Origin of the sequence: Streptomyces sp. NPDC014889, assembly GCF_043081205.1 — a bacterium.
GTDB lineage: Bacteria > Actinomycetota > Actinomycetes > Streptomycetales > Streptomycetaceae > Streptomyces.
The window spans coordinates 234,213-291,165 of record NZ_JBIBWH010000009.1 but is presented as its reverse complement, the minus strand read 5'-3'; the positions used below and the strand labels follow the sequence as shown (position 1 = coordinate 291,165).

Genomic DNA, 56,953 nt, shown 5'->3' with positions numbered 1-56,953 from the left:
CCGGACCCGTTCTCCGAGATCCTCAACCGTTTCTTCGGCATGACGCCGGGCGCGGCGCCCCCGCAGGTGCAGCGGGTGCCGATCGGACGGCTGCTGACCGACTCCGCGCGCGAGCTGATCAACCAGGCCACCGGAAGGGCGGCCGAGGACGGCAGCTCCGACCTGGACACCGAGCACCTGCTCTGGGCGTGCACCCAGGTGGAGCCCGCCCGCGGCCTGCTCGCCCAGGCCGGAGCCGACCCTGACCGCCTCGGCGCGGCCCTTGCCGAGGCGCTGCCCGGCGAGAGCGGCACCCCCTCCGCGCAGCCCGGCCTGACCCCGGCCGCCAAGCGGGTGCTGCTGCGCGCCTTCGAGCACTCCCGGGCGGCCGGAGTGTCGTACATCGGCCCCGAGCACATCCTCGGCGCGCTGCTGGACACCCCCGGCGCCGCCGCGGCCCGCGCCCTCAGCGCCCACGGCATCGAGACGGACCAGTTGCGCCGCAGCGCCGACACCGCCTCCCGCCCCGACACGGCGCCCGGCGGGGCCGAGCGGTCCCCGAGCGACACCCCGACCCTGGACCAGTACGGGCGCGACCTGACCGAGGAGGCCCGTGCCGCGAAACTGGACCCGGTGGTGGGGCGGGCCGCGGAGATCGAGCAGACCGTCGAGGTCCTCTCCCGCCGCACCAAGAACAACCCCGTCCTGATCGGCGAGCCGGGCGTCGGCAAGACCGCGATCGTCGAGGGGCTGGCCCAGCGGATCGTCAACGGGGACGTGCCGAAGACCCTGGAGAACAAGCGGGTGGTCGCCCTGGACCTCACCGGCCTGGTGGCGGGCGCCCAGTACCGGGGCCAGTTCGAGGAGCGGCTGAAGAACGTCATCGACGAGGTCAAGGCGGCCTCCGAGTCGACGATCCTGTTCCTGGACGAACTGCACACCGTCGTCGGCGCCGGCGCCACCGGCGAAGGCTCCATGGACGCGGGCAACATCCTCAAGCCGGCCCTCGCCCGCGGTGAACTGCACGTCGTCGGGGCCACCACCCTCGACGAGTACCGCCGGTACGTGGAGAAGGACGCCGCCCTCGAGCGCCGCTTCCAGCCCGTCATGGTGCCCGAGCCGACCGTCGAGGAGACCGTGCAGATCCTGGAGGGGCTGCGCGACTCCTACGAGGCCCACCACCAGGTCCGCTACAGCGACGACGCGCTCGTCGCCGCGGCCGAGCTGTCGGACCGCTACGTCACCGACCGGTTCCTGCCCGACAAGGCCATCGACCTGCTCGACCAGGCCGGCGCCCGGGTGCGCCTGCGGTCCCTGGGCCGGTCCACCGAGGTCGTCGAGCGCGAGGACCGGCTGGCCAAGCTGCGCCGCGAGAAGGACCAGGCCGTCGCCGCCGAGGCCTTCGAACGGGCCTCCGAGCTCAAGGACCGGATCGCCGAGGTGGAGACGGAGCTGGAGGGTCTCGCCGAACGCCGCGAGGGCGTGCTGGAGGTGACCGTCGACGACATCGCCGACGTGCTGTCCCGGCGCACCGGCATCCCGGTCGCCCAGCTCACCGAGAGCGAGAAGGAGCGGCTGCTCAAGCTGGAGGACGCGCTGCACTCCCGGGTCGTCGGCCAGGACGAGGCCGTCACCGCGATCGCGCAGGCGGTGCGCCGCAGCCGCGCCGGCATGAGCGACCCCAACCGGCCCGTCGGCTCGTTCCTGTTCCTCGGCCCCACCGGCGTCGGCAAGACCGAACTGGCCAAGGCGCTCGCCGAGTTGCTGTTCGGGGACGAGGACCGGATGGTCCGCTTCGACATGAGCGAGTTCCAGGAGAAGCACACCGTCTCCCGGCTCGTCGGGGCCCCGCCCGGCTACGTCGGCCACGAGGAGGCCGGCCAGCTCACCGAGAAGGTGCGCCGCCAGCCCTACAGCGTGCTGCTCTTCGACGAGGTGGAGAAGGCCCACCCGGACGTCTTCAACACGCTGCTCCAGGTCCTCGACGACGGTCGGCTCACCGACGCCCAGGGCCGTACCGTCGACTTCCGCAACACCGTGGTCATCATGACCTCGAACATCGGCGCCCAGCGGATCCTCGCCCACCACGGGGACGTCTCCGCCATCAAGGACCAGCTGATGGGGGACCTGCGCGGACGGTTCCTGCCCGAGTTCCTCAACCGCATCGACGACATCATCATCTTCCACGGCCTCAGCGAGGACGACCTCGGCCGGATCCTGGACCTGCTCCTGGACCACAGCCGCCGCCGGGTGCGCGCCCAGGGCCTGGACCTGGAGGTCACCGACGCCGCGAAGAAACTGCTGGTCGCCCACGGCCACCAGCCCGAGTTCGGCGCCCGTCCGCTGCGCCGGACCATCCAGGCCGAACTCGACAACCGCATCGCCTCCCTGCTGCTGAGCGACTCGGCCGACCCCGGCGACACGATCGTCGCGGACGTCGTGAACGACGCCCTGGTCTGCCGGGTCGAACGCCCGGAGGTCCCCGGCCGGATGACCTGACGGCCGGCTCATGAACTCCTCGTCCTCGGCGCTGAGCGGGAGCAGGACGAGCCGGCCGTCGCGGTGGGGTGCCCGGTGCGGCGCGCCAGCCCGCGCGACTCCAGCGTGCGCGAGGGGTTCTTCAGGTGCTGGCCGACCGCGGAGGCGGCCCGTCCCGTGCTCCCCCCGCCGTCAGCCGGTCTTCCAGCCCCAGGGTGTGTCCACGCGCGCCCACTCGTCGTCCCACTGGGCGAAGCGCCGGCGGTCGAGCCGGGTCCGGGCCAGCTTGGCCCCGCCGATGACGACGCCCGCGCTGGTCGTTCCCGCCCAGAGGCCGGCCAGGGTCGTCTGGAAGGCGATGTCGGCCGACGAGGCCGGCGGGGGCACCAGCGTGCCCTGCCCGTTCGTCCACACCGTGACGTGGTCGCCGGGAGTCGCGGAGACCGGGACCCTGGTCCGGCTCGTGTGCGCCGAGCCGTTCGCGTCCGTCCAGCGGACCGTGCCCCACCCCAGGGCGCCGCCCACCGGCCGGACCGCCCCGCGCGTCGCCTCCTGGGTCACCACGGCCGGCACCGAGCGGGTGCCGGCGCGGACCCGTTCCGCGGCCTGCTGCATCGCGCCCGCCGTCAGCACACCCGCGAGCACACCGCAGGCCACGGCCAGGACCCAGGCGACGAGCAGGATCCACGCCTCGACCACGTCACTGGTCCGCCTGAGCGGATTGCGCCGCCATCGCCACAGCCGGACTCCCGCACGACGTGTCACCTTCGACACCCCCTCGTGAGCATCGATGGCCCCTACTGCCAGTGTGCCCCTCAGAGGCGGTCCAAGGCCTGCGGGGAGCCAGGAAAGGGACAGCCGGTGGCACGGGCCGACCCCCGTGGGACCGCCGTGAGGCGCGCGGGCCGACGGGCGCGCCGGGCCTTTCGGACACGGATCGGTTAAGGCTTTCTCACAGGGCCGTTGCCGTACGGTGAGCACGCCATGATGGGACCATGACGCTCGCCGCGCGCGCTCTCTCCCAGCTGGCAACCTGGCCGGACCTCACGGAGGCGGTGCCGAGCTGTGGCAACGGGCAGGCGCTCAGCTCGGTGGGCGGGGAGATCGCCCACTTCCACTCCGACCGGGACGTCGACCTCCGCCTGACCGTCCGGGCGATCCGCCGCCTGGAGCGCGACCTGCGGCGCTTCGCCGCGATCCGCGTTGTGCCGGGTTCCTCGTGGGTGACGGTCCGCCTCGACGGCTCGGCCGACGTCGATCTGCTGATGAGTCTGATGAGCGTGGCGCTCAAGGCACAGCAGGGTCCGCCGGACGACGGCCGGACCACGCCCTGCGGCTGCAACGACGTCCGAGGTGTGGGCTTCGTGCGGCTGTGAGGCGGGAACGGGACGCGCGTCGCCCGTGACGCCGAAGCCGGGCAGGCGTCGCCCGCGACGCCGGTGCGGGACAGGGGCCGTCAGACGGTCAGCACCCGCAGGCCCGCCTCCTCGAACCCGCGCACCGTCTCCGGCCCCGCCGCCGCGTCCGTGACGAGCGTGTCGACCGACCCGGCCGCGCAGATGCGGGCGAAGGCCCGCCGGCCCAGCTTGCTGGAGTCGGCGGCCACGACGACACGCTCGGCGCGCTCGCACAGCAGCCGGTTGACGGCGGCCTCGGCCTCGTCGTGCGCCGCCGCGCCGTGCACGACGTCGAAGCCGACCACCCCGAGCACCGCCACGTCGAGCGTGACCTGGCTCAGCACCCCGTTCGCCAGCGGCCCGATGAGCTCGTACGACTGCGGCCGCGCAACCCCTCCGGTCAGCACGATCTTGAACTGGGGCCGGACGGCGAGCTCGTTGGCGATGTTGAGCGCGTTGGTCACCACGGTCAGCGCCGGGGAGCCGGAGGCGAGGTCGGCGCGCACCGCCAGGGCGCGGGCCACCTCCGTGGTCGTCGTGCCGCCGGTCAGGCCGACCGCCTCGCCGGGCGCGACGAGTTCCGCGACCGCCTTCGCGATCCGCTGCTTCTCGGAGGCGTGGCGGGCGGTCTTGTACCGCAGCGGCAGCTCGTAGGAGACGCCGTGCACCACGGCGCCGCCCCGGGTGCGGACCAGCATCTGCTGCTCGGCGAGCTGGTCGAAGTCCCGCCGGATGGTCGCGGCCGACACCCCCAGTACGGACGCCGCGTCCTCGACGTCCAGCCGGCCGCGCTCGACGAGCAGCTCCAGCAGCGCCTTCCAGCGGGCGTCGCGTGACATCCGCCTCCTCCGTTCCCTCGGTCCTTCGCGACCTTAACGCACCCTGCACGCCGCAAGATGCTTGATTGTGCTCGAAATTCGGCGCTATCGTGCATGAAAATGCATTCGGGGGCGAGTAGGAGGAGGGGCCATGAGCCATGTCGAGGACGAACTGACCAGCCAGCCCGAGTGCTGGGCCCGCGTCGCGGCCGACGTCGCCGTCCACGGCCGGGCCCTGCCCGCGCAGGGGGAGCGGGTCGCGATCGTCGGCTGCGGCACGTCGTACTTCATGGCCCAGGCCGCCGCCGCGCTGCGCGAGGGCTCGGGGCAGGGGGAGACCGACGCCTTCGCCGCCTCGGAGTTCCCCCACGAGCGCTCCTACGACCGGGTCGTCGCCCTTACCCGCTCCGGCACCACCACCGAAGTGCTCGACGTGCTGGGGGAGTTGAAGGGGCGCACCCGGACGACGGCGGTCACCGCCGACCCCCGTACCCCCGTGATGGACGCCGCCGACGAGGTCGTGGTCCTCGACTTCGCGGATGAACGCTCCGTGGTGCAGACCCGGTTCGCGACCACCGCCCTCACCCTGCTGCGCGCCCACCTCGGCCTGCACACCGACGAGGTCGTCGTCGACGCCCGCACCGCCCTGTCCGGGCCGCTGCCCGAACAGCTCGTCGCCTGTACGCAGTTCACCTTTCTGGGCCGGGGCTGGACCGTCGGACTGGCCAACGAGGCCGGACTGAAGATGCGCGAGGCCTCGCTGTCCTGGACCGAGGCCTACCCGGCCATGGAGTACCGGCACGGGCCCATCAGCGTCACCACCGACGGCACGGCCACCTGGATGCTCGGCCGGGCACCGGAAGGGCTCGCCGAACAGGTGCGCGCCACGGGTGGGTTGTGGATCGAGGGCGAACTCGACCCGCTCGCCGAACTGGTCCGCGCCCAGCGGCTCGCCGTCGCCGTCGCCGCGGCCCGCGGCCTCGACCCGGACCGGCCCCGCCACCTCACCCGCTCGGTGATCCTCGCCCCCTGACGTCCCGTCACCCCATCCGGCACCGGAAAGGACAGACCGTGCCGCTTGCAGCCACCGGCGAGCTGGTCGCCCGCGCCGCCGCCGCGCGCTCCGCAGTCGTCGCCTTCAACATCATCACGCTGGAACACGTCGAGGCCGTCGTCGCCGGGGCCGAGGCGGCCGGCGAACCCGTCGTCCTCCAAGTCAGCGAGAACGCCGTCTCCTTCCGCTACGGACGGCTACTGCCGCTCGCCCGCGCCGCCGCCGCGGCGGCCGAACGCGCCACCGTGCCCGTCGCGTTGCACCTCGACCACGTGCAGAGCGACGACCTGCTGCGCCAGGCGGCCGACGCCGGCTTCAGCTCGGTGATGTACGACGCCTCCCGGCTGCCGTACACGCGGAACCTCGCCGCGACCAGCGCGGCCGCGGCCTGGGCGCACGCCCAAGGGCTATGGATCGAGGCCGAGTTGGGCGAGGTCGGGGGCAAGAACGGCGCGCCGCCGCTGGACGCCCACGCCCCCGGCGCGCGCACCGACCCCGCCGAGGCGCACGCGTTCGTCACCGACTCCGGGGTGGACGCCCTGGCCGTGGCCGTCGGCAACACCCACGCCATGACCGAGCGCACCGCGGCCCTCGACCACGACCTCATCGAACGGCTCGCCGGAGCGCTGGACGTGCCGCTCGTCCTGCACGGCTCCTCCGGCGTCCCCGACGGCGAACTGACCGCCGCCGTCACCGGGGGCATCGCCAAGGTCAACGTCGGCACCGCCCTCAACATCGCGATGACCGCCGCGATCCGCGACTTCCTCGCCGCCCACCCGGAGGCCGTCGACTCCCGCAAGTACCTCGGCGTGGGCCGCGAGGCCATGGTGGGGGAGGTGCGGCGGCTCATCGGCGTGATCGGCGCACGCCGTACCGCGGCTACCTCTTGACGGCCCGCAGCACCACGAACTTCGGGTCGCTCGCGACGAGCCGGCTGTTGCCGAACAGCCGGCGCAGCTTGACGTGGTAGCCGAGGTGGCGGTTGCCGATCACCCACAGCTCCCCGCCGGGGCGCAGCGCGCGCCGCGCCCCGGAGAACATCCGCCAGGCCGTCTCGTCCGTGGTCGCCTGGTGCGAGTGGAAGGGCGGATTGTTCAGCACCAGGTCCACGCTGCCGGCCGGCACCCCGGCCAGCGCGTCGCCGACCCGGAACTCGGCCTGCCCCGGCACGCCGTTCGCCCTGTACGTGTCCTCCGCGGAGGCCACGGCCTGGAACGACTCGTCCGTGAACAGCACCTCGGCGCCGGGGTGCGCCAGGGCCAGCGCCGTACCGACGACACCGTTGCCGCAACCCAGGTCCACCACCCGCCGGGCGCCGCCGTCCGGCAGGTGCCGCAGGAAGAACCGGGTGCCGATGTCGAGCCGGTCGGCGCAGAAGACGCCCGCGTGGTTGACGACGGTCCGCCCGGACGCGGCGCCGATGCCGTCGGGCAGCGTGTAGGTGTGCGGCCACGGGTTCGCGGGCCGCTGCAGCGAGGGGTCCGGCGCGCAGAGGATCAGACGGGCCTTGCGCCGCGCGAGCGAGGTCCGGGTGGGGCCGAGGATCCGCTCGAACAGCGTCAGCGTGGAGGTGTGGACCTCCTTCACCATCCCGGTGCCGACGACGACCGTGCCCTCGTGGACCGCGGGCGCCAGGCGCAGCAACTGGTCCTCCAGCAGCGCCAGGCTCTTGGGCACCCGCACCAGCAGCACGTCGATCCGGCCGGGCGGAGGATCCTGCGTGGTCAGCAGGCGCACCGCACCGGGCTCCGCACCGCACCGGGCGAGGTTCGCGCGGGTCGCCTCCTGGGTCAGGAAGGAGTCGGTGATCTGCACCGGCCGGTGCGCGGCCAGCGCGGTGACCAGGGCGCCCCAGCGGTCGCCGACGACCACGACGGTCCCGGACAGGTCGGTGCCCTGCTCGTCGAGGTGCCCCAGCAGATACTCGTCGGCGGCGTCCCAGGCCCGGAGCCGGTCACGCGGGTCCTGCGGGAACCGGGCGAGCTCGAGCTCGCCCCACGGTGTGGTCATACGGTCGTTCATCGCCCGTCAAGGCTAGCGGAACCCCAGCTCACGCCGTGTCCGGCAGGATGGGAGGCATGGACGCCGAGCTGTTCCCGCGCGAGCGCAGGCAGATCGCGCCGGGCGCCGTGCACCTGCCGGACTGGCTGGATCCGGCCCGGCAGCGCGCGCTGCTCGCCGCCTGCCGCGAGTGGGCCCGCCCGCCGGCCGGCCTGCGCACGGTGCGCACGCCCGGCGGCGGCACGATGACCGCACGGCAGGTCTGCCTGGGCCGCCACTGGTACCCGTACGGCTACGCCGCCACCGCCGTCGACGGCGACGGCGCCCCGGTGAAGCCGTTCCCCGCCTGGCTGGACGAGCTGGCCCGCGGCGCGGTGACCGACGCCCTGGGCCCCGGCGCGGCGGGGCCCGCGCCGTACGACATCGCCCTGATCAACTTCTACGACGCCGAGGCGCACATGGGCATGCACCGCGACAGCGACGAGAAGTCCGGCGCGCCGGTGGTGTCGCTGAGCCTCGGCGACACGTGCGTGTTCCGCTTCGGCAACCCCGAGACCCGCACCAGGCCCTGGACCGACGTCGAACTGCGCAGCGGCGACCTGTTCGTGTTCGGCGGCCCCTCCCGCCTCGCCCACCACGGCGTGCCGCGAGTCCATCCGGGCACGGCACCGCCCGAGTTGGGGCTGACCGGGCGGCTGAACATCACTCTGAGGGTGAGCGGCTTCTGGCCCGGCCCGCCGGACGAGTCGCTGATCACCTGATGTGCGGATCATGGGAGACTCGCCCCCATGAGCGGCAAGGTGGACCCCCGGACGCCGGGGGAAGGGAGCACGTCCAGGACACGGCTGGACCGGGGGCGCGGCGCGCTCGGGCCCGCGTTGGAGCTCGTGCACACCGGGCGCGCGCCGACCCGCGCCGTCCTCACCGCCGAGCTGGGGGTGACCCGGGCGACGGCCGGCGCGGTGGCCGCCGAACTGGAGGCGCTGGGCCTGATCCGCGTGGACGCCCGGCCCGCCGCCGCGGCCGGTTCCCAGGGGCGCCCCTCGCACCGGCTCTCGGTCGCCGAGGAGGGGCCCGTCGTCCTCGCCGCGCAGGTGCACGCCGACGGATTCCGCGCCGCCCTGGTGGGCCTCGGCGGCCGGATCGTGGCGACCGCGCCCGGCTGCGGGACCGTCGACGCCGACCCGGCCGAAGTGCTCGGCTCCGTCGTCGAGGCGGGCGCCGAGCTGCTGCGCACGACCGGCCGGCGCTGCGTCGGCGCCGGACTCGCCGTGCCGTCCGCGGTCGCCGAGCCGGACGGCCTCGCCCTCAACCCGCTCCACCTGGACTGGCCCGCCGGGGCGCCGGTCCGCCGCATCTTCGCGCAGTGCGTGCGCGCCGCCGGGATCACCGGACCGGCCTTCGCCGCCAACGACGTCAACCTCGCCGCGCTCGCCGAGCACCGGCACGGCGCCGGGCGCGGCGCGCGCGACCTGCTGTGCGTGGCGACCGGGCACCGGGGCGTCGGCGGCGCCCTGGTCCTGGACGGGCGGCTGCACACGGGCAGTTCGGGCCTGGCGCTCGAGGTCGGCCACCTCACCGTCAACCCCGAGGGCCGTCCCTGTCACTGCGGCAGCCGCGGCTGCCTGGACGTCGAGACGGACCCGCTGGCGTTCCTCACCGCCGCCGGCCGCGAGAGCGGCCCCGAGGTGTCCCTGCTGCGCCAGGCCGAGGACCTGGTCCGCGACCACTACGACGACCCGGCCGTCCGCGGGGCCGTCGAGACCCTCGTCGACCGCCTGGGCCTGGGCCTGGCCGGGCTGGTGAACATCCTCAACCCGGACCGGATCATCCTCGGCGGACTGCATCGCGCCCTGCTCGACGCGGCCCCCGACCGCCTGCGCGCCGTCGTCGCCGGCCGCAGTCTGTGGGGCCAGAGCGGCGTCGTGCCGATCCTCTCCTGCACCCTCGACCACAACAGCCTGGTCGGCGCCGCCGAACTCGCCTGGCAGCCGGTCCTCGACGACCCCCTGACCGCCCTGCCCTGACCTGACCCGGCGCCGGAGCCGCGGGGCGCACACCCGCGTACGGCGCCCGGTCACCGCGCGCCTCCACGCGCCCCCGAGCCCCGACCCGTTGACGCGGCCTGGCCGGGCCCGGGTACTTCCCGCGTGGTAGGCGGCATCCCCCCCCCGCCCGCCGGACCGCGGCCTCGCTCCGGATCCGCCCCACAGGACGAGGCATGCCGCACGGAGCAGCCGCGGCACGCCCCCGTACTCCCCGGGAGGTAGCCGTACTGCCGCTGGCCGTACGACGACCCGGACCCCCTCCCCGAGCCACTGTCGATGCGGCACCGGAGAACTCTCCGCGGCTTTCTCGGCAGACCCCTCGAGGGAGATGAACCAAGATGCAGACCCTGGCGAACTGGGACGGCGGCCCCGGGCCGTGGATCCTCTTCTTTCCGCTGATCTGGGCGGCCGTCGCCGTCGGCGCCGTCACCCTGCTGCGCCGTACCGCATGGCGCGGCCGCGGCGCACCCTGGCGCGGCATGGGCACCGGGCCCTGGCGCGGCCCGGACGGGCGCCCCGCCGCCGACTCGCCGCTCGCCGTCCTCGGCCGCCGCTTCGCCTCCGGCGAGATCGACGAGGACGAGTACTGGCGCCGGCTGTCGGTGCTGGAGGAGCAGTTCGGCCGCACGGGCGGTGCCCGGTGACCGCCACGCCCGCCTCCACGGCACCTTCTCCCACCACGTCCGCCGCCAGGACGGCCGCGCGGGTCGTCGACGCCGTGAAGGTCCACGGCGCCGGCGACACCGCCGTACGGGCCCTGGACGGTGTGAGCGTCGCCTTCCCGGCCGGGCGCTTCACCGCGATCATGGGACCCTCGGGCTCCGGCAAGTCCACGCTGATGCACTGCGCGGCCGGGCTCGACACCCTCACCTCCGGCACCGCGTACATCGGCGACACCGAACTCGGCGGCCTCGACGACCGCCGGCTGACCCTGCTGCGCCGCGACCGGGTCGGCTTCGTCTTCCAGGCGTTCAACCTGGTGCCGACCCTGACCGTCGCCGAGAACATCACGCTGCCCCTCGACCTGGCGGGCCGGCGGGGCGATGCCGAATGGATCGACGCGCTCGTCGAGGTCGTCGGGCTGCGCGACCGCCTGCACCACCGGCCCGCCGAACTCTCCGGCGGCCAGCAGCAACGCGTCGCGGTGGCCCGCGCGTTCGCCGCGCGCCCGGACGTCGTCTTCGCCGACGAGCCCACCGGCAACCTCGACTCGCGCTCCGGCCAGGAAGTGCTCGGCCTGCTCGGCCGCGCGGTGCGGCAGACGGACCGCACGGTCGTCATGGTCACCCACGACCCGGTCGCCGCCGCCCACGCCGATGAGGTGCTCTTCCTCGCCGACGGACGCCTGGTCGACCGTATGGAGTCCCCGACCGCCGACCGGGTCCTGGACCGCATGAAAGCCTTCGAGGTGCGCACATGAACGCCTCCGTGCGCCTGAGCCTCTCCTCCCTGCGCGCCCACAGGCGGCGCTTCGCCGGCACCTTCCTCGCCGTGTTCCTCGGCGTCGCCTTCCTGGCCGGGACCCTGGTCATGGGCGACACCCTGCGCGCCAGTTTCGACTCCATGTTCGGCAAGGCGACCGACGGCACGGACGCCGTCGTCCGCAGCGCCGACGTCATCACCGCGCCCGGCGAGGGCCAGGGCGTACGCCGGCCGGTGGACACCGCGCTGCTGCGGACCGTCGAGCGGGTCCCCGGAGTCGCGGCCGCCGCCCCGGACATCCAGGGCGCGGGCCAGCTCATCGGCCGCGACGGCAAGCCCATCGGCGGCCAGGGCCCGCCCACCCTCGCCGGCAACTGGATCACCGACCCCGAACTCAACCCGTACCGGCTCGCCGAGGGGCGCGCCCCCGCGAAGCCGGGCGAGGCCGTCGTCAACCGCGGCGCCGCGAAGAAGGGCGGCCTGCGGATCGGCGACACCACGACCCTGCGCACCCCCGACCCGGTCGAGGTGACGATCGTGGGCCTCGCGACCTTCGGCGGCGAGGACGGCATGGCGCAGGTGACCTTCACCGGACTGACCCAGGGCGACGCCGAGAAGTACCTGACCGCCCGGCCCGGGGAGGCGGCGAGCATCCAGGTGCGGGCCGGGCCCGGGGTGAGCCAGGCCGAGCTGGTGCGGCGGCTTACGCCCGTGCTGCCCAAGGGCATCGAGGCGCTCACCGGTCAGGAGGTCGCGCGGGAGAACACGGACATGGTCTCCAGCCAGTTCCTGACCGTCTTCACCACGTTCCTGCTGGTGTTCTCCGGCGTTGCGCTGCTGGTGGCCACCTTCTCCATCCACAACACGTTCGCGATCGTCGTGGCCCAGCGCACCCGCGAGAACGCGCTGCTGCGCGCGCTGGGCGCGTCCCGCCGTCAGGTCACCGCCGCCACCCTCGTCGAGGCGAGCGCCGTCGCGCTGACCGCGTCCGGCGCCGGTCTTGCGGGCGGCATCGGGATCGCCGCCGGGCTCCAGGCGCTGTTCCCGGCGATCGGATTCCCCTTCCCCGAGGGCAGCCTGGTCGTCCAGCAGCTGTCCATGGCACTGCCGCCGGCGGTCGGTGTCGTGGTTTGCCTCGGCTCCGCGCTGACGCCCGCCGTACGGGCCGGCCGCACCGCTCCCATGGCCGCGTTGCGCGAGACGGCCGTCGACACCTCCGGCGCCTCCCGGGCCCGGGCGGTGGCCGGAGTGGTCCTCGCGGTCACGGCCGTCGCGGTGACCCTCGCCGGCGTCCTGGTCTCACCGTCCGTGTGGGCGGCCGGAGTCGGCGCCGTCCTGGCCCTGGCCGCCTTCGTGGTGCTCGGCCCGGTCGCCTCCGCCACCGCCGTACGCCTGCTCGGCAGCCCGCTCGTCCGGCTGACCGGTATCACCGGCGGTCTGGCCCGGCGCAACGCGCTGCGCAACCCGAAGCGCACCGCGGCCACCGCGAGCGCGCTGATGATCGGGGTCGCCGTGGTGTCGCTGTTCACGGTCTTCGGCGCCTCGCTCAAGGCCACCATGGACCAGACCGTCGCCCGGTCCTTCGCGGGCGACCTCGCCGTGAGCACCCCCTCCTTCGGGGCCGGCGGCAGCGGCCTGAGCCCCCGGCTGGCCGGGGCGCTCCAGCGGCTGCCCGAGGTGGACACGGCCGTCGGGCTCGGCCGGGGCGTCGCCGAGGTCGACGGCGAGGGGCGGGCCCTGACGGTCACCGACCCGGTCGCGCTCGCCCGCACCTTCGACCTCGGAACCGTGCGCGGCTCCCTGAACGGCCTGGGCGCCGACGGCATCGCCATCACCCGCGACGAGGCCGACCGGCGAGGGCTGACGACCGGGGACCGGACACGGCTGACCTTCACCGACGGCACCACGCGGACCTTCACCGTCCGCGCGGTCTACGGCCGGTCCGAACTCGCCGGCGACTACGTCGTCAGCCGCTCCGCCTGGGCCCCGCACCGCGCCCAGGACTCCGACCGGCTCGTCGCCGTGTCCCTCCGGCCCAGTGTGAGCGCGGAGGCGGGCAAGGCGGCCGTCGAACGGGTCGCCGCCCGGTACGGCGATCCGCAGGTGCAGACCCGCGACGAGTACGCGCGGTCCTCGGCGGGCGCGATCGACATGATGCTCACGCTGGTCTACGCGCTGCTCGCCCTGGCCGTGTTCATCGCGCTCCTCGGCATCGCCAACACGCTCACCCTGGCGATCCACGAGCGGACCCGCGAACTCGGTCTGCTCAGGTCCGTCGGCCAGACCCGGTCCCAGGTGCGGGCCATGGTCCGCTGGGAGTCGGTCCTGGTCGCCGCGTTCGGCACGGCGGGCGGGCTGGCCCTGGGCGCCTTCCTCGGCTGGGTTCTGGTGAGGGCGTCCGACGGCGAGAGCGGCACCGCGTTCGCCTTCGCCGTACCGCCGACGCAGCTCCTCGTCGTGGCACTGGTGGGGATCGCGGCGGGTGGGCTCGCGGGACTGCGCCCGGCCCGGCGCGCGGCCCGGCTGGACGTGCTGCGAGCCGTCGCCACCGAGTGAACACCGGGGCCGGACTCACCGCGATTCCGGCCCCCACACTCACCGGTGACCGGCAAACGACCGGGTGTCCGCGGGCGGCCTGTCGTGGTGTTCGGCCCGGCCTGGCCTGCGGCCTCGGCGGTCCCGGAGCCCTGCGGCGCGCGGTGACCGGTACGCGACCGGGTGTCCGCGGGCGGCCTGTCGTGGCCTATGGCCTGGCCCGGGCCCTGCGGACCCCGCGCTCACGGAGCCCCGCGGTGACCGGCACGCGACCGGGTAACCGCCCGGCCCTGTCGTGGCCTACGGGTCCGTCGTGGCCTACGGTCCGTCGTGGCACACAGCCCGTCTGGGTCTACGGCCCGTGAGGGCGTTCGGCTCGTGACGGACTACGGCCCACGACGGCGTCCGGCCTGTCACCGTCCCGCCCGGCCGCCCGGCCTCCTGGTCGGCCGACCACGGCGGATCCGGTCAGCCGACCACGGCCGGCCCGGCCGGAGCGTGGACGGGTCGGACGGGCCGTACGCCGTCGAGCGCGGAGGCGGCTTCGGCCAGACGGCGCCCGGGAGGCTCCGCGGTCACGAGCGCCGGCACCCGGGCCGGCACCGCGATCGAGGGGGCGGCGGTCGGCAGGGTGAACCAGACGACCTTGCCCTGCTCGCCGTCCGGCCGCGCGCCCCAGCTCTCGCTCATCGCGGCCACCATCGCCAGCCCCCGCCCTTCGGTGGCCAGCGGGGCGATGTCGCCCATCTCCTCCACCACGGGCAGGCGCGGGTCGTGATCGCGCACGGAGACCGTGAGCCGTTCGAGCAGCAGCTCGAGTTCCACGGTGCACAGCTTGTCGGGCCGGGCGTGCTGGTGGACGTTGGTCAACAGCTCCGTCACACCGAGCGCGGCCCGGTCTATCAGAGCGTCCAGATGCCAGTAGCGCAGGTGCGCCGATACGATTCTGCGGACCTGGCCGATCCGCGACGGCAGGGCTTGGAGCTCCACCGTGCAGTGCCTGCTTGGGTGACTGATCACGGCTGCGACTCCCCGACGTTGAGGTCCGGAAGAACACGACGTTTCGGATGCAGCAGGACGCCCGCGTGACATTGCCGCCTGCTGTCTGGCCGGCGGGCTGGTTCGCAGCGTTATCGCCGGTAAACCCTGAGTGACGTGAGACCAGCGTGACCCACGGGGTGATGTCACGCAACTTGCCTCGCTCAGCCGCCGCGCCGAGCCGCCCGGCGCACGGCCTCGACGAACCGGCGGGCCGCGGGCGGTCCGGGCTCGTCCGGAGCGGGATCGTGGTCGCCCAGGGTCAGCACGTACCGGTTGCCGCCCAGGTCGGCCAGCGCCCGGTCGTCCGGGGCGTACCAGGGCTGGGACGCGCGCACCGACTGCACCGGCGCGCTGTCGATCTCACTGCCGTAGCTGGTCAGCAGCTCCAGCCTGCCGTCGCGGATCCGGACCCGTCCGGCCCGGGTGAGCGAGCGCAGCCGCTTGTCGATCCGTACGCCCGTGGCCGTGAACTCCGGTTCGGCCATCTCCCGCCCCTCCGTGCGTGTCGCTTCGTGCGTGTCGCCGGCTCCCGTTCCGCCCGGTCCGCGAGCCGGGCCGGCTCGTTCGAGATCCCTGTGCCCCCGTCGGGTCCTTTGTCCCGCCGCGGTGCAGTCTGCACGCCTTGGACGCGGAGCACCAGTGCGCGCGGAGCGCTCGCCGGTGGCACCCGGAGCACTCAGGCGAATGCGCCCCCCGGCCCGTGCGCCCCTCGCCACGGTCCGGCCCCGGCGAGGCCTGCTCCCAAGCCTCGCCTTGAGCCGCTCAAAGATGCGTTTATGCAGGTGAGAAGCGTGTTGTAGGTGTCTATCATCGAGGACGTCCGGCCGCGCGGGACGCCGCCGGCGCACAGCGTAAGGAGCCCCGCCGTGAGCACCACCGAGCAGCGCCGGACCGGCGACACCCTCGACGTCGACCGCAGCGACAGCGGATACCGGGACTGGCTGAAAGAAGCCGTCCGCAAGGTGCAGGCCGACGCCAACCGCTCGGCCGACACCCATCTGCTGCGCTTCCCCCTGCCCGAGGAGTGGGGCATCGACCTGTACCTGAAGGACGAGTCGACGCACCCGACCGGCAGCCTCAAGCACCGCCTGGCGCGGTCGCTGTTCCTGTACGGCCTGTGCAATGGCTGGATCCGCCCGGGCCGCCCGGTCATCGAGGCCTCCAGCGGCTCGACGGCCGTGTCGGAGGCGTACTTCGCGAAGCTGATCGGCGTGCCCTTCATCGCGGTCATGCCGCGCACGACCAGCGCGGAGAAGTGCCGCCTGATCGAGTTCCACGGCGGGCGGTGCCACTTCGTGGACGACCCGCGCACCATGTACGAGGCCTCCGCCGCCCTCGCGGCCGAGACCGGGGGCCACTACATGGACCAGTTCACCTACGCCGAACGGGCCACGGACTGGCGCGGCAACAACAACATCGCCGAATCCATCTTCCGGCAACTGGAGTTGGAGCGTTACCCGGAACCGGCGTGGATCGTCGCCACCGCGGGCACCGGCGGCACCTCCGCGACCATCGCGCGCTACGTCCACTACATGCAGTACGACACCCGCATCTGCGTCGCCGACCCCGACAACTCGTGCTTCTTCGAGGGCTGGACCACCGGCGATCCGGACGTCACCTGCGACAGCGGCTCGCGCATCGAGGGCATCGGTCGGCCGCGCATGGAACCGAGCTTCGTGCCCGGCGCGGTCGACCGCATGATGAAGGTGCCGGACGCCGCCGCCGTGGCCGCCGTACGTGCCCTGGAGGGGGCCATCGGCCGCAAGGCGGGCGGCTCCACCGGGACGGGCCTGTGGAGCGCCCTGAAGATCGTCGCCGAGATGCTCCAGGAGGGCCGCCGGGGCAGCGTCGTGACCCTCCTGTGCGACCCGGGCGACCGCTACCTCGACAAGTACTACTCCGACGCCTGGCTGAGCGAACAGGGCCTCGACAGCGCCCCGTACACGCGGACCCTGGAGTCGTTCCTGACGACCGGGGTGTGGCCGGGCTGAGAAGGCCCTCGCCGAGGGGCCCTCAGATGTCCGCCTCGTCCTCGGGCTCGCCCGCCACCACCAGCCGCAGGTGCTCCGGGATCTCGGCGCGTGCCTCCTCGGCCAGCCCCGCGTCCGTCACCAGCGTGTCGATCCGGTCCAGCGAGGCGAAGGAACTCAGGCCGACCACACCCCACTTGGTGTGGTCGGCGACCACCACCACCCGGCGCGCCGACTGCACAAGACGCCGGTTGGTCTCGGCCTCCGCCAGGTTCGGCGTGGACAGGCCCGCCTCGGCCGATATCCCGTGCACACCCAGGAACAGCACGTCGAAGTGGAGCGCGGCGATCGCCTGGTCGGCCACCGGACCCACCAGCGAGTCGGACGGCGTGCGCACCCCGCCGGTCAGCACCACCGTCGCCGCGCCCTGCCGCTGACCGGAGGTGCGCTGCGCCGAGTGGAAGACGTCGGCGACCCGCACCGAGTTGGTGACCACCGTCAGATCGGGCACGTCGAGCAGGTGCTGGGCCAGCGCGTACGTCGTCGTACCGCCCGACAGGGCGATCGCCGTGCCCGGTGCGACCAGCCGGGCCGCCGCACGCGCGATGTCCTCCTTGGCCGTCAGCTCAAGACCCGACTTGGCCTCGAAGCCCGGCTCGTGCGTACTGGCCTCCACCACCGGGACCGCTCCGCCGTGCACCTTCTCCAGCACGCCCTGCCGGGCCAGCGCGTCCAGGTCGCGGCGCACCGTCATGTCCGACACGCCGAGCTTCCGGGTCAGCTCGTTCACCCGGACACCGCCGCGGCGCCGGACCTCGTCCAGGATCAGGGCGCGCCGCTGCTCCGCGAGGAGGTTCTGATTCTCACTCACGTGTGCTCCGGTTCCTTTCGCCTCAAGCCGTCCGACCCGCCCCGCGCACCCGCCGGCGGCGAGAAGGTCACGTCATGTGCTGCGGGGCGCGGACGTCCCATCCTGTCATGGGGCGGTTCCCGCCGCGCCATCGGCCGACCGACGCGCACATGCCGTCTTCGCCCTCCCCGTGCGCGGCTCCCGTCACCCGGATCGGGGAGATTCGGTGACGAGGGGTGTGCCGCGTGCCGCGCGGGGCGATCCTGGTGTCCGCACGGACACGGACCGACGGACGCGTCATGGGAGAAGTGCGAACAGTGGAACGTGCGCAGCGGCACCCGGAGACCGCCGAGGGGAACGGACCCGCCGCACCCGACGAGCCGACCGGATGCGCCCTGGAACTCCTGGTCCACGGCGTCGGCGGCACCACGCCCGAGAAGATGCTCGACGCCCCGCGCACGGTGCGGATCACCGGCGACGACACCGCGGCCGTCTTCCGGCGCGCCGAGGACGTCGACGCCGAGAACCGTCCGCGGGAGCCCGGTGAGCGCCCTGGCACACCGGTGCCCGAGGCGTACGTCTGGTGCAACCTGACCTCCGGCAACGGCGCCCGCGCCCTGTGGCTGTTGCTGCTGCCGTTCATGGTCGTCAATCTCGCCCACTGGATGCGCCCCGGTGCCCCCGGCCGCCCACGCGTCGTGAGCCTGTACGGACTGCTGGTGCGGCTGGCGGGGCTGACCCTGACGGTGCTGCTCGTCGCCGCCGCCTGCGAGGTCGCCCTCGACCTCACGGCGTGGCAGTGCGCGGGCACACACGCGTGTGCCGCACGGCACTCCTGGCTGGGCTTCCTGTCGCCCGCCGCCGGCGGCTGGTGGAGCATGCCCGGCCGCCGCCTGGCCCTGGCCGCGGTGGTGCCCGCCGCGCTCACCGGACTGCTGTGGTACCTGGCGCACCGCACCTGGAGCGCCTACGAGTCCACGCAGCCGATCTCCCGCGACCCGGTGCCCGAGGACGACACCGGCAACGGATCCCTGAGCCGCCCCGGCTTCTGGTACGGGCGCCGCCTGGTGGCCCGGCTGCGCGCCGCGCACACCGCCGCGGGCCTGCTGACCGTGGCCGCGACGATCGCCGTGCCCACGGCCTCCCTCGACCGCGGCCCCGGCGGCGACCGGGCCCTCGACACGGCGGGCCGGCTCCTGCTCACGGCCCTGTTCGTCTGGTCCGCCGCCGTGGTCTGGGTCGTCTGCCGTCGCGGTCGCACCGAGCACCTGCTCGACCGGCAACTGGACCGCCACCTCGTGCGACGGCTACCGCTCGGCGCCCTCCTGCTGCTCCTGCTCACCGCCGGGTACGCCGGATGGTCGCGCCCGGGCTGGGAGTCGGCCGGCCGGCTGGCGGGCGACACCGCCTTCGGCGGCCTCACGCTCGGCCAGGGCCTGCTGGTCGTCGCCCTCGCCGCCGTCGCCCACGCGCTGCACCGCACCCGCCCCGACCCCAGGGCCGCGCTGCGGGGCCTCGGTGGACCCGCGGTGGCGATGCTGGCCTGCGCGCTCGGCGGCGTGATGTCCGGCGGGGTCTGCCAGCGCGTCGCTGACTGGCTGGACGGCACCGGCACCTCGATCCCGGGCCCACCGGTCCTGCTCACCTGGCAGGCATCCGTCATCCCGCCGCTGCTCGTCGTGCTGCTGGCGCTCTGCGGCCGGCTGGCCCTGCGCGCCCGGCGGCTGGCCCGCGCCGAGCGCCCCGGGGTGGAACGCGACCACCCCGGCGAGCCGTCCGACCCCGAGCGCACCCGCCGGATCGCCCGCACCCGCGCGGTGGCCACCCTCACCGACGACGGGCCCCTCCTGGTCGGCGCCACCTCCGCCGTCACCCTCCTGCTGGGCGCCGGCGCACTCGTCGGCGCCCTCGGCACCGACCGCACACCGGCCGGGGCCGCGGCGGGAACCCACCCCGTCCTGCACGGCACGGCCCAGACCGCGCAGGCACTGGGCTCCTGGCTCATCGGACTGGGCTTCATACTCTTCGTCACCTGGGGCCGGCGCGCCTACAAGGACGCCTCCGCCCCGGCGCACCATCGGCATCCTGTGGGACGTCGGCACCTTCTGGCCGCGCGCCGCGCACCCCTTCGCCCCGCCCTGCTACGCCGAACGCGCCGTGCCCGACCTCACCTGGCGGATGGCGACCTGGACCCGGGCCACCGGTGGACGCCTGGTGCTGTCCGGGCACTCCCAGGGCAGTGTGCTGGCCGCCGCCGCGGCCTGGCAGCTCACCCCGCCGGTCCGCAAGCGGGTCGCCCTGCTGACCTACGGATCGCCCCTGGAACGGCTCTACGGCCGCTGGTTCCCGGCCCACTTCGGCCCGGCCGCGCTCGGCGCCCTGCACCGGGACGTGGACTGCTGGCGCAACCTGTACCGGCGCACCGATCCCATCGGCGGCCCCGTCCGGCTGCCCGGCGGCTGCGGCCCCGAGGTGGACCGCGCCCCGCTCAAGGACCCGCTCGCCTACGGCCGCACCGCACGCCATCCGCTGCCCGCCCCGATCCTGGGCCACTCCGACTACCAGGCGGACCCGGCCTTCGACGAGGAACGCCGGTGGCTGCTCGCCCGGCTGCGCCCGGACCTGCCGGCGCCCCGCGAAGGGCAGCCCGACGCCACGGAAGGCGCACCACGGACGGACACCGAACCGCCCGACGGGCGCGCTGCTCAGGGCAGCTCGGGCAGGTCCTCGGCGTAGAGCAGCGTCAGATCGTCCGTGCTCGGCTCGGCGAGCTGGGCGACCCGGCCGGCGTGCCGCTCCACCATCGCCTCGAAGGTCTGCCGCGCCGTGCGGCCGTTGCCGAACGCGGGGCCCTTGGGGACGGCGGTGAAGTACGCGAGCAGGGCCTCGGCCGTGGCCGGAGCCAGCCGGTACTCGTGCTCCTCGGCCTGCTGCTCCACGATCCGCAGCAGCTCGTCGGGTCCGTAGTCGCTGAAGGTGATGGTGCGGGAGAAACGGGAGGCCACACCCGGGTTGACGGACAGGAAGCGCTCCATCTCCGCCGTGTAGCCGGCGACGATCACCACCACCGCGTCCCGCTGGTCCTCCATCAGCTTCACCAGCGTGTCGATGGCCTCCTTGCCGAAGTCGCGCCCGGCGTCCTCCGGGGAGAGCGCGTACGCCTCGTCGATGAACAGCACGCCGCCGCGGGCCCGTTCGAAGGCCTCCTGGGTGCGGATCGCGGTGGATCCGATGTGCTCGCCGACCAGGTCGACGCGGGACACCTCCACCAGGTGGCCCTTCTCCAGGACCCCGAGGGACGCCAGGATCTCGCCGTACAGGCGGGCGACCGTGGTCTTGCCGGTGCCGGGGGAGCCGGTGAAGACGAGATGACGCTTGACCGAGGCGGCCTTCAGCCCGGCCTGCTGACGGCGCCGGCCCACCTCGATCATGTCGGTCAGGGCGCGCACCTCCCGCTTGACGCTGTCCAGGCCGACCAGCGTGTCGAGTTCGCCGAGGACGTCCTTCGCGGTCCGCGCGGGCACCGCCGGCTCACCGGCGGCCACCAGCGGCTCCTGCTCGGTGGTGCGCTGGCCGGGGATCGCGCCCAGCAGACCGCTGGACGGGGGCGCCGTCTGCACGGCCGTCTCCCGGGACACCAGCGGGCGCACACCGCCGCTCTCGTCGCTGGTGCAGTCCTCGACGACGGGTCCCGAACCGGCCCCGGCGTCCGGCCCGCCGTCCGCGAACTCGTAGCCCCCGCGGGCACACCGCTCCGTGCGGCACTTCTTGAGCGTCGTACGGCAGCCGTCGATCACATGGAAGCCGTAGCCGCCGCTGCCCGTCACCCGGCAGTCCAGGAAGCTGCCGCGGCCCCCGGCGGAGACGTAGAAACCGGCCTCGGCGGGGGAGGCGACCGTGCACCGCTCGATGGTGGGGTCGGCGCCCTTGGTGACGATCACGCCGGTCTGGGTGTCGTCCACGGTGCAGTTGTTGAGGGTGCCGCCGCTGCCGTGGTCGCGGAACCAGGCGCCGGTGGCCGCGTCCTTGATCCGGCAGTCGTCGAGCTGCGCGGTGGCGCCGTCGCTCACCGACACCGCCGTGTTGCGCACCTGCGACAGGTCGCTGTCGACGACGTCCGCGCGGGAGCCGCGGTCCAGCACGAACAGCGCGTCGGGCACGTCGTGCACCCGGCAGGAGTCGAGCACCGCGGTGGCGCCGTCGCTGACCCAGACCGCCGGGTAGTCGCCGGTGCTGTCGAAGATCTCGCACTGGTTGGCGTCCACGCGCGTGCCCGGGTCCCACACCGAAAGGCCGTTGCGCCCGAACTGACGCACCGTCGTCCGGGTCAGCGTGAGCACGGAGCGGGAACGCAGGTCCACCGCGTTCTCCGGGATGTCGTGGATGCGGCAGTCGGCCAGGGTCAGCACGGCGTCCGTGTCGAGCGTGACGCCGTCCGCGGCGGTGCGGTGCACATCGCAGTCGGTGAGGTGCGCGGTGGCCCGGCCGGTGATCTGGACGCCGCTGCCCCGTACCTCGTAGACCTCGCAACCCACTGCTTCCAGGGCGGAGTTGTCGCCGGTCGCGGTCAGACCCGCGCCGGAGGTGTGGTGGACACGGCAGTTCTCCAGCCGGGGATGGGCGCCACCGCGGACCGCCACGCCCGACTGCCCGGCCGCGACGACCTCGCACTCCTCGAACACCCCGCCACCGCCGTCGAGTACGGCGATGCCGATGCCGGCGGGGTTGTCGACCGTGCAGCGCCGCACGGTGGGCCGGGCGCCGCCGCGCACCTCGATGCCGGCCGCGGACCGGGTCACGATCCGCACGTCCCGGAGTTCCGGCGCGCCCTCCTCCACCAACAGGGCGGGCGCGGCGGAGTCCTGGCCCTCGACGTGCAGGTCCTGGAGGACCGCGGAGGCGCGCACGGTCAGGGGCACCCCCTCCGTGGGGGCGATGCGCACCGAGCCCGGGGCGCCCTCGGGGCCGCGCAGGGTCACCGCCCGCTGTACGACGAGGTTCTCCCGGTAGGTGCCCGGGGCGACGGTGAGCACGTCACCGTCGGCCGCGGCCTCCAGGGCGGCGGCGAGCGATGCGTACTCACCCGTGCGGCGCCGCCACCGCGATGTACCGGTGTGCGTCACCTGGACCGTGCCCTGTGCCATGGCGCTGCTGTGCCCCCACCTCGTGGTACGCGGGTTGGTTGATGCCGAGTGCGTCGGCCGGTCCACCGTAGCGTGCGCGCGGACGCTCGGTTGACCAGAGCCCAAAGGCCGTCAGCTGCCGGTGCCGGTGCGGCCCCAGTCCGGGCCGGCGCGGTCCCAGGCCTGGTCCCAGAGCGCGTACCGGCGGCGGTCCAGGCGCCAGACGATCAGCCTGCGTATGCACTCCACCAGGAGCGCGGTCAGCATGCCCGCGCCGCAACCGGCCAGCACGGCATGGGTCGTGGCCGTCGTGGAGTCCAGGGGCCGGGTCACCGTCCGGCCGTGCTCGTCCGTCCACAGCGTGAAGCGGTCGCCGGGGCGGGGCGATCTCAGGGTCGTCGTGACCGGGCCGTGCCGCCGGGTGCCGTCCGGGGCCGTCCAGTCGGCGAGGACGCGACTGCGCGGGTCCCGGCCCGTGTTGATCTCCGGGTCGGGATCCAGCCGGTTCAGTCTCTGCACCACCGTGGCCGTCACCTGGTGCCGGGACTGGCGCTGTTCACGCACGGACTCCTGAAGGGCGTCCTGGGCGAGGGAGCCGACGAGGCAGCCGGTCAAGGGGGCGGCGACGAGGACGAGCAGCAGCGCCACCAGGGCCACCCAGGCCTCGACGAGATCGGTTCCGCGCCGCAGCGGGTTGTGCCGCCAGCGCCGGAGTCCGCTGATCGCTCGCACCGTTGTCGCACCCCCCTTTTTTCCCTCCGTGATAACTCCGGCCGGAACCGTTCGCCCCCTCGTCGGCCGAAGAGAGAGGGAAATCACCTCGGCCGGCGAATCTCACTCATTCCTCACGAAAGCCCAACGACCGGGCCCCGCTCCGGGGTTCCCGCCCGCCGCCCGAGGTCATTCCAGGACGGTGACCGGGTCGCCGAGCCGGATGGTGCCGGTGTACTCGGGCACCAGGTACTGGCCGAAGATCAGTTCGCCGCCGAAGCGCCGGTGGCGGCCGAGGGTGCGCAGCGGTTCCTTGCCGCGGACGCCGGTGGCCTGGTCGGTGGTGGTCACCACGCAGCGTCCGCACATCTTGACGATCCGGAAGGCGACCTCCCCGATCGCGATGCGCGTCCAGTCGTCCTCGGCCCAGGCGGGGGTGCCGGCCACCACCACGTTGGGCCGGAAGCGGTTCATGGGGAGCGGGCCCTCGGCGGCGTGATCCCCCTCGGCCATCAGGGAGTTGAGGGAGGCCAGGGAGGAGACCGCGGTGAGCAGTAGCGGGAAGGCGTCGGCGAAGCTCACCGTCTCGCCGGGCAGGGCGTAGACCGGGTCGACGGGCCGGCGCGTGGCGGGGTCGTCCAGGTGGACCAGGCGCACGCCGTCCCCGGCGAGGGCGCCGCACCAGGCGTGGGCGGCCTCGTCCGCCGGTACGGCCTCCACCTTCTCGCCGAAGACGTCCACGGTGACCGTCTCGCCCGGCGGGGGGACGGCGACCGTGAACGGGGCCTGTCCGGGCGCGGAAAGACGCAGGCCGCCGCCGGGCTCGGGCTCGGCGGCGGCCAACGCGAGGTGTGGCTGCTGGCGTTGTGTGACGACCTTTCCCCCGTCGTCGATCAGCGCCCAGCGCCGGTCATCGGCCAGCCCCCAGGGCTGGACGACGGCTTCCGCGAGCGTGACGGCTCGCAGCGCCTTGACCGGGTGGATGTGCAGCGCGTGCAGTTCCGCGTTCCCCATGACCTCATCCTGCCAGGAGGCGCGGACAGCGGGGGAGTGGCTCAGTAGCCGCGGTACTGCTGGTTCCCGTACGGATCCTGGTAGGGCGCGGGGGCCGGCCGGGGGGTGGCGGGACGCATGGCCTCGTAGCCGGTGCCGTTCGCCATCGGGCGCGGTGGCTGCGGCTGCGGCTGCTGCGGGCCTGGGTACCCGCGTGGCGCGGAGGCCTGTTGCGGGATGTAGGCCGTGGGCGCCGGCTGCGGCGCCTGCGGGTAGCCGTAGGAGGGCTGGGACGGGGCCGCCGGGAGAGCGGGCAGCGCCGAGGGCAGCGCGGGCAGGTGGCTCCCGGTGCTCATCTGGCTGCCCGGGCTCATGTGGCTGCCCGTGTCGTACGGGGCCGGAACACGGATCGGTGCGATCTGCGGGGTTCCTCGCTCGGCCACGAGCGAGTCGTAGATCGGGGTGTCCGGGAAGGAGGCGGAGTAGTAGCCGCCGCCATAACTGGAGCGGGGGGAGGTCATGGCCATAAGTAAAGCCCACGATGTGCTGGTTGGGGAGACCGATAAGAGGGTTGTTTTCCGTGTCGGCGGTGACGTGAGGTCCCCAATCTGAGCGAACTTGGCGAAAAAGGGGCATCGGGCAATGCGCGGATGGTGTATAGGCCGATCTTGAGGCCGGGTTACCGGCGGTCTGCCAGCGTGTTCCGGTGCTTCTCATGGGAGTTCGGCGGGACCGGGACTAGGTTGGTGGGGTAGCGAGCCGACGGACTGCCGGGGCACGGCCTGTCCGACACGTGATGGGGGCGAAGCATGTCCATGCCGAAGGGGTCGAACACGCCGGTGCCCGCCACCGCCCTGCGCGTCGAGGTGGGCTGGCGCCGCGGTCCTGGCGTTCCCGACGCGGACGTCTCGGCGCTGCTGCTGGTGGACGGAAAGGTGCGTTCCGACGCGGACTTCGTCTTCTACAACCAACCGGCCCACCCCTCCGGCGCGGTCCGGCACGAGGGCAAGAACACCCTCGGCGACCAGGTGACCGACACCCTGCTCGTCGACCTCGCGCGCGTGGAGCCCTCGATCGAGAAGGTGGTGCTCGCCGCCTCCGCGGACGGCGGCACCTTCGGACAGGTGCCCGGCCTCTGCATCGAGGTCCGGGACGCCGGCCGGGGCGCGGTGGCCGCGCGGTTCGAGAGCACCGGCGCGACGGTGGAGACCGCGTTCGTGCTCGGTGAGTTCTACCGCCGGCAGGGCGCCTGGAAGTTCCGGGCCGTGGGGCAGGGCTACGGCAGCGGACTCGAGGGTCTGGCCACGGACTTCGGCATCAGCGTCGACGAGCCCCAGCACACGCCGCCGCCCCCGGCCCCGCGAGCACCCGGCATGGCGCCGCCTCCGCCCGCGCCGGCCCCCTTCCCGGCCACGCCCCCGCCGCCGGTGGGCCCGCCGGTTCCCCTGCCGCCGCCGACCTCGGCCCCGGTCACCACGGCGCCCTCCGGTACCCCCGCGCCCGCCATGCCCCGATCCGCCGCGCCCACGCCCGCCGTGCCCGTCCCTGCCGCACCCGCCGCCCCGGTCCGCCTGAGCAAGGTGACGCTCACCAAGGCGGCCCCCTCGGTGTCGCTGGCCAAGCAGGGCGGAACCGGCGGCGCCATGCGCGTGAACCTCAACTGGCAGGTGCGCAAACAGTTCTCCGGCTGGGGCAGCAAGCGCGGCCGTGCGGTGGCCATGCACAGGGACCTCGACCTCGACCTGTGCGCCCTCTACGAGCTGTCGGACGGCCGCAAGGGCGTCGTCCAGGCCCTGGGCAACGCCTTCGGCGCGCTGCACCGGCCGCCGTACATCCACCTCGACGGCGACGACCGGACCGGCGCCGCCGCCGACGGCGAGAACCTCACCATCAACCTGGACCACACGGGCGACTTCCGTCGCATCCTCGTCTTCGTGACCATCTACGAGGGCGCCCGCTCGTTCGCCGACCTGCACGCCACGGTCACCCTCCAGCCGCAGCACGGCGCCCCCGTCGACTTCTCCCTCGACGAGTGCACGGTGCCCTCGACGGTGTGCGCCCTCGCCCTGATCACCAACAACGGCGGCGACCTCGTGGTCCAGCGGGAGGCCCGCTACCTGGTGCCCGAACGCGGAGTGAGCCCGCAGCGCACCATCGACCGCGCCTACGGCTGGGGCATGAACTGGACCCCGGGCCGCAAGTGAGCGGCCACCGGCTCACCCCTCGTCGGGCACGGCGTCCGGACGCGCGTACGTGCGGCCCTTCCAGGCCGCACCGCGTCCCCGGTAGTGCTGCACCGCCGAGTCGACCGTCATCAGCAGATAGAGGAAAGCGGTGAACGGCAGCAGGGGAGCGAGCCACGGCGGCTGCCGGTAGTAACGGAGCATGGGGACGTACGTCGCCGCCATCACCAGCCAGGCCGCACCACCGGCGAGCGCCGCCACCGCGTCGCCCGCGGCCAGGCCCGTGGCGAGCGACACCGGCGGCACCAGGTACACCAGCGCCAGACCGGCGACCGTGCCGAGCAGCAGCAGCGGACTGTGGCGCAGTTGCGCGTAGGCGCTGCGCGAGACCATCCGCCACAGGTCGTGCAGCCGCGGATAGGGGCGCACGCTGTCCACCCGCTCGGCGAGCCCCAGCCAGATGTGGCCGCCGCCGGTCTTGACGGCCCGGGCGAGGGCCACGTCGTCGATCACCGCCTGCCGGATCGCGTCCGGGATCCGCGCCCGTTCGGCGGCCTCGGCGCGCAGCAGCACGCAGCCGCCCGCGGCCGCCGCCGTCCGCGCGTCCCGGCGGCCGATCCGGCGGAAGGGGTAGAGCTGCGCGAAGAAATAGACGAAGGCCGGCACCACGAGCCGCTCCCACACACTCTCCGCCCGCAGCCGCGCCATCTGCGAGACGAGGTCGTAGCCTCCGGTGCGCGCCGCCGCCACCAGCTCGCGCAGGCTGTCCGGGGCATGGGCGATGTCGGCGTCCGTCAGCAGCAGGTAGGCGGGACCACGCGCGCGTGCCAGGCCGATGCCGTGCCGGACCGCCCACAGCTTGCCGGTCCAGCCGGCGGGCGGTTCGCCCGGTGACGCCACGGTCAGCGGCAGCCCGCCGTGCCGCCGCGCCAGTTCACGGGCCAGCTCGCCGGTGCCGTCGCGGCTGCCGTCGTCGATCAGGAAGACCTCCGCCCGCCCCGGATAGTCCTGGGTGAGCAGGGAGGGCAGGCTCTCCGGCAGGACGGCGGCCTCGTCCCGCGCGGGAACGACGACGCACACCGACGGCCAGTCGTCGGGGGGCGGGTCCGCGCGGGGCGGGAGCCTGACGTCCGTACGCCAGAAGAAGCCCTGGCAGAGCAGCAGCCACAGCCAGGCGGCGAGTGATCCGACGGCACTCCACTCGATCACGCTCACCCGCGCAGTCTGCCCCACCCGGGCGGCCGGTTCGAGGGGATCGACTATCGTGACCGGGTGAAGATCGCGCTCATGGACTCCGGGATCGGGCTGCTGGCGGCCACCGCCGCGGTACGGCGGCTGCGCCCCGACGCAGACCTCGTGCTCTCCCTGGACCCCGCGGGCATGCCGTGGGGCCCACGCACGCCGGAGGACCTCACCGCGCGCGCCCTGGCCGTCGCCGAGGCCGCCGCCGCGCACCGCCCGGAGGCCCTGATCGTCGGCTGCAACACCGCGACCGTGCACGCGCTCACCGCCCTGCGCGCCGCCCTGGAGCCGGACCTGCCGGTCATCGGCACGGTGCCGGCGATCAAACCGGCCGCGGCCGGCGGCGGTCCGGTCGCCATCTGGGCGACGCCCGCCACCACCGGCAGCCCCTACCAGCGGAACCTCATCCGCGACTTCGCCGACGGCGTGCCGGTCACCGAGGTGCCCTGCTGGGGCCTCGCCGAGGCCGTGGAGCACGCGGACCAGACGGCGATCGACGAGGCCGTCGCCGCGGCCGCCGCACTCACCCCCGCGGACGTGACGACCGTCGTCCTGGGTTGCACCCACTACGAACTGGTCGCCGACCGCATCCGGGCCGCCGTCCGGCAACCGGAAGGCCCGTCGCCGGCCCTGCTCGGCTCGGCGGGCGCCGTCGTCGCCCAGGCGCTGCGCCGGATCGGCGCCCGGCCAGAACCGGAGGCCCTGGCCGAGGGTCGCGTGACCGTGCTGCTGAACGGACGGGAGGGCGCGCTGCCCGCCCCGGCGCTGGCCTACGCGGAAGGCCGCCTCCTCCAGCAGGCCGCACCCGTCCGCTGACCCGGGTCCGGCCACCGGACGCGTCCGTCCGGGTGCGGCCGCCCGGTCCCGTCGCTGCGCGCGACGCGCTACCCGCGCAGCGAAACCTGAGTAACCTCATGGGTATGAGGGACCACCCCGAGAACAGTTCCCATCCCGAGGTGTGGACCGGACGGGCCACCAACCGGATGCAGTGGCTGCTGGCGCTCGTCGGCGCCGCCTGCATGGCACTGGGCATCGAGCTGGCCGTCGACTCCGCCTGGTCCTCCGGCGTCGCCCCGCTGGTGATGTCCGTCGTGGGCTGCATCGCGGCCGGGCTGCTGGTCCTGTTCGGCACCCTCGCCTTCGTGCACGTCGCCGTGCGGGTCGACCACGAGTGCCTGGAGGTGCGCTGCGGGCACATCGGCCTGCCGCGCCGCCGCATTCCGCTCGCCCATGTCGCGGGCGCCGAGTTCGCCCCCCACGTCACCCCGCGCCACTGGGGCGGCTGGGGCTACCGGTGGCGGCCCGAGAAGGGCACCGCGGTCGTCGTACGGCGCGGCGAGGGCCTCGTGCTGCGCCTGTGGGACGGCCATACGTTCACGATCACGATCGACAACGCCGAGACGGCGGTGCACGTGATCAGGGACCGCCTCCGCCCGTCGGGCCCGGGCCGGGGCTGACCGGCCTGACCAGCGCGTGGACGACGACCGGCCTGACCGGATGGCCGAGGGCGGCCGGCCGTAGACTCCCGGAGTGACCGTCACCGCAACTTCCGTCGACGAGTCGGACCCGCTGCGACCGCACACCGCGCCCGCGCCCTGGAGGGCGAGGCTCCTGCGGCTCGTGCCCGCCGCCGCGTCCGCCCTGTCGGGCCTCCTGCTCTACCTCAGCTTCCCCCCGCGACCCCTGTGGTGGCTGGCCCTGCCCGCCTTCGCGGTGTTCGGCTGGGTGCTGCGCGGCCGCACCTGGAAGGCGGCCCTCGGCCTCGGCTACCTCTTCGGCCTCGGGTTCCTGCTGCCGCTGCTGGTGTGGACCGGCGTGGAGGTCGGCCCCGGTCCGTGGCTGGCGCTCACCGCCGTGGAGGCGGTCTTCGTCGCGCTGGTGGGCGCGGGTGTCGCGGCCGTGTCCCGGCTGCCCCTCTGGCCGCTGTGGGCGGCGGCCCTGTGGACCGCCGGCGAGGCGGTACGCGCGCGCGTGCCGTTCCACGGCTTCCCCTGGGGCAAGATCGCCTTCGGGCAGGCCGACGGCGTGTTCCTGCCGCTGGCCGCGGTGGGCGGCACCCCGGTGCTGGGCTTCGCGGTCGTCCTGTGCGGATTCGGCCTGTGCGAGACCGTGCGCCTGGCGGTCCGGGGGCGGCGCGGAGAAGCGGTACGGCGTCCGGCCGCGGCCGCGGCCCTGCTGAGCGTCGCCGTCCCGGTGGCGTCCGCGGTGGCCGCCCGGCCGCTGGTGAGCGACAAGGCCGAGGACGGCACCGCGACCGTCGCCGTCATCCAGGGCAACGTGCCCCGGGCGGGCCTCGAGTTCAACGCCCAGCGGCGTGCGGTCCTCGACTACCACGCGCGCGAGACGGACCGGCTGGCCCAGGAGGTGAAGGCGGGCAAGGCCCCCAGGCCGGACTTCGTGCTCTGGCCGGAGAACTCCTCCGACATCGACCCCATCGTCAACCCCGACGCGAGTGCCGTCATCAGCATGGCCGCCAAGGCGGTCGGGGTGCCGGTCTCCGTCGGCGGCGTCGTGGAGCGGAACGGCGAACTGTTCAACGAGCAGATCCTGTGGGATCCGGCCAAGGGGCCCGTCCAGACGTACGACAAACGGCAGATCCAGCCGTTCGGCGAGTACCTTCCGCTGCGCCCGCTGCTCGGGGCGATCAACAAGAGCTGGACGTCGATGGTCCGGCAGGACTTCAGCCGGGGCGACAAGCCGGGCGTGTTCACCATCGACGGCACGAAGGTGGGCCTGGACACCTGCTACGAGGCGGCCTTCGACTGGGTCGTGCGCGACACCGTCACGTCCGGCGCGCAGATGATCTCCGTACCGAGCAACAACGCGACCTTCGACCGCAGCGAGATGACCTACCAGCAGCTCGCCATGTCCCGGATCCGCGCGGTCGAGCACAGCCGTACCGTCACCGTCCCGGTGACCAGCGGCGTCAGCGCGATCATCATGCCGGACGGGCGGATCACCCAGAAGACCGGCATGTTCGTGCCCGGTTACCTGGTCCAGAAAGTGCCCCTGCGCTCCTCCGAGACGCCCGCCACCCGGCTGGGCACCCTGCCGGAGACCGCCCTGGTGCTGGTCGCGGCCGGCGGCCTGGGCTGGGCCGTCGGCGCCGGACTGCGCGGGCGGCGCGCCCGGCACGTGTAACCGTACGCCGGACGTACGCCCCCCGGATGCCCCCGGACCCGGCCGGGGCCCGGGGCGGCCGGCCGTTAGGGTCGGCCCATGGCCATTCCCGACTTCATCCGTACGCTCCGGGCCTCGGCCGGCAGCCAGTTGCTGTGGCTGCCCGGGGTCACCGCCATCGTCTTCGACGAGGACGGCAGAGTGCTGCTGGGCCGCCGCTCCGACACCGGCAGGTGGTCGGTGATCGGCGGCATCCCGGACCCGGGCGAGCAGCCGGCCGCCTGCGCCGTGCGGGAGGTCCACGAGGAGACCGCGGTGCACTGCGTCGCCGAGCGGGTGGTCCTCGTCCAGGCGCTGCAGCCCGTCACCTACGGCAACGGCGACGTCTGCCAGTACATGGACATCACCTTCCGCTGCCGTGCCGTGGGCGGCGAGGCACGGGTCAACGACGACGAGTCGCTGGAGGTGGGCTGGTTCACGGTGGACGCGCTGCCCGACCTGGACGAGTTCAGTGTGTTCCGGATCAAGCAGGCCATGTCCGATGCACCCACGTGGTTCAACCCCATGGAATTGGCCTGAAGTATGGGCCGTGCCCATATGTGGTGCGGCGGGCGACCTGCCTAGGGTCGCCCCATGACCTCGCCGCTCCCCGCTCCGCACATCCCCTCGCTCGACCTCGGCGGCCGCACCGCGCTCGTCACCGGCGCCGCCGGCGGCATCGGCCGCGCCTGCGCGCTGCGGCTGGCCGCCGCCGGGGCGAGGGTCAGAGCCGTCGACCGGGACGCGCCGGGCCTGGACGCGCTCGTGGAGCAGGCGGGCGGGCTGGCCGGCTCCCTCGAACCACTGGTGCTCGACCTCACCGATCTCGACGCCGCCGAGCGGGCGGCCGCGGGCACCGACGTGCTCGTCAACAACGCCGGGTTTCAACTGGTGCGCCCCATCGAGGAGTTCCCGCCCGAGGTCTTCCACACCGTGCTCACCGTGATGCTGGAGGCGCCCTTCCGGCTCATCCGCGGCGCCCTGCCGCACATGTACGGGCAGCGCTGGGGCCGGATCGTCAACATCTCCTCGGTGCACGGCCTGCGCGCCTCCGCCTACAAGTCGGCCTATGTGGCCGCCAAGCACGGCCTGGAGGGCCTGTCCAAGACCACCGCCCTCGAAGGCGCCCCGCACGGCGTCACCTCCAACTGCGTCAACCCCGGCTATGTGCGCACCCCCCTGGTCGAGGCGCAGCTCGCCGACCAAGCGCGGACCCACGGCATCACCGAGGAGCGCGTGCTGTCCGAGGTGCTGCTGAAGGACAGCGCGGTCAAACGGCTGCTCGAACCGGAGGAGGTCGCCGAGGCCGTGGCGTACCTGTGCGGCCCGCAGGCCTCCTTCGCCACCGGCACCTCGCTGGTCCTGGACGGCGGCTGGACCGCGCACTGACCGGCCGCCCCGATTTCCCGTCAAAGGCGGGTTGTCCACAGGCTCCAGCGGAGAATCGGCGGATGGGTGATCCTGTGGGCATGTCCAGCGATCACGTGCAGTCCGCCCGGCGCCCCGCCGCCAGGACTCCGGCCGGCAGCGCCGAGAGCCCCTTTCTCGAGCTGCTGGCCCGGGGCGCCCCCACCGCCGCCTACGAGCAGCCGGTGCAACTCGCCCGCGCCGAGGGCCGGCCGGCCGAGTGGATCGACGCGCTCGAACGAGCCAGACAGCTCGCCCTGCGCGTGCGCGCGGAACTGGAGGGCAGGCGGCGCCGCGAGGCGGAGCTGTCGGCGCTGTTCGAGACCGCCCACGACCTGGCCGGCCTGCGCGACCTGGACGCGGTGCTCCCGGCCATCGTGCAGCGCGCACGCTCGCTGCTCGGCACGGACGTCGCCTACCTCACCCTCAACGACCCCGCCCGCGGCGACACCTACATGCGCGTCACCGAAGGCTCGGTGGCCGCCCGCTTCCAGCAACTGCGCCTGGCCATGGGGGAGGGGCTGGGAGGCCTGGTCGCGCAGACGGCCCGGCCCTACGTCACCGACGACTACTTCAAGGACGCCCGCTTCCAGCACACCGGAACCATCGACGCGGGCGTGCGGGACGAGGGCCTGGTCGCGATCCTCGGCGTGCCGCTCATGCTCGGACCACAGGTGATCGGCGTGCTGTTCGCGGCCGACCGGCGGGCCCGTGTCTTCGAACGGGAGCAGATCGCCCTGCTCGGCTCCTTCGCCGCCCTCGCCGCGGCGGCCATCGACAGCGCCAACCTGCTCACCGAGACCCGTTCGGCGCTGGCCGGCCTGGAGCGGGCCAACGAGATCATCCGTGACCGCAGCGGCGTCATCGAACGCGCCTCGGACGTCCACGACCGGCTCGCCGAACTGGTCCTGCGCGGAGGCGGAGTGCACGACGTGGCCGCCGCCGTCTCCCAGGTGCTGGACGGCACCGTCGAGTTCACCGAGGCCGCCGCCGCACCCGCCGACGCCCTGGAGGCCTCCCGGGCCGAGGGACACGCGGTGCCGCACGGGCCGGACTGGATCGCCGCCGTCGCCGCGGGCGGCGAACTGCTCGGCGCGCTCGTGCTGCGCGGCCACCCCGGCCTCGACCCCGTCGACCAGCGCACGCTGGAGCGAGCCGCGATGGTCACCTCGCTGCTGCTGCTCGCCCGGCGGTCCGCCGCCGAGGCCGAACAGCGCGTCCGCGGCGAACTGCTCGACGACCTCCTGGACGCCCGCGACCGCGACCCCCGCCTGCTGCGCGACCGCGCGGCCCGGCTGCACGCCGACCTCGACGCCACGCATGTCGTGCTCGCCGCCCGGCTCGACGCCCCGTCCGCCGACGCCGAGCAGGAGGCCGCCGCCCGCCACCGTCTGTGGTCGGCGGCCTTCCACCTGGCCGCGACCCGGCACGGACTGGCCGCCGCCCGTGACGGCGGCACGGTCCTGCTGCTGCCGCTGCGCCGGGGGGACAGCGCGACCCAGCTGGCCCGCCGCACCGCCCGTCATCTCGGTACGGCGGTGCGCGAGGCGGTCACCGTGGGTGCCTCCGCCCCCGTCGAGAACCCGGCCGCCCGCCCCGAGACCGTGGCCGCCGCCTACGAGGAGGCGCGGCGCTGCCTCGACGCGCTGCGGCTGCTCGGCCGCACGGGCGACGGAGCCGCCGCCCAGGACTTCGGCTTCCTCGGCCTGCTGCTGGCGGGCGACCGGGACATCGCCGGTTTCGTCGACCGCACCGTCGGCCCGGTCGTCGCCTACGACGAGCGGCGCGGCACGGAGCTCATACGCACCCTGGAGGCATACTTCGCCTGCGGCATGAGCCCGGCCCGCACCAAGGACGCACTGCACGTCCATGTGAACACCGTCGCCCAGCGCCTGGAGCGCGTCGGCCGGCTGCTGGGCCAGGACTGGCAGACTCCGGCCCGCGCCCTGGAGATCCAGCTCGCCCTGCGCCTGCACCGCTTGTCGGCGCCGACGCGGAGCTGACCCCTTCGCACGGGCGGGCGTGCGGGGGCCGGCCGGCCCGGGGGAGCGGCGGACTCAGACGGGGTCCGCGTCGGCGGCGCGGCCGGCTGAGGGTGGGCAGGGGCCGACGGCCGGCGGGTTCAGCAGGTGGGCGACGTCGCGGGCGGCGGCGGTGACCTGCTCGTCGGTCGCGTCCAGTCCCTGGGCCGCGAAGAAGGCGAGGTTGACGCTGAACAGGGCCATGCGGATGCGCAGCGCCTCCTCCACGGAGGCGTCGGGGCCGGTGAGGGCCTCGAAGAGGGCGGTAAGCCGCTCGAAGACGTTCTCCCGGCCGGGATGCAGTTCCTTGACGACGTGCTGGTTGGCGAAGGCGAACCGGATGGCCTGCAGGCCCTCCTGGGAGATGAAGTCGATCATCCGGTCGATGACCTGCGCGCGCAGTCGCGGGCCGGGAGGCTGCGTGCGGGCCCACTCGACCAGGTCGTCGAGGGACGCAAGGTGTTCGGTGAACAGCGAGCGGACGATGTCTTCCTTGCCGTCGAAGTGGTAGTACAGCGCCGCCTTGGTGATGCCCAGGCGCTCGGCGATCTCCCGCAGGGAGGTGGCGTCGTAGCCCTGGGCGGCGAACAGTTCCAGGGCCACCTTGCGGATCTCGGCCTTGGTGTCGCTGCCTCGCCGGTGTCCCGCGCCCGCCATCTCCATCCGCCTTCTTCCTGCCGTGCCGCGTCCGGCCGATCGTCGTCGCCCGGGGTTCTCGCTTGCCAGCTTACCGTCCGGCAAGTAACTTACTTAACGGCCGGTAGGTGACCGTCGTCGGCCGCCGCTGTCGCACACCGCCACTCTCCGCTCCTCCTCGGGCAAACACCCGGAGCGGGTTTCTCCCTGTGGACCGTCCGTCTTCGCGGGCGCTGGGCCGGTGTGTCATGAGTGGCCCGCTACCTGCCAGAACTCCAGCTTTCAAGAAAGGCATTTCCATGTCGTCGACCGCAGCCCACCCCGACCAGGAGTCACCGCCCCGCTTCACCCACCGCGAGATCATGGTGACGATGAGCGGTCTGGTCATCGCGCTGCTGCTGGCCATGCTCGACAACATGATCGTGGCTCCCGCCCTGCCGACGATCGTGGGCGACCTGGGCGGGCTCAATCACCTGGCATGGGTGACCACCGGCTACATCCTGGCGTCCACCGTCGCCACCCCCATATGGGGCAAGCTCGGCGACCTGCTGGGCCGCAGGGTCACCTTCCTGTCGTCCATCGTGATCTTCCTGGTCGGCTCGGCGCTGTGCGGCATGTCGCAGAACATGGGGGAGCTGGTCGGCTTCCGTGCTCTCCAGGGTCTGGGCGCGGGCGGCCTGATGGTGGGCGTCATGGCGGTGGTGGCCGAGATCGTGCCGCCGCGTGAACGCGGCAAGTACCAGGGCGTGATGATGGCCGTGATGCCGGTCGCCATGATCGGCGGTCCGCTGGCCGGCGGTTTCATCACCGACCACCTCACCTGGCGCTGGGCCTTCTACGTCAACCTGCCGCTCGGCGTGGTCGCCCTGCTGGTGTGCTGGTTCACGCTGGCCAGGCTGCCGCGCGGCACCGGCCGGGTGCGCATCGACTGGACCGGGGCGGCCCTGCTCACCGTCTGGATCACCGCGCTGGTCCTGATCACCAGCTGGGGCGGCAACGAGTACGACTGGGCCTCGGCGACGATCATCGGCCTGGCGGTGGTGACCGTGGTGGCCTTCGCCGCCTTCGTGCTCGTCGAACGCCGTGCCGCCGAACCGATCATGCCGCTGTCGGTCTTCGGCAACCGCAACTTCTCCCTGGCCGGGGCGCTCAGCTTCATCGTCGGCTTCGCCCTCTTCGGCGGAGTGACCTTCCTGCCGCAGTTCCAGCAGTTCGTCCAGGGCTCCTCCGCCACCAACAGCGGCCTGCTGCTGATGCCGATGATGCTCTCCTCGATGGTGCTCTCGCTGGCCGGCGGTGCCGTGATCAGCCGCACCGGCCGCTACCGCAGCCTGCCGATCGCCGGCAGTGTCCTGATGGCCGTCGGCCTCGGCCTGTTCGCCACCATGGACACCGGCACCTCCCGCACCGTCACCTCGCTGTACATGGTCGTCCTCGGTGCCGGCATGGGCTGCCTGATGCAGACCACCATGCTGATCGCGCAGAACAACGCCCCGCTGAAGGACATGGGCGCCGCCACCGGCGCCGCCACCTTCCTCCGCAACATGGGCGGTTCCCTGGGTGTCTCCCTGCTGGGCTCGGTCTACGCCACCACCCTCACCGACTCCGTCGTCTCCCACGGAGGCATGGCGGCCGGCTCCGGCGGCTCCGCCTCGGTGTCGCAGATGACGCCCGAGGTCCTCAAGGGCCTGCCCGAGGCGGCCCGACAGGTGTTCCAGCAGGCCGTCACCGACGGCGTCAGCTCCGTCTTCACCTGGGGCTCCGTGGTGGCCTGCGGGGGCCTGCTGATCGCCCTGTTCATCCGCCACGTACCGCTGCGGGGCTTCGAGACCCCGGCCGGCGGCGACACCGCCGGAAAGCCCGGAGCGCCCCTGGACGACCAGGCGGCGACGGCGGGCAAGGCCCCGGCCGCCGGCTGACGGTCCATCCCCGTCGCACGCCGACGTACCAGTGCCGGAGCCCTGCGGATTCCTGTCGGACCGCAGGGCCCCGGCGCTGTACGGCTCCGGCCGGAAACCCGGAGGCGCCGCCGCCCGGGTTCTCGTACGATCGGCGCGCACCGACCGACGAGTACCACCAAGGATTCTGTGAACCACTCCGATCTCCGCGCCCAGGTCACTTCGCTCGCGGCCGGCATGGCCGCCGCCGATCACAGCCCGGACGTCCAGTTGTCCCAGACGCGCCACCGCGCCGCCCTCGTGGCGAGCTGGCGCATCGCGCCCGGCTCAACCGTCCTCGAACTGGGCTGCGGGCAGGGCGACATGACCGCCGTCCTCGCGGAGGCGGTCGGACCGGAGGGGCGCGTGGTGGCCGTCGACGTGGCCGAGACCTCCTACGGGGCGCCGGTCACGCTCGCAGAATCGGCGGCCCGGCTGGCGGTGGGCCCTCTCGGGCCGCGCATCGACTTCCGCTTCGGCACGGACGTCCTCGACCCGTCGGTCGACTTCCCCGAGGGCGCCTTCGACCACGTGGTGCTCGCCCACTGCTCCTGGTACTTCGCCTCACTCGGGCAACTGCGGGACACCCTGGCCCGGATACGTCCGTGGGCGCGGCGGCTGTGGTTCACCGAATGGGACCTGACGCCCACCTCCGGCGACCAACTGGCGCACCTTCTCGCCGTGCTGATCCAGGGCCAGGTCGAGGCGGCGGGATCGCGTGGCCAGGGCAACGTCCGCACGCCTATTTCCCGTGAGACGCTGCTGAGGCTCCTCCCCTGTACCGGCTGGACGGCCGACGGTGGCGGGCCGGTCGACACGGAAGAGCTTCAGGACGGCGACTGGGAAGTCGCGGCCTGCCTCGAACTGGCCGGACGGCAGGACCGCTTGGCCGTGCTGCCCGACCCGGTGCGGCAACTCGTCCTGAGTCAGGCCGACGTCCTCCGGGCCGTCGCCAAGCCACACGGCAACCGCGCGCTCGCCGCGTATTCAGTCACCGCGCACTGACGTCCGTCCCGTTGACGCCCCCTGTGCTCAGCACTACCGTTTGAGAGCGCTCTCACACCGTGTCCGCCCAAGCCCCCTGCATCACAAGGCATCGCGATCTGTCCTTCCTAATGTCATGTGCAGGACATCAATTGCGCCTCAACCCCCCACAGCACACACGGGAGTGACAACCGTGGCGAGACGCCTGACCCCCTTGAGGTTCCCGTTCCCCCGCCCGCGTCAGGCCCTGCGGCGTCTGGCGGCCTGCGCCGCGGCGCTGGTGGTGGCCGCCGCCGTGCTCGTCCTGGACGGCGCGGCGCCGAGCCGTGCCGCCACCGCGGCCTGGGCCCCCAAGCCCGCGCCGATGACGACGCCCTGGACCGACCAGGTCCCGGTCGACGCTCCGCTCCCGGAGTACCCCCGGCCGCAGCTCACCCGCCCCGACTGGCTCAACCTCAACGGCATCTGGGACTTCGCGGTCACCTCCCGTGACGCAGGGCAGCCCGCCGCCTTCGGTGAGCAGATCCGGGTCCCCTTCGTCCCCGAGTCCGCGCTCTCCGGTATCCAGCGCAAGATCACCCAGAACGACCGGCTCTGGTACCGGCGCACCTTCACCGTGCCCACCGGCTGGAACGGCCGACGCGTCCAGCTCAACTTCGGCGCCTCCGACTGGGAGACCACTGTCCGGGTGAACGGGCAGCAGGCCGGAACCGTCCACCGCGGCGGCTACGACGCCTTCACCTATGACATCACCGCCCTGCTGGGCGGCGGCACCAACACGATCGTCGTCTCCGCGTACGACCCGACCGAGACCGGTGGCCAGGCCATCGGTAAGCAGCGCATCCAGGACGTCACCCCGCACGCCGGGCACAGCATCGTCTACACCGCCTCCTCGGGGATCTGGCAGACCGTCTGGCTGGAGCCCACCGCGGCGGCCCGCATCACCCGGCTCGACATGGTGCCGCGCCCGGAGGACAACACCCTGCGGGTGACGGTGCGCGCCGCCGGAGCCGACGGGGCGGGCGTCAAGGTCACCGTCTCCTCCGGCGGAACCCCCGTCGGCAGCGCCACCGGCACGGTCGGCACCGAGTTCGCGGTGCCGGTGCCCGGCGCCCACCTGTGGACGCCCGAGGACCCCTTCCTCTACGACGTCACCGCCGAGTTGACCGGCAGCACCGGCGGCGACCGGGTCGGCAGCTACATCGGAATGCGGTCCATCGCCGTGAAGGACGTGAACGGTGTGCGCCGGCCCGTCCTCAACGGCCAGTTCGTCTTCCAGACGGGCACCCTGGACCAGGGCTTCTGGCCGGACGGTATCCAGACCGCGCCCACCGACGACGCCCTCCGCTTCGACCTCCAGAAACACAAGGACCTCGGCTTCAACATGGTCCGCAAGCACATCAAGGTGGAACCGCAGCGCTGGTTCTACTGGGCGGACCGGCTCGGGCTGCTGGTGTGGCAGGACATGCCCTCCATGGACAGCTCCAAGAGCCCCGACAGCGCGGCCCGCACCCAGTGGGAGAACGAGTACCGCGCCGTCATCGACCAGCACCGCAGCTCCCCCGCGCTCATCCAGTGGGTGGACCAGAACGAGGGCTGGGGCCAGTACGACCAGGCCCGCATCGCCGACATGGTCAAGGCCTACGACCCCTCCCGCCTGGTCGACAACATGAGCGGCGTCAACTGCTGCGCCGCCAAGGACGGCGGCAACGGCGACGTGGTCGACAACCACAACTACGTCGGCCCCGGCAACACCCCGGCCGAAACGGTGCGCGCCGCGGTGCTCGGCGAGTACGGCGGCCTCGGCTACCGGGTCTCCGGCCACGAGTGGTACCCCGGCGGCGGCTGGGGCTACGAGGACCAGCCGAACCAGGCCGCCCTCAACGACCGGCTGGTCGGGCTGCTGGACGGCATGCGGGAGAGCTCCATGCCCGCGGCCGGGCTTTCGGCGGCCGTGTACACGCAGATCACCGACGTCGAGAACGAGACCAACGGCCTGATGACCTACGACCGGCAGGTCGTCAAGGTCGACCAGGCCCGGGTCCGCGCCGCCAACCAGGCGCTCATCGCGGCCTCCCGCTCGGCGGGCCCGCCGGTCGGGCTGCCGGTGGGGCAGTACGTGTCGATCCGCGTCACCACCAGTGGCTACACCAACCGCTACGTCCGGCACTACGACGGGCTCGGCTACACGGAGGTCGTGGACGCGGGCAGCGGGACCGTGCTCAAGCAGGACGCCACCTGGAAGGTGACACCGGGGCTGGCGAACCGGCTGTGCTACTCCTTCGAGTCCCGCAACTACCCGGGCGAGTACCTGCGCCACCGCGACTTCCGCCTCCGGCGCGAGGGTGGCGGCGACACCGTCTACCGGGAGGACGCGACCTGGTGCCCCGTCCGGGGTGGCGGCGGCGTCCGGCTGGCGGCGTCCAACTTCCCCGGGCAGTACCTGCGGCACATCAACGCCGAGCTGTGGCTCGCCCAGGCCGGCGGCTCGCACGCCTGGGACAACCCGGCCACCTTCACCGAGGACACCACCTGGGCGATCGAGGCGCCCTGGGCCCCCTGAACCCGGCCACCGCCCCGACGCGAAGAGGAAGGACCCGGCATGTCTGTACGGCAACACCGCATACTGTGCGGGCTGGTGGCCCTGGTGCTCGCCCTGTCCGGGCTGCTCGCCCTGCCCTCGCGGGCGCGGGCCGCCACGCCGGTGTGCGCGCTGGCCTGCGACACCCTCGACCCCTCCAAGGCGGCCCAGGAGACCTTCCCGGTCGCCGACCGGAACATCAACGGCCGGATCCTGCGGCTGCACGTCTCCGAGGCCGACGACATGGCCTGGGCCAGTATCGACAACGGCGTCACCGGTGACGCGGTCTGGCTGGACCGCTCCTGGGACCGGGGCGCCACCTGGGAGGGACTGCTGGGCAAGGCGGCCGTCCCCGGCGCCTGGACCGGCACGCGCACCCTCATGTACAACGTCACCGACCCGGTGGCGCACCGGCGCGGCTGGATCCGGGCCTGCGGCGACGCGAACGCGGTCACCTGCACCGACTGGTTCCGTCCGCAGGTCTGCGACGGCGCCTCCTGCGACGGCGCCGACCCGGCCACCGCGGCGGGCGACGAGCAGCCGGTCCCGGCGACGACCCTGTTCGGGCGCTCCATCAGCCTGCACATGGACCAGCGGGGCGGCATGGCCTGGGGCGTCATCGACAACGGCGGCGCGGGCGACGAGATCTGGCTGGACCGCTCCTGGGACGAGGGCGCGAGTTGGCCCGAGGGCTCCTCCCTGGGCCGTACCTCCGTGCCGTCCGGAAAGGCGGGCACCCGGACGGTCATGTTCGCCACCCGCGACCCGCGCGGCCTGCTCCACGGCGGAGCGGTCCGCGCCTGCGGCCGTGAGGCGGCACACCAGGAGGGCAGTTGCACGGCGTGGGCCAGGCCCGCGCCCACCCGGGCCGCCGCTGCGGCCGATGCGCTCATGGCCTCATACCAGACCAACGAGGGCTGGTGGCGGAGCAGTTGGTGGAACTCCGCGGTGGCGCTCACCGCACTGGTGGACTTCGCCCAGCACACCGGGCGCCACGACTACGACTGGGCCGTCGCGCGCACCTTCGAACAGAACAACGGCGTCTTCCCGGCGGGCGGGCGCAGTTCGGACCCGGTCGAGGGGCACTTCGTCAGCCGGGCCGTCGACGACGCGGCGTGGTGGGCGGTGGCCTGGCTGGCGGCCTACGATCACACCCGTCAGCGGCGCTATCTGGACGAGGCGGTCACCATCACGTCGTACGTCCAGCAGTACTGGGATCCGGGCACCTGCGGCGGCGGTGTCTGGTGGGACCGGGAGCGCACCTACAAGAACGCGGTGACCAACGGCCTGTACCTGTGGCTGACGACGGCGCTGCACCAGCGGCTCGCCGGTGACACGCTGTGGGGCGGCCGGTCGCGTACGGCGGCCGACTGGTACCTGAACAGCGGACTGATCAACGCCTCCGGTCTCGTCAACGACGGGCTGACCTCGGGCTGCGCCAACAACGGCCAGACCGTGTGGAGTTACAACCAGGGACTGGCCATCGGCGCCTTCACGCAGCTCTGGCGGAGCACCGGCGAGAGCCGGTACCTGACCACGGCCCAGCGCCTGGCCGACGCCGCGCTGTCGGCACCGGAGCTGACGCGCGACGGGGTGCTGACCGAGTCCTGCGACACCGGCACCCGCGCGTGCGACGACAACCAGAAGCAGTTCAAGGGCATCTTCGTACGGCACCTGGCCGACCTGGCGGACGCCACCGGCTCGGCGGTCTACCGGGCGTACATCACCAGGCAGGCCGACTCCCTGTGGCGCACCGACCGGGACCCGCTGAACCGGCTCGGTCAGCGCTGGGCGGGCGCCGCCCCGAACCAGTCGGACTGGCGCACCCAGGCCAGCGCCCTGGAGGCACTCACGGCGGCGCAGTAGGTCCACCGCTTTCGTCACCATGGGGCATTTGTGTATTTTCTCGCTCATGTGGGGCACAAGAAAGAGGAGGTCGTCACTTCCGTTCACGATCGGCGTGGACCGGCGGAGGTCACTCGTGACGCAGCGGGACAGCGCCATGCGGCGCATGCTGACGAGGCTGCTGGCCGAAAGTCACGTCACGCCGTTCGAGGGCCTGGCCCCGTGCGTGGCCGACCATGCCGCGGCGGCCGGTTTCCACGACGTGCTGATCTACCTGGGCGACCTCCGGCGTGAAGTGCTGCGCCCGGTCGCCGACGGGCTCGGTGCCGCCGCGAACGCCGTGGACGGCGGTGCCGAGCTGAGCATCGAGGGTACCGTCGCGGGCCGCGCCTATCAGCAGGGTCGCATCGTGCACGCCCCCGGAAGCGCGGAGGGTCCCCAGGGGTGGTGGGTGCCGCTGCTGGACGGCACCGAACGTCTCGGCGTGCTGCACCTGACCACCGTCGAGGGCGGGGAGGACGCACACGAGGACATGCTCGCACTGTCCTCGCTGGTGGCGATGCTGGTGGTCGGCAGCCAGGACATCAGCGACTCCTACGCCCGCCTGACCCGCACCCGGCCCATGAACGTCGCCGCGGAGATGCAGTGGACGCTGATGCCGCCGCGCACCTACGCCGACCACCGGGTGGTCATCAGCGCCGTGATGGAGCCCGCTTACGAAGTCAGCGGCGACGCCTACGAGTACGCCACCTCGCCCGGCGCCGTCCATCTGTCGGTCTTCGACGCCATGGGGCACGACACGTCGGCCGGTCTGACCGCCAACCTCGCCATGGGCGCCTGCCGCAACCACCGCAGGCAGGGCACCGGCCTGGAGCACCTCGGCGAGTCCGTCGAGCGGGTGCTGCTGGAGCAGTTCGGTTCGTCACGGTTCGTCACCGGCGTCCTGGCCGACCTCGACACCAGCACGGGGATGCTGAGCTGGACCAACCACGGTCACCCTCCGCCCGTCGTCATCCGCGGCGGACGCTGGACCACGCTCCTGCGGTGTCCGCCCGCACATCCCCTGGGCACCGACCTGGGCCTGCCCGCCGAGCTGTGCCGCGAGCCGCTCCAGCCGGGCGACCGCCTCGTCCTCTACACCGACGGCATCACCGAAGCCCGCACCTCCCAAGGTGAGGAGTTCGGTCTCCTCCGCTTCGTCGACTTCCTCATCCGCCACCACGCCGACGGGCTCAGCGTCCCCGAGACCCTCCGCCGCCTCATCCGCGCCCACCTGCGCCACCACGGCAACCATCTGCAGGACGATGCCACCATCCTGCTCTGCGAGTGGCTCGGCCCCCACGCCGGCGCCGTCACCGACGCCGCACTCCTGGCCGGCCTGCCCGACCCCACCGTCGGCAGAGTGCGCGCCGGCTGAGGGCACGAGCCGCGGTGCTGCTCACCCGCCGTCAGGACGCCTTGCGGCGAAGCCTGATGGGCTCGCCCACCCGGTGCAGATGGGTGAGTGCCTCGCGGTAGGACCGGATCAGGCCCGTCTCGTGGTACGGCACGCCGATCTCCGCGCAGTACGCGCGTACGACGACCTGGGCCCGCCGCAGATGAGGGGTGGGCATGCTCGGGAACAGGTGGTGCTCTATCTGGTAGTTGAGCCCGCCGAGCATCACGTCGGTGAGCCGGCCGCCCCGCACGTTGCGGGAGGTGAGCACCTGGCGGCGCAGGAAGTCGGGGCGGTCGTCGCCGGTGAAGGTGGGCATGCCCTTGTGGTTCGGGGCGAACGTGCAGCCGAGATACACACCGAACAGGCACTGGTGCACCGCGAGGAACGCCACGGCCTTGCCGGGGGAGAGCACCACGAACAGCGCGGACAGGTAGGCCGCCATGTGCAGGAAGAGCAGCGTGCCCTCCAGTACGCGGTTCTTCATGGACGGCGAGCGCAGTGCCCGCGCGCTCGCCACGTGCAGGTTGAAGCCCTCCAGCGTCAGCAGCGGGAAGAACAGGAACGCCTGGTGGCCGCCGACGAAGCGGGCCAGGCCGTTGCTGTCGGCGGCCTGCTCCGTGGACCAGACCAGGATGTCCGGGGCGACATCGGGGTCCAGTTCCTCGTGGTTGGGGTTGGCATGGTGGCGGGTGTGCTTGTTCATCCACCAGCCGTAGCTCATGCCGATGCCGAGGTTGCCGAAGAGCCGGCCCCAGATCGCGCTCGCGCGGCGCTTGCGGAACACCTGCCGGTGCGCCAAGTCGTGGGCCACCAGGGCGACCTGGCCGAACATCACCGCCATGAAGGCGGCGACCGCCAACTGCCACCAGGTGTCGCCCAGCGCGACGAAGGCGGCCCAGCCCGCCGCCAGCAGCCCGATCACCAGACCGAGCCGCACCGTGTAGTAGCCGGGGCGCCGTCGCAGCAGACCCGCCTCGGTGATGCGCTGCGACAGCCGGGCGAAGTCGCTGCCGGTGCCGGTGCCGGTGCCGGTGCCGGGGCGGGGCCTGCGGGGACGCACGGCGGTCGCCGCGGTGGTGACCGGGGCGTCGGAGGAAATCGTCATGCAGGCGAGTCTGGCTACGGCCGCCCCACCGTCACCAGCCTGTCAGCCGTAGGCCGGTGGGGGGCCGGGCCCCCCGCCGGCCCGGGGGGTTGTCCCCACCCCTGTACCTGCTGAGCTGGGCATTCGCCGGTCCGTGCGGGGCCGGAGCACCGTGCCGTGCCGAGCCGTATCCGTCAGGAGCGTGCCCTGTCGGGCTCACTGGAGAGAGGCGTGACGGACGCGGGCGATCAGCAGCGCGACGTCGTCGTGGGAGTCGGGGTGGTGCAAGGCGTCCAGCAGCAGATCGCAGGTTTCCTCCAGCGGGGGCTGGGGGCCGGCCAGCCGGCTGAGCAGTGTGTCGAGCCGGGTGTCGAGGGCCTGGTCGCGCACCTCGACCAGGCCGTCGGTGTAGAGCGCCAACTGGTCCCCGGGGGACAGCGGGATGCAGACGGACTTGAAGGGGACGCCCCCGACGCCGAGCGGCGCGCCGGTGGGCAGGTTCAGCAGCGCGGGGGCGCGGTCCCGGCGGATCAGGACCGGCGGCAGATGGCCGGCGGAGGAGAGGTGGCAGCAGGACCGGTGCGGGTCGTGTACGGCGTAGACGCAGGTGGCGAAGCGGTGGTCGAGGTCCGAGGTGATGCGGTCCAGGTGCCGCAGGAGAGCGGCGGGGTCGAGATCGAGCGTGGCCAGCGTGCGGGTGGCGGTGCGCAGTTGGCCCATGGTGGCGGCGGCGTCGATGCCGCTGCCCATGACGTCGCCGATGACCAGGGCGGTCTTTCCACCGGGCAGCGGGACGACGTCGTACCAGTCGCCGCCGACCTCGTAGGCGGCGCCGGCGGCCCGGTAGCGGCAGGCGATCTCCAGACCGGGCCGGTGGGGCGGTCGCAGCGGCAGCAGGTTGCGTTGGAGGGTCTCGGCGGTCTGCCGCTGCTGCTGGTACCACAGGGCGTGGTCGATGCACACGGCGGCGCGGGCGGCCAGTTCCACGGCCAGGAGGACGTCGTCGCCGTTGAAGGGAATGGGATTGCGGGCGCGCGCCAGGTCCAGGACGCCGAGCACCCGGCCGCGCACGATCATGGGCACCGCCAGGTAGGAGTGCACTCCGGCACGGGCCAGAACCGTGGCCGCCTCCTGGTCGGCGGCGATGCGGGCCAGGTCCGCGCCGTCCACGTGGGGGACCAGGAGCGGGCGCCCGGAGACCGCGCACTGGGTGACCAGGCGGTCGGGGCCGTAGCGGGCGGTCTGGCCGGCGCGGTCGGCGGCGCCGGTGGCGGGCGTGGGATAGGCCGCGGCCACCGACAGGGCACGGAAGAGGACGCCGCCGCCGGAGAGCGCCGTGTCGGGGCACTGGCCACCCAGAACGGCGTCGAGCACATCGACCGCGGCCAGGTCCGCCAGGGAGGGCACGCACATCTCGGCCAGCTCTCCGGCGGTGGTGTCCAGATCGAGGGTGGTGCCGATGCGCGCGGAGGCGTCGGCGATGCGGGCCAGACGCTGTCGCGCCGCGATGGCCTCGGTGGCCGCGAGATGCTGCTCGGTGATGTCCACCAGCGACAGGGCCAGGCCCAGTACGCCCCCGGCGGCGTCCTCCAGCCGGTAGTACGAGACCGACCACGAGTGGTCGCGGCCGGGGTCGGAAGGGGTGGGGGTGACGGCGACCTGGGACAGGAGCGGTGTGCCGGTGGTCAGCACCTGGCGCATGGCGGACTCGATGGGGTCCGCGTCCAGGAAGGTGAGGACCTGACGGACGGTGCGGCCGACATGGTCCCGGGCGGGCACTCCGTTGATCCGCTCCAGGGCCGGGTTGACCACGATGTACCGCAGGTCGGTGTCCAGGACCGCAAGCCCGATCGGGGACTGGGAGATCAGCTGGGCGGACAGGGCGAGGTCCCGCTGCACGCGTTGCAGGACCTCGTGCTCGGTGATCACGCCGAGCATGCAGTGCTCTCCCCGCTCTCCCGCGAGCCGTACGCTGTGGCACTCCATCAGCCGTGTGGTGCCGTCCTTGTGCCGGGCGGGGAAGACTCCCGCCGCTCCTTCCTGGGCCTTCACCCGGGCGAACACGCCGGTCACCTGCTCCAGGTGCTTGCTGTCGACCAGCAGCCGGCGCGCGGACCGGCCCAGGGCCTCCTCCGCGGTGTAGCCGAAGAGCTGCTTCGCCTGCGGGCTCCACCAGATGATCTTCCCGTCCGCGTCCAGGACCACCGCGGCGAGGTTCAGGACGTCCAGGAGCGCTCCCGGCAGCGAGGGGAAACCCCCGACCGGCCCGAGGTCGGCGCGGACGGATTCGGCGACACCCATGCCACCACTCCTTCCGCCCACCGCGGCGGGGGCCCTCGTGCTGGTTCGGCGGTTTCGGCCCGACACCTCCCATCGTCCCTCCGGACCGGCCGCCCCGCAGCTCCCCCCGAAGCCGTCCGACGACCGCCGCACCGCGGCCACGCCGGGGGAGCGAAGAGGCGTTAATCACCGACTTCCGCAATTTCCGTGATCAACAGGGCTCGGGTGCAGGGAGTTCCTCGGTCAGGCCCAGTAACCGCTCGGCGAGGCGAACCCGTTCGGGCTCGACCTCGACATCGACGCCGACACCGTGGCCGTCCCGGTCAGGTGGAGGTCGGGACCGGGCGCAGGGCGAGCAGGGCGGCGTCGTCGGTGCTGTCGGCGGCCAGTCCGCCGAGCAGCTCGTCGCAGAAGACGTCCAGGGGTTCGCGGGCCAGTGCGGCGGTGTGCTGGCGCAGCCGGGCGAACCCGCGCTCCAGGGACTCGGAGCGGCGTTCGATCAGTCCGTCGGTGTACAGCAGCACGGTGGAGTACGGCGGCAGTTCGTCGACGGCGGTGGGGCGCTGGTGATCGGGATCGAGGCCGATCAGCAGTCCCGCGCCCGTCTCCAGATAGCGGGTGTCGCCCTCCGCGGTGGTCAGCAGCGGTGGCAGATGCCCGGCGCAGGAGTGGTGCAGGATCCAGGGGCCCCTCCTGTCGGGGGGATCCTTGACGAGGGCGTAGATGCACGTCGCGGTCGCCTCGTGCTGGAGCGTGTGGCTGGCGATGTCCAGACGGCGCAGGACCTCGCCGGGCGGCTCCTGGCGGTCCACGGCGATACCGCGCAGCATGTTGCGCAGGGCGCTCATGGCGATGGCCGCCTGCAGGTCGTGGCCGGTGACGTCGCCGATGACCAGGGCGGTGTTCCCCCGGGGCAGGACGAAGGCGTCGTACCAGTCACCGCCGACCTGCGCGACGGCCTGCGCGGAGGCGTAGCGGGCGGCGATCCGCAGATGCGGGATCTGCGGCAGCTCGGGCAGCAGGGCGCGCTGGAACCGCTCGGCGATCCGCTGTGTCTGCTGGTACAGCCGCGCATTGTCCACCTGCACCGCGAGACCGCGGACCAGGTCCTCCACGAGCGGGAGATCGGCCTCGGTGAACGGATGGTGGGGGTCCGTGCGAGCCACGGTCAGGGCACCGAGGACCTCCCGCCGCGCCCGCAACGGGGTGATCACGGCGCTGTGCGCGCCCAGCTGCTCGAACAGCTCGAGCTGCCGCGCGTGCAGCGGGTTCACCGCCCGGCTCGGCGGTGACATGGCGGCGATCAGCAGCGGACCCGCCCCGCGCAGCACCCGGGGCAGCGGCCCGTCTGCGTCGTCCGGCACCTGCGGGAGCGGCCCTTCGAAGCCACCCGGAACCAGCGCCTCGGGCGTGCGGTGGACGACGACGGCCCGCTCCAGCGTGCCGCACTCGTCGAGCAGGTCGACCACGCACCAGTCGCCCAGCCGCCCGGTCAGCACGCGACACGCCCGCCGCAGCCCGTCCAGCAGGTTCAGCGTGCTGGCCAGCGCCGCCTCGGCGTCGGCCAGCAGCGTCAGACGGTCCAGCCGCGCCTTGTCGTCCGGGTCCTTGCTCATGCCCTACGTCTTCCCCGCCGTCGACCTGCCACGACGGGGGTGCCCTCTTCGAAGCGGAAATTCAGCCCGGCGAAGGGTGGCTCAGACGCTGGGCTTGCTGCCGCCGTCGACGACGTGCTCGGCGCCCACGACCGCCGAGGCGCGGTCGGACACCAGGAAGGCGACGAGCTCGGCGACCTCGTCCGGACGGCGACCGATCCCGTCGCCGCCACCGACGAGCTCACCGTCCTGATGTGCGGCTCCTACCAGCTCGACCGGGCCGGCGCCCACCCGTTGCCCGCCGAGCTGCCCGCCTTCATCCACCTTCCGCGGAGGGTGGGCCGGCGCCGCGCTCAACGCCGTCGTCGACCTGCTCGGGGACGAGTTCGACCAGCGCCGACCCGGCGCCGACGCGGCGATCTCGGCGCTGCTCGACGCCATGCTCCTCCACATCCTGCGGACCTGGTACCAGGACCACGCGCCGCGCGGCTCCGGCGGCTGGGCCGCGGCGCTAGCCGACCCGGCCGTCGGCGCCGCGCTCCAGCACATGCACGCCGAGCCCGCGACGGCCTGGACCGTCGAGCGGCTGAGCCGGCGGGCCGGCCTGTCCCACCCCGGCCCGCCCCGCGCCGAAGCCGCCGAACCGGGTCAGTCGCCCGACCGACCGGGGGAGCCGGAGCCCGGCTCGCCCGGCTCGGGCCCCGCGGGCTCCTGATCGCACGCGGTGGTTCCGAACAGGCGCCCGGACTTGTCCTCCTGGGCGAGGCGGCGCAGCGCGAGCAGGGCGGGCTCCAGGAGCACGGACACCACCACGGCGCGTTCGGCCCGCTCCAACGGGCTGGACATGCCACTGAGCTGCTCCAGGTCGAGCGTCGACATCCTGTCGACCAGTTCGGCGTACGGCAGCAGCGCCCGCCAGTCGATGCCCGCCCCCAGGTCGTCGAGGGCGGCCAGGACGCCGCCCAGCTCCCCGATCGCGGACGTGTTCTCCGCCACGCCCCACCCCATCTCCTCCACCAGCCGGAGCGCGTCGGCGGCGCCGGGCGGCGCGGGCTGCTGCGGCTGATCCTCCTTGGCCGCGAGGTCGGCGGGGCGCGCGTTGATCACGATCCCGAGGATCTCGTGCAGATCGCCCTCGTGCGTGATCGCCGAAAGGATCTCCTTCGTCGCGTTGACGGACAGATGCCGCACGCTGATCAGGGTGCGGATCAGCCGGAGCCGACGCAGGTGGTCCTCGTCGTAGACGGCCTGGTTGGCGGCCGTCGCGTGGCCCGGGGGAAGCAGCCCGTCCCGCAGGTAGTACTTGATCGTGGGGATGGACACCCCACTGCGTCGGCTGAGTTCCGAGATCTTCATCGAGCCACTCACTCACGGGGTATACGGGACAACGGATCGCGCGACTGTCCAGTATGGCCGCGATCTCCGTGGGAACGGTTCGGCGCGGATGGGGCACATTGGAACCATGCACATCGGGCAGCGCCTCGCCCGGCCGCGGCAGCCGTGGCGGTCGCGGCACGCGTTGGTGGCGATTCCGCTGGTGCTGATCGTCGCGATCACCCTGGCGGATCTCCACTCGCCGGAATCCGTCCATCTCGGCCCGCTGCTCGTGGTGGCGCCCGCCCTCACAGTCTCCTTCGGCGGTTGGCTGCTGACCGGGCTGATCGGGGCCCTGGCGGTGGGCGCGCAGGTGGGCCTCGCCGTGCTCCACGGGTCATTGAACGCCCCCAACCACATCGCACAGCTCATCGCGCTCACGATCCTCTCGGCCTTCTCCACGCTCGTGTGCTTCCTCCGGGACCGGCGGGCGGCGGAACTGGCCCAGGTGCGGTCCGTCTCCGAGGCCGCCCAGAGAGCCCTGCTGCGCCCGCTGCCCGACCACCTCGGCGATCTGCACATCGCGTGCTCGTACCTGGCGGCCGAGAAGGAGGCGTGCATCGGCGGCGACCTGTACGCGGTGGCCCGCACCGGTGACCGTACCCGGGTGATCGTCGGCGATGTACGGGGGAAGGGGCTGGCCGCGATCGGAGAGGCGGCCACGCTGCTCGGCTCGTTCCAGGAGGCCGCCCACCACCACGCCACGCTGCCCGCCCTCGCGGAGGCCCTGGACCGCAGCGTCTGCCGCTACCTCACCGAATTCCCGGAAGCCGACGGGGAGGTCCAGGAGCACTTCATCACCGCTCTGCTGCTGGAGATCCCCGAGCACGGCCCGGTGGCCAGGGTCGTCCACTGCGGGCACCCGCCGCCCTTCCTGATCAGGCAGGGGCAGGTCGTCTCCGTGTCGAGTCCCCGCCCGGCGCCTCCGCTGGGCATGTCGGGACTGCGGCCGGGCGCCTACGACACGCACGCCTTCTCGTTCCGGCCCGGTGACACACTGCTCCTCTACACCGACGGTGTGGTCGAGGCCCGCGACAGCAGCCGGGCCTTCTACCCGCTGGAGGAACGGATCACCCAGTGGGCCGGATGCGGACCCCGGACCCTGGTGCAGCACGTGGAACAGGACCTTCTCGCCCACACCGACGGGGCTCTCGGCGACGACGCCGCCCTCCTCGCCATCCGGCGCACCACCGGGGCGCACACCGGTCTGCACCTCACCCGCCGGGTGCAGGGCACCGTCTGACGCGGCGTACCAAGAATTCCGCGGCGGACAGTCATCTTCTCGGAAACTCTCGCCGCAATCCCCGCGCAGTGGGAAAAACCGTCTCCGCTCACCTGTTGGCACAATCAGGCGGTGAACGAAGGGCCGGGCCGGTTCCACCGCCGACGGGATCCGCCGCCGAGGATGGGAGTTCTGCGATGCCGCTGACGTCGGCCAGGGGTCCGGGTACGGGCCGCGCGTCCGACCGCGAGGCCGCAGGGGCCGGGCGTCCGCACACCGTGTTCCCGTACGGCGCGGGGTTCTGGACGGCCGCCGCGGTGTTCGTGACGGCCATGGCGTTCTCCACCGTTCCCACCCCGCTGTATCCCCTGTACAAGGCCCATGACGGGTTCTCCACCTTCACGGTCACCGTCGTGTTCGCCGTCTACGCGGTCGGAGTGCTGATCAGCCTGCTGCTCGCCGGGCACGTCTCGGACTGGCTGGGCCGCAAGAAGGTCATGGCGTCGGCTCTGGGCCTCGAACTGCTCGCCGCCGCCCTGTTCCAGTCCGCGCCGGCCCTGCCCGTGCTGCTCGTCGCCCGGCTGGTCACCGGTCTCGGCGTCGGCATCCTGACGGCGACCGCCACCGCGTACCTCCATGAGCTGCACAGCGCCCATCGGCCCGGCGCCTCGGCACGGAGGTTCGAGATCGTGTCGACCGCGGCCAACATCGGCGGACTCGGCCTCGGACCCGTCGCCGCGGGAGTGCTCGCCCAGTACCTGGGTGCGCCGCTCCGTCTGCCGTACGCGGTCTTCGCCGTACTGCTGCTGACCGGCGCGGGCGCCCTCGCGCTGATGCCCGAGACCGTCGCCAAGCCCGCGGTCAGGCCCGCCTACCGTCCGCAGCGGGCCGGAACCGCTCTCGGCGACCCCGGATTCCTCGCCCCCGCCGCGGCCGGATTCACCTCCATGGCCGTGTTCGGCCTGTTCACCTCGGTGGTGCCCGGCTTCGTCGGCGGCACCCTGCACCACCCGTCCCGGGCTCTCGCCGGGCTGGTCGTGTCCGCGGTGTTCGCCGCCGCGGCGGCCGCCCAGACGGGCACCGGCCGCCTCGGCGCCCGCGCACGCTGGTACGCCGGGCTGTCCGCCCAGGCCGTGGGCATGGCCGTCCTCCTGGTCGGCATCCGCCTCACCAGCCTGCCCGTGTTCCTGCTCGCCGGGATCATCGCCGGGGCCGGCGCCGGCCTGCTGTTCAAGTCCGCCGTCGGACAGGTCGCCCACGCCGCGGCGCCGGCCCGGCGCGGCGAGGCCCTCGCCGGGCTGTTCTTCGCCTCCTACCTCGGTCTGGCGCTGCTGCCCGTCGGTCTCGGCGCCGCCAGCAGCGCCATGAGCCTGTCCGACGCGACGACGTGGTTCGCCGCCGTCGTCCTCGCGCTGCTCACCGCCGTCGCCGTACGCAGCCACCGCCACGGCCCACCGCGTCCGGCGGGCCCGAGCCCGCTCCACGGCACGGGCGATGAGCCACCGCCGGCGCCTGAGCCACGGCCAAGCAGCAGTCCCAGCAAGTGAATTCCCTCAGCCGTGAACCGGCGTGTGCCCGCCGGCGGCGAGGCGGGCGCGGGAGGCTTCGATCTCCGTGTACGCCTGCTCGCGCCCCTCCCAATGCGAGCCCTCGACGGACTTGCCGGGTTCCAGGTCTTTGTACACCTCGAAGAAATGGGTGATCTCCAGCCGGTCGAAGAGCGGGATGTCGTCGATGTCCTGCACGTCCGCGTGCCGCGGATCGTGGGCGGGGACGCAGAGGATCTTCTCGTCGGGGCCGCGTTCGTCCTTCATGGCGAACATGCCCACCGCCCGGCACTCGATGGTGCAGCCGGGGAACGTCGGTTCGCCGGTCAGCACGAGCGCGTCGAGCGGGTCGCCGTCGCGGCCCAGCGTGCCGTCGATGTAGCCGTAGTCCGCCGGATACTGCGTGGAGGTGAACAGCAGCCGGTCCAGCCGGATGCGGTGCAGTTCGTGATCCATCTCGTACTTGTTCCGGGACCCCTGGGGGATCTCCACGATCACGTCGAACTCCATGGTGTCCTCCTGGCGGGGGTGGTGGCGCAAGCCGTCCCGCAGTGCGGCTCGTGCGGGTGGGGTGTCGATGCCGCCGTGAGCGGCCGACGCGCGCGATCGTGGGGCCGGGCAGGCAGAGAAGCGGACCGGCGGATGGGCGGGCGTGGCCGGGGGACGGTGGTCGGTCGGCCTGGGCATCGTTCCTCCTGGTCGCATTCGTTGGACCAGGGACCGTCAGCGGCATCATGCCGCGGTTGCGGTGAGCCCCGTCACCGACGCGCTCGGCGCGTTCCACATGTGCCCGGCGGATCGCCGGAGCAGGCTTCCAGCGTACGCCGAACGGGGCACTCGTTCACCGTTCGGTCCTCACCGCCAGCAGCAGGGGGAGCGCGGCCAGTTGCAGGACGACCGAGAAGGCCACCAGGCCGGTCGCCGAGCGGTCGTAGAGGGTGCCGAGGGCGAGGCTGCCGGCGAACCGGCACACTCCGAAGCCGGTGTCGAACAGGCCGAAGGGGAGGCCCGCCGGTCCGGCCCCGCCATACCGGTGACGGCGGCCCTGACCACGGACTCCTGGGCGGCCCCCCAGTCCCCACAGCACGACACCGATCACCGCGGGCACCGCGCCGCCGAGACCAGCGGCGGCAAGCACGCCGTCACCAGTGGGCCGGGGTGCGCATCGCGCGGCCACCGCGTTCGGCGACGATCAGCACGGCGGCCGCCTGCCAGTGGCCGGCCACCGCCAGCAGCGGTACGGCCAGCATGGGACCGCTGACACCGCGAGCGCCCTCGTGGGTCATGTCCGAGAACAGGCTCACCACGCCGATGAGCAGCACGAAACGGAACGCCGTGCCCCTGGCCGGGACGGTGCGCCCATCGGCACGGACGTGCGGTCAAGGGCGAGCCTCATCGCCCGTCACCGTCCATGGTGCGCCCGTACGGGACGTACCTGCCGGCTCGGCGCCGGGACGGCCGGGCACGGGCGGAGGCGGTCAGCTGACGCGACCAGCAGAAACCGGTGCGTCTGCCGCCATAACGGGTACCCGGAAGGTCTCCCGGTGAGGTGAAGGAGTGATGGGCTCATGGCAGGAGACGACGACGACTTCTACACCCGGGATCGCCCGGAGAACACCGACCTCGAGGAGGACCGCCCGCGCGGTGGCGGAGGCGAGCCCGCCAGCAAGGGTGCGCTCGGGTCCTTCTGGGTCCTCTACATCGTGGTGGCGGTGGTGATCGTGCTCATGTTCGTGACCCTCATCTGACGGAGGGCGGCCCGCTCACGGCCGGTGTTCCGCGGCACTCACCAGGCCGTGGGTGACCAGTCCGTACAACAGGTGCGGCACCGCGTCCGAGAGCCAGTCCCTGGCCGGCCAGCTCGTCGGGTCACTCAGCCCCAGCCCGGCCATCGGCAGGTCCGTCGCGGCCATGGCCACGGCACCGGTGACCACACCTCCCAGCCACCAGGGCATCCGGAGCCCCGCACGACGGGCCAGCGCGACGACCGCTCCCGTGCCGACGCCCACGGCGATGCCGGACAGCGCACCGAGGCCGGAGAGCCGGTTGCCCCGGCTGTCGTCCGGTCCGGGGACCGGATGCCCCAGGTCGTCCGCGAGCTTGTCCACCATCTGGGCGGGGGCCTCGCTGGACGGCCTTCCCCGCCATGCCATGTCGGCGTAGGTCACGGCGTTCAGTACGGTCGTTCCCGCGGCGCCGGCGGCGCCACCGCGCACAATGCTCCCGATCATGTCGGGCCGGGTTCCCCGCACCGTGGGCACGAATCGCACGGCGGGGGAATGTCACGCGCGGGCCCCCACAATGCCGACTCCGGTGACAGCGAGGTGGCATACCCCTTGCCGCCCTTGGGCACTCGGGCCTCGTCATCGAGGGGCTGACGGCCGCGACGAGTGACCGCGCCACGACCGTGACGATCACTGGCGGCCGTTCGGACCCACGGATTCCGACGGTGGGAGGAGAGCGTGATGACGAGCAACACCGAGACCGGCAAGGTCACCGGCACCCTGGACAAGGACTACAACCTGCTCTGGTACGTCGAGGAGTGCCTGGGCAACGCCCTGCGTCTGGAGACCTACATCGACGACGCCGAGCGCGAGCACGACAACGAACTGGTCGAACTCTTCCGCAAGGCTCAGGCCGACAGTCGCAAGGGTGCCGAGATGGGCAAGGAACTGCTCCGCGGCCGGCTCGCCGGCTGACCTGCCCTGCCGTGACTTCCGCATCTGTGCAGCCGGCCGCGTCGAACGCGGCCGGCCTGGAAGCCGCCCTGCGCGCCGAGACCGACGCCGAAGTCCGCTTCGACGCCGGCAGCAGGGGCGCGTACGCCACGGACGGGTCCAACTACCGGCAGGTCCCGATCGGGGTCGTCGTCCCGCGCGACGTCGAGTCCGGTGCCCGGGCCGTCGAGGTGTGCGCGCGGTTCGGCGTCCCGGTACTGTCCCGGGGCGGCGGGACCAGCCTGGCCGGTCAGGCGACCAACGCGGCGGTGATCGTCGACTGGACGAAGTACTGCCACCGGCTCGTGTCGGTCGATCCGGTCGCTCGCACCTGCGTCGTGGAGCCGGGGATCGTCCTGGACGAGCTCAACCGCCAACTGTCCGGCCACCGACTCCAGTTCGGGCCCAAGCCGTCGACGCACAGCCACTGCGCGCTGGGCGGCATGATCGGCAACAACTCCTGCGGTGCGTCCGCGCAGGCGTACGGCAAGACGGTGGACAACGTACGCCGCCTGGAGATCCTCACCTACGACGGCGCACGGATGTGGGTGGGGCCCACCTCGAAGGCCGAACGGGCGCGGATCGCCGCGGAAGGCGGCCGCAGGGCGGAGATCTACGACGGTCTCGACCGCATCGTCACCGAGTATCTCGCGGACATACGGCACGGCTACCCGGACATCCCGCGCCGCGTCTCCGGCTACAACCTGGACTCCCTGCTGCCCGAGAAGGGCTTCGACGTCGCCAAGGCCCTGGTGGGCAGCGAGGGCACCCTCGTGACCGTCTTGCGCGCCGAGCTCGACCTCGTACCCGTGCCGTCGTTCCAGTCGCTCCTCGTCCTCGGCTACGACGACATCTGCACCGCCGCCGACGACGTCCAGCGCCTCCTGGAGCACAGCGAACCCAGCCAGCTGGAGGCCCTGGACGACCGGATGGCGCAGCTCATGCGGGAGGAGCACGCCTACCTCGACTCCCTCCACGCGCTGCCCGAGGGCAACAGCTGGCTGCTGGTGCAGTTCGCCGGCGACAGCCAGGAGGCCGTCGACGACCAGGCGCGGGAGCTGCTGTGGTCGCTGGGCCGCAGCGAGGAGCACCCCGCCGTGGCCTTCTCCGACGACCCGGAGCGCGAACAGGAGATGCTCAAGGCACGCGAGGCCGGCCTCGGGGTGACGGCCCGTCCGCCGGACGGCCGGGAGACCTGGGAGGGCTGGGAGGACTCGGCGGTACCGCCCGACCGTCTGGGGGACTATCTGCGCGACCTGAAGGGCCTGTTCGACGAGTTCG

48 protein-coding genes and 2 pseudogenes (2 of these 50 only partly in view) are annotated in these 56,953 nt (G+C 73.2%); 29 read left to right on the top strand and 21 right to left on the bottom strand.

Going from position 1 to position 56,953, the window contains the following annotated elements; all coding sequences use genetic code 11:
- A protein-coding gene (locus ACF09J_RS20175) for an ATP-dependent Clp protease ATP-binding subunit (protein ID WP_392306917.1) crosses the window boundary here: on the top strand, positions 1-2,478 show its 3' portion. The gene continues 36 nt to the left of window position 1, outside the view; only the last 2,478 of its 2,514 coding nucleotides appear in the window; its start codon lies off the left edge, out of view; it ends in the stop codon at positions 2,476-2,478.
- Between the two features lie 171 nt (positions 2,479-2,649).
- On the opposite strand, the gene ACF09J_RS20170 is transcribed toward ACF09J_RS20175, so the two are convergent.
- A complete protein-coding gene (locus tag ACF09J_RS20170; RefSeq protein WP_392306791.1) occupies positions 2,650-3,222 on the bottom strand; it encodes a hypothetical protein in 573 nt (190 codons plus the stop codon).
- 230 nt (positions 3,223-3,452) lie between these two features.
- Between ACF09J_RS20170 and ACF09J_RS20165 the strand changes: the two genes are divergently transcribed.
- Positions 3,453-3,833: a luciferase family protein gene (locus tag ACF09J_RS20165; protein WP_392306790.1), complete on the top strand. Its 381-nt coding sequence runs from the start codon at positions 3,453-3,455 to the stop codon at positions 3,831-3,833.
- 80 nt (positions 3,834-3,913) lie between these two features.
- Here the strand turns inward: ACF09J_RS20165 and ACF09J_RS20160 are convergent, their stop codons facing one another.
- Positions 3,914-4,693 (bottom strand): DeoR/GlpR family DNA-binding transcription regulator, encoded by a 780-nt coding sequence (locus tag ACF09J_RS20160; RefSeq protein ID WP_392306789.1) that lies wholly within the window; start codon positions 4,691-4,693, stop codon positions 3,914-3,916.
- Between the two features lie 130 nt (positions 4,694-4,823).
- Between ACF09J_RS20160 and ACF09J_RS20155 the strand changes: the two genes are divergently transcribed.
- Both ACF09J_RS20155 and ACF09J_RS20150 read left to right on the top strand, forming a co-directional pair.
- Positions 4,824-5,705: an SIS domain-containing protein gene (locus ACF09J_RS20155; RefSeq protein ID WP_392306788.1), complete on the top strand. Its 882-nt coding sequence runs from the start codon at positions 4,824-4,826 to the stop codon at positions 5,703-5,705.
- Positions 5,706-5,743: 38 nt separating this feature from the next.
- A complete protein-coding gene (locus tag ACF09J_RS20150; protein ID WP_392306787.1) occupies positions 5,744-6,616 on the top strand; it encodes a ketose-bisphosphate aldolase in 873 nt (290 codons plus the stop codon).
- Here the strand turns inward: ACF09J_RS20150 and ACF09J_RS20145 are convergent.
- The gene (locus ACF09J_RS20145; RefSeq protein WP_392306916.1) at positions 6,606-7,736 is read right to left on the bottom strand and encodes a methyltransferase; all 1,131 of its coding nucleotides are present in this window, start codon (positions 7,734-7,736) and stop codon (positions 6,606-6,608) included. The two genes, ACF09J_RS20150 and ACF09J_RS20145, sit on opposite strands and share 11 nt — an antisense overlap.
- Positions 7,737-7,804: 68 nt before the next feature.
- Between ACF09J_RS20145 and ACF09J_RS20140 the strand changes: the two genes are divergently transcribed.
- From ACF09J_RS20140 to ACF09J_RS20120, 5 genes are all read left to right on the top strand, one after another.
- Positions 7,805-8,488, top strand: coding sequence for an alpha-ketoglutarate-dependent dioxygenase AlkB family protein (locus ACF09J_RS20140; protein ID WP_392306786.1), 684 nt, complete (start codon positions 7,805-7,807; stop codon positions 8,486-8,488).
- A 27-nt stretch (positions 8,489-8,515) separates the two neighbouring features.
- Complete coding sequence (locus ACF09J_RS20135; RefSeq protein WP_392306785.1) at positions 8,516-9,754, top strand: ROK family protein; 1,239 nt, start codon at positions 8,516-8,518, stop codon at positions 9,752-9,754.
- A 359-nt stretch (positions 9,755-10,113) separates the two neighbouring features.
- Complete coding sequence (locus tag ACF09J_RS20130; RefSeq protein WP_392306784.1) at positions 10,114-10,419, top strand: SHOCT domain-containing protein; 306 nt, start codon at positions 10,114-10,116, stop codon at positions 10,417-10,419.
- Positions 10,416-11,195 (top strand): ABC transporter ATP-binding protein, encoded by a 780-nt coding sequence (locus ACF09J_RS20125; protein ID WP_392306783.1) that lies wholly within the window; start codon positions 10,416-10,418, stop codon positions 11,193-11,195. Before ACF09J_RS20130 ends, ACF09J_RS20125 begins: the two co-directional genes overlap by 4 nt.
- Positions 11,192-13,753 (top strand): ABC transporter permease, encoded by a 2,562-nt coding sequence (locus tag ACF09J_RS20120; protein ID WP_392306782.1) that lies wholly within the window; start codon positions 11,192-11,194, stop codon positions 13,751-13,753. Before ACF09J_RS20125 ends, ACF09J_RS20120 begins: the two co-directional genes overlap by 4 nt.
- A 447-nt stretch (positions 13,754-14,200) precedes the next feature.
- Here ACF09J_RS20120 and ACF09J_RS20115 read toward each other — a convergent pair whose 3' ends face one another.
- Both ACF09J_RS20115 and ACF09J_RS20110 read right to left on the bottom strand, forming a co-directional pair.
- Positions 14,201-14,752 (bottom strand): ATP-binding protein, encoded by a 552-nt coding sequence (locus ACF09J_RS20115; RefSeq protein ID WP_392306781.1) that lies wholly within the window; start codon positions 14,750-14,752, stop codon positions 14,201-14,203.
- A 182-nt stretch (positions 14,753-14,934) separates the two neighbouring features.
- Positions 14,935-15,258, bottom strand: coding sequence for a hypothetical protein (locus ACF09J_RS20110; protein ID WP_392306780.1), 324 nt, complete (start codon positions 15,256-15,258; stop codon positions 14,935-14,937).
- Positions 15,259-15,639: 381 nt separating this feature from the next.
- On the opposite strand from ACF09J_RS20110, the gene ACF09J_RS20105 reads away from it, so the two are divergent.
- Complete coding sequence (locus ACF09J_RS20105; protein ID WP_392306779.1) at positions 15,640-16,764, top strand: PLP-dependent cysteine synthase family protein; 1,125 nt, start codon at positions 15,640-15,642, stop codon at positions 16,762-16,764.
- A 22-nt stretch (positions 16,765-16,786) separates the two neighbouring features.
- Here ACF09J_RS20105 and ACF09J_RS20100 read toward each other — a convergent pair whose 3' ends face one another.
- Positions 16,787-17,614: a DeoR/GlpR family DNA-binding transcription regulator gene (locus ACF09J_RS20100; protein ID WP_392306778.1), complete on the bottom strand. Its 828-nt coding sequence runs from the start codon at positions 17,612-17,614 to the stop codon at positions 16,787-16,789.
- Positions 17,615-17,892: 278 nt separating this feature from the next.
- Here ACF09J_RS20100 and ACF09J_RS20095 point away from each other — a divergent pair.
- Positions 17,893-20,329: pseudogene (locus ACF09J_RS20095) on the top strand (hypothetical protein).
- Here ACF09J_RS20095 and ACF09J_RS20090 read toward each other — a convergent pair.
- The 4 genes from ACF09J_RS20090 to ACF09J_RS20075 all read right to left on the bottom strand — a co-directional run bounded on the left by ACF09J_RS20090 (position 20,299) and on the right by ACF09J_RS20075 (position 24,941).
- Positions 20,299-22,737, bottom strand: coding sequence for a right-handed parallel beta-helix repeat-containing protein (locus ACF09J_RS20090; RefSeq protein ID WP_392306777.1), 2,439 nt, complete (start codon positions 22,735-22,737; stop codon positions 20,299-20,301). The pseudogene ACF09J_RS20095 and the gene ACF09J_RS20090 overlap by 31 nt on opposite strands.
- A gap of 111 nt (positions 22,738-22,848) precedes the next feature.
- A complete protein-coding gene (locus ACF09J_RS20085; protein WP_392306776.1) occupies positions 22,849-23,448 on the bottom strand; it encodes a hypothetical protein in 600 nt (199 codons plus the stop codon).
- A gap of 168 nt (positions 23,449-23,616) precedes the next feature.
- Entirely contained in the window at positions 23,617-24,441 is an 825-nt protein-coding gene (locus ACF09J_RS20080; RefSeq protein WP_392306775.1) for an MOSC domain-containing protein, read from the bottom strand.
- Between the two features lie 41 nt (positions 24,442-24,482).
- Positions 24,483-24,941 (bottom strand): DUF6643 family protein, encoded by a 459-nt coding sequence (locus tag ACF09J_RS20075; protein ID WP_392306774.1) that lies wholly within the window; start codon positions 24,939-24,941, stop codon positions 24,483-24,485.
- Positions 24,942-25,235: 294 nt separating this feature from the next.
- Between ACF09J_RS20075 and ACF09J_RS20070 the strand changes: the two genes are divergently transcribed.
- The gene (locus ACF09J_RS20070; protein WP_392306915.1) at positions 25,236-26,624 is read left to right on the top strand and encodes a TerD family protein; all 1,389 of its coding nucleotides are present in this window, start codon (positions 25,236-25,238) and stop codon (positions 26,622-26,624) included.
- A gap of 12 nt (positions 26,625-26,636) precedes the next feature.
- On the opposite strand, the gene ACF09J_RS20065 is transcribed toward ACF09J_RS20070, so the two are convergent.
- On the bottom strand, positions 26,637-27,836 hold the full coding sequence (locus tag ACF09J_RS20065; protein ID WP_392306773.1) for a glycosyltransferase: 1,200 nt from the start codon (positions 27,834-27,836) through the stop codon (positions 26,637-26,639).
- Positions 27,837-27,875: 39 nt separating this feature from the next.
- Here ACF09J_RS20065 and ACF09J_RS20060 point away from each other — a divergent pair, with 39 nt between their 5' ends.
- The 6 genes from ACF09J_RS20060 to ACF09J_RS20035 all read left to right on the top strand — a co-directional run bounded on the left by ACF09J_RS20060 (position 27,876) and on the right by ACF09J_RS20035 (position 34,414).
- Positions 27,876-28,661 carry a glutamate racemase gene (locus ACF09J_RS20060; RefSeq protein WP_392306772.1) on the top strand — a complete coding sequence of 262 codons (786 nt, stop codon included), beginning with the start codon at positions 27,876-27,878 and terminating at the stop codon, positions 28,659-28,661.
- A gap of 104 nt (positions 28,662-28,765) precedes the next feature.
- Positions 28,766-29,302: a hypothetical protein gene (locus tag ACF09J_RS20055; protein ID WP_392306771.1), complete on the top strand. Its 537-nt coding sequence runs from the start codon at positions 28,766-28,768 to the stop codon at positions 29,300-29,302.
- Positions 29,303-29,375: 73 nt separating this feature from the next.
- A complete protein-coding gene (lnt, locus tag ACF09J_RS20050; RefSeq protein ID WP_392306770.1) occupies positions 29,376-30,986 on the top strand; it encodes an apolipoprotein N-acyltransferase in 1,611 nt (536 codons plus the stop codon).
- A 78-nt stretch (positions 30,987-31,064) separates the two neighbouring features.
- A complete protein-coding gene (locus ACF09J_RS20045; RefSeq protein WP_392306769.1) occupies positions 31,065-31,544 on the top strand; it encodes an NUDIX domain-containing protein in 480 nt (159 codons plus the stop codon).
- 54 nt (positions 31,545-31,598) lie between these two features.
- The gene (locus ACF09J_RS20040; protein WP_392306768.1) at positions 31,599-32,393 is read left to right on the top strand and encodes a 3-hydroxybutyrate dehydrogenase; all 795 of its coding nucleotides are present in this window, start codon (positions 31,599-31,601) and stop codon (positions 32,391-32,393) included.
- Between the two features lie 80 nt (positions 32,394-32,473).
- The gene (locus ACF09J_RS20035; RefSeq protein WP_392306767.1) at positions 32,474-34,414 is read left to right on the top strand and encodes a helix-turn-helix domain-containing protein; all 1,941 of its coding nucleotides are present in this window, start codon (positions 32,474-32,476) and stop codon (positions 34,412-34,414) included.
- Positions 34,415-34,468: 54 nt separating this feature from the next.
- On the opposite strand, the gene ACF09J_RS20030 is transcribed toward ACF09J_RS20035, so the two are convergent.
- Positions 34,469-35,095, bottom strand: a complete 627-nt coding sequence (locus ACF09J_RS20030; protein ID WP_392306766.1) for a TetR/AcrR family transcriptional regulator — start codon at positions 35,093-35,095, stop codon at positions 34,469-34,471.
- 272 nt (positions 35,096-35,367) lie between these two features.
- On the opposite strand from ACF09J_RS20030, the gene ACF09J_RS20025 reads away from it, so the two are divergent.
- The 5 genes from ACF09J_RS20025 to ACF09J_RS20005 all read left to right on the top strand — a co-directional run bounded on the left by ACF09J_RS20025 (position 35,368) and on the right by ACF09J_RS20005 (position 43,832).
- Positions 35,368-36,987, top strand: coding sequence for an MDR family MFS transporter (locus ACF09J_RS20025; protein WP_392306765.1), 1,620 nt, complete (start codon positions 35,368-35,370; stop codon positions 36,985-36,987).
- 168 nt (positions 36,988-37,155) lie between these two features.
- On the top strand, positions 37,156-38,010 hold the full coding sequence (locus ACF09J_RS20020; RefSeq protein ID WP_392306764.1) for a class I SAM-dependent methyltransferase: 855 nt from the start codon (positions 37,156-37,158) through the stop codon (positions 38,008-38,010).
- Positions 38,011-38,269: 259 nt separating this feature from the next.
- The gene (locus ACF09J_RS20015) at positions 38,270-40,552 is read left to right on the top strand and encodes an AbfB domain-containing protein (RefSeq protein WP_392306914.1); all 2,283 of its coding nucleotides are present in this window, start codon (positions 38,270-38,272) and stop codon (positions 40,550-40,552) included.
- Positions 40,553-40,591: 39 nt separating this feature from the next.
- Positions 40,592-42,436, top strand: coding sequence for a glycoside hydrolase family 76 protein (locus tag ACF09J_RS20010; protein WP_392306763.1), 1,845 nt, complete (start codon positions 40,592-40,594; stop codon positions 42,434-42,436).
- 145 nt (positions 42,437-42,581) lie between these two features.
- Positions 42,582-43,832 carry a PP2C family protein-serine/threonine phosphatase gene (locus ACF09J_RS20005; RefSeq protein ID WP_392306913.1) on the top strand — a complete coding sequence of 417 codons (1,251 nt, stop codon included), beginning with the start codon at positions 42,582-42,584 and terminating at the stop codon, positions 43,830-43,832.
- A gap of 31 nt (positions 43,833-43,863) precedes the next feature.
- Here the strand turns inward: ACF09J_RS20005 and ACF09J_RS20000 are convergent, their stop codons facing one another.
- The 4 genes and pseudogenes from ACF09J_RS20000 to ACF09J_RS19985 all read right to left on the bottom strand — a co-directional run.
- Positions 43,864-44,958 (bottom strand): fatty acid desaturase family protein, encoded by a 1,095-nt coding sequence (locus ACF09J_RS20000; RefSeq protein ID WP_392306762.1) that lies wholly within the window; start codon positions 44,956-44,958, stop codon positions 43,864-43,866.
- A gap of 195 nt (positions 44,959-45,153) precedes the next feature.
- Complete coding sequence (locus ACF09J_RS19995; RefSeq protein ID WP_392306761.1) at positions 45,154-47,238, bottom strand: SpoIIE family protein phosphatase; 2,085 nt, start codon at positions 47,236-47,238, stop codon at positions 45,154-45,156.
- Positions 47,239-47,540: 302 nt separating this feature from the next.
- Positions 47,541-48,833 (bottom strand): PP2C family protein-serine/threonine phosphatase, encoded by a 1,293-nt coding sequence (locus ACF09J_RS19990; RefSeq protein WP_392306760.1) that lies wholly within the window; start codon positions 48,831-48,833, stop codon positions 47,541-47,543.
- Between the two features lie 81 nt (positions 48,834-48,914).
- Positions 48,915-49,043 (bottom strand): annotated as a pseudogene (locus tag ACF09J_RS19985) (SDR family oxidoreductase); the annotation flags it as partial.
- Positions 49,044-49,251: 208 nt separating this feature from the next.
- Between ACF09J_RS19985 and ACF09J_RS19980 the strand changes: the two are divergent.
- On the top strand, positions 49,252-49,527 hold the full coding sequence (locus ACF09J_RS19980) for a hypothetical protein (protein ID WP_392306759.1): 276 nt from the start codon (positions 49,252-49,254) through the stop codon (positions 49,525-49,527).
- Here the strand turns inward: ACF09J_RS19980 and ACF09J_RS19975 are convergent.
- On the bottom strand, positions 49,461-50,168 hold the full coding sequence (locus ACF09J_RS19975; RefSeq protein WP_392306758.1) for a MerR family transcriptional regulator: 708 nt from the start codon (positions 50,166-50,168) through the stop codon (positions 49,461-49,463). The two genes, ACF09J_RS19980 and ACF09J_RS19975, sit on opposite strands and share 67 nt — an antisense overlap.
- 106 nt (positions 50,169-50,274) lie before the next feature.
- Here ACF09J_RS19975 and ACF09J_RS19970 point away from each other — a divergent pair, with 106 nt between their 5' ends.
- Complete coding sequence (locus tag ACF09J_RS19970; protein WP_392306757.1) at positions 50,275-51,429, top strand: PP2C family protein-serine/threonine phosphatase; 1,155 nt, start codon at positions 50,275-50,277, stop codon at positions 51,427-51,429.
- A gap of 176 nt (positions 51,430-51,605) precedes the next feature.
- On the top strand, positions 51,606-52,955 hold the full coding sequence (locus ACF09J_RS19965) for an MFS transporter (protein ID WP_392306756.1): 1,350 nt from the start codon (positions 51,606-51,608) through the stop codon (positions 52,953-52,955).
- Positions 52,956-52,961: 6 nt separating this feature from the next.
- Here ACF09J_RS19965 and ACF09J_RS19960 read toward each other — a convergent pair whose 3' ends face one another.
- From ACF09J_RS19960 to ACF09J_RS19950, 3 genes are all read right to left on the bottom strand, one after another.
- Positions 52,962-53,465, bottom strand: coding sequence for an inorganic diphosphatase (locus tag ACF09J_RS19960; protein WP_392306755.1), 504 nt, complete (start codon positions 53,463-53,465; stop codon positions 52,962-52,964).
- Positions 53,466-53,796: 331 nt separating this feature from the next.
- Complete coding sequence (locus ACF09J_RS19955) at positions 53,797-54,093, bottom strand: hypothetical protein (protein WP_392306754.1); 297 nt, start codon at positions 54,091-54,093, stop codon at positions 53,797-53,799.
- A 4-nt stretch (positions 54,094-54,097) separates the two neighbouring features.
- Positions 54,098-54,277 carry a hypothetical protein gene (locus ACF09J_RS19950; protein ID WP_392306753.1) on the bottom strand — a complete coding sequence of 60 codons (180 nt, stop codon included), beginning with the start codon at positions 54,275-54,277 and terminating at the stop codon, positions 54,098-54,100.
- Positions 54,278-54,523: 246 nt separating this feature from the next.
- On the opposite strand from ACF09J_RS19950, the gene ACF09J_RS19945 reads away from it, so the two are divergent.
- On the top strand, positions 54,524-54,703 hold the full coding sequence (locus ACF09J_RS19945; RefSeq protein WP_392306752.1) for a hypothetical protein: 180 nt from the start codon (positions 54,524-54,526) through the stop codon (positions 54,701-54,703).
- Between the two features lie 15 nt (positions 54,704-54,718).
- On the opposite strand, the gene ACF09J_RS19940 is transcribed toward ACF09J_RS19945, so the two are convergent.
- Complete coding sequence (locus ACF09J_RS19940) at positions 54,719-55,186, bottom strand: hypothetical protein (RefSeq protein ID WP_392306751.1); 468 nt, start codon at positions 55,184-55,186, stop codon at positions 54,719-54,721.
- A gap of 234 nt (positions 55,187-55,420) precedes the next feature.
- Between ACF09J_RS19940 and ACF09J_RS19935 the strand changes: the two genes are divergently transcribed.
- Together ACF09J_RS19935 and ACF09J_RS19930 are read left to right on the top strand one after the other, a co-directional pair.
- Positions 55,421-55,654 (top strand): hypothetical protein, encoded by a 234-nt coding sequence (locus ACF09J_RS19935; protein WP_392306750.1) that lies wholly within the window; start codon positions 55,421-55,423, stop codon positions 55,652-55,654.
- Positions 55,655-55,665: 11 nt separating this feature from the next.
- On the top strand, positions 55,666-56,953 hold the start of the coding sequence (locus tag ACF09J_RS19930) for an FAD-binding and (Fe-S)-binding domain-containing protein (RefSeq protein WP_392306749.1). The gene runs 1,790 nt beyond the window's last position; only the first 1,288 of its 3,078 coding nucleotides appear in the window; it begins with the start codon at positions 55,666-55,668; its stop codon lies beyond the right edge, outside the window.

What these genes read in the sequence shown, in the direction of transcription:
- ACF09J_RS20165 (WP_392306790.1), top strand. Translation starts at nt 3,453, where the DNA reads ATGACGCTCGCCGCGCGCGCTCTCTCCCAGCTGGCAACCTGGCCGGAC.
- ACF09J_RS20160 (WP_392306789.1), bottom strand. Translation starts at nt 4,693, where the DNA reads ATGTCACGCGACGCCCGCTGGAAGGCGCTGCTGGAGCTGCTCGTCGAG.
- ACF09J_RS20155 (WP_392306788.1), top strand. Translation starts at nt 4,824, where the DNA reads ATGAGCCATGTCGAGGACGAACTGACCAGCCAGCCCGAGTGCTGGGCC.
- ACF09J_RS20145 (WP_392306916.1), bottom strand. Translation starts at nt 7,736, where the DNA reads ATGACCACACCGTGGGGCGAGCTCGAGCTCGCCCGGTTCCCGCAGGAC.
- ACF09J_RS20140 (WP_392306786.1), top strand. Translation starts at nt 7,805, where the DNA reads ATGGACGCCGAGCTGTTCCCGCGCGAGCGCAGGCAGATCGCGCCGGGC.
- ACF09J_RS20135 (WP_392306785.1), top strand. Translation starts at nt 8,516, where the DNA reads ATGAGCGGCAAGGTGGACCCCCGGACGCCGGGGGAAGGGAGCACGTCC.
- ACF09J_RS20130 (WP_392306784.1), top strand. Translation starts at nt 10,114, where the DNA reads ATGCAGACCCTGGCGAACTGGGACGGCGGCCCCGGGCCGTGGATCCTC.
- ACF09J_RS20120 (WP_392306782.1), top strand. Translation starts at nt 11,192, where the DNA reads ATGAACGCCTCCGTGCGCCTGAGCCTCTCCTCCCTGCGCGCCCACAGG.
- ACF09J_RS20110 (WP_392306780.1), bottom strand. Translation starts at nt 15,258, where the DNA reads ATGGCCGAACCGGAGTTCACGGCCACGGGCGTACGGATCGACAAGCGG.
- ACF09J_RS20090 (WP_392306777.1), bottom strand. Translation starts at nt 22,737, where the DNA reads ATGGCACAGGGCACGGTCCAGGTGACGCACACCGGTACATCGCGGTGG.
- ACF09J_RS20080 (WP_392306775.1), bottom strand. Translation starts at nt 24,441, where the DNA reads ATGGGGAACGCGGAACTGCACGCGCTGCACATCCACCCGGTCAAGGCG.
- ACF09J_RS20075 (WP_392306774.1), bottom strand. Translation starts at nt 24,941, where the DNA reads ATGACCTCCCCCCGCTCCAGTTATGGCGGCGGCTACTACTCCGCCTCC.
- ACF09J_RS20070 (WP_392306915.1), top strand. Translation starts at nt 25,236, where the DNA reads ATGCCGAAGGGGTCGAACACGCCGGTGCCCGCCACCGCCCTGCGCGTC.
- ACF09J_RS20055 (WP_392306771.1), top strand. Translation starts at nt 28,766, where the DNA reads ATGAGGGACCACCCCGAGAACAGTTCCCATCCCGAGGTGTGGACCGGA.
- ACF09J_RS20045 (WP_392306769.1), top strand. Translation starts at nt 31,065, where the DNA reads ATGGCCATTCCCGACTTCATCCGTACGCTCCGGGCCTCGGCCGGCAGC.
- ACF09J_RS20040 (WP_392306768.1), top strand. Translation starts at nt 31,599, where the DNA reads ATGACCTCGCCGCTCCCCGCTCCGCACATCCCCTCGCTCGACCTCGGC.
- ACF09J_RS20035 (WP_392306767.1), top strand. Translation starts at nt 32,474, where the DNA reads ATGTCCAGCGATCACGTGCAGTCCGCCCGGCGCCCCGCCGCCAGGACT.
- ACF09J_RS20030 (WP_392306766.1), bottom strand. Translation starts at nt 35,095, where the DNA reads ATGGAGATGGCGGGCGCGGGACACCGGCGAGGCAGCGACACCAAGGCC.
- ACF09J_RS20025 (WP_392306765.1), top strand. Translation starts at nt 35,368, where the DNA reads ATGTCGTCGACCGCAGCCCACCCCGACCAGGAGTCACCGCCCCGCTTC.
- ACF09J_RS20010 (WP_392306763.1), top strand. Translation starts at nt 40,592, where the DNA reads ATGTCTGTACGGCAACACCGCATACTGTGCGGGCTGGTGGCCCTGGTG.
- ACF09J_RS20005 (WP_392306913.1), top strand. Translation starts at nt 42,582, where the DNA reads ATGCTGACGAGGCTGCTGGCCGAAAGTCACGTCACGCCGTTCGAGGGC.
- ACF09J_RS20000 (WP_392306762.1), bottom strand. Translation starts at nt 44,958, where the DNA reads ATGACGATTTCCTCCGACGCCCCGGTCACCACCGCGGCGACCGCCGTG.
- ACF09J_RS19995 (WP_392306761.1), bottom strand. Translation starts at nt 47,238, where the DNA reads ATGGGTGTCGCCGAATCCGTCCGCGCCGACCTCGGGCCGGTCGGGGGT.
- ACF09J_RS19990 (WP_392306760.1), bottom strand. Translation starts at nt 48,833, where the DNA reads ATGAGCAAGGACCCGGACGACAAGGCGCGGCTGGACCGTCTGACGCTG.
- ACF09J_RS19980 (WP_392306759.1), top strand. Translation starts at nt 49,252, where the DNA reads ATGCTCCTCCACATCCTGCGGACCTGGTACCAGGACCACGCGCCGCGC.
- ACF09J_RS19975 (WP_392306758.1), bottom strand. Translation starts at nt 50,168, where the DNA reads ATGAAGATCTCGGAACTCAGCCGACGCAGTGGGGTGTCCATCCCCACG.
- ACF09J_RS19970 (WP_392306757.1), top strand. Translation starts at nt 50,275, where the DNA reads ATGCACATCGGGCAGCGCCTCGCCCGGCCGCGGCAGCCGTGGCGGTCG.
- ACF09J_RS19965 (WP_392306756.1), top strand. Translation starts at nt 51,606, where the DNA reads ATGCCGCTGACGTCGGCCAGGGGTCCGGGTACGGGCCGCGCGTCCGAC.
- ACF09J_RS19960 (WP_392306755.1), bottom strand. Translation starts at nt 53,465, where the DNA reads ATGGAGTTCGACGTGATCGTGGAGATCCCCCAGGGGTCCCGGAACAAG.
- ACF09J_RS19945 (WP_392306752.1), top strand. Translation starts at nt 54,524, where the DNA reads ATGGCAGGAGACGACGACGACTTCTACACCCGGGATCGCCCGGAGAAC.
- ACF09J_RS19940 (WP_392306751.1), bottom strand. Translation starts at nt 55,186, where the DNA reads ATGATCGGGAGCATTGTGCGCGGTGGCGCCGCCGGCGCCGCGGGAACG.
- ACF09J_RS19935 (WP_392306750.1), top strand. Translation starts at nt 55,421, where the DNA reads ATGACGAGCAACACCGAGACCGGCAAGGTCACCGGCACCCTGGACAAG.